Source organism: Streptomyces sp. NPDC107528 (assembly GCF_055639295.1).
The window spans coordinates 1-41266 of record NZ_JBVKAV010000002.1 but is presented as its reverse complement, the minus strand read 5'-3'; the positions used below and the strand labels follow the sequence as shown (position 1 = coordinate 41266).

32 protein-coding genes and 2 tRNA genes are annotated in these 41266 nt (G+C 70.4%); 9 read left to right on the top strand and 25 right to left on the bottom strand.

Translation table 11 applies throughout. From position 1 onward, the window contains the following. Positions 1-3142, top strand: a 3142-nt coding sequence (locus tag ACZ7L5_RS05240; RefSeq protein ID WP_471514569.1) for a HAMP domain-containing protein, incomplete at its 5' end; no start/stop codon positions are given. A 12-nt stretch (positions 3143-3154) separates the two neighbouring features. After that, a complete protein-coding gene (locus ACZ7L5_RS05235; RefSeq protein ID WP_384187395.1) occupies positions 3155-3721 on the top strand; it encodes a response regulator in 567 nt (188 codons plus the stop codon). An 83-nt stretch (positions 3722-3804) separates the two neighbouring features. Here the strand turns inward: ACZ7L5_RS05235 and ACZ7L5_RS05230 are convergent, their stop codons facing one another. Beyond that, positions 3805-5679, bottom strand: a complete 1875-nt coding sequence (locus ACZ7L5_RS05230) for an AMP-dependent synthetase/ligase (RefSeq protein ID WP_471514567.1) — start codon at positions 5677-5679, stop codon at positions 3805-3807. Between the two features lie 241 nt (positions 5680-5920). Further along, positions 5921-7789: a translation elongation factor 4 gene (gene lepA / locus ACZ7L5_RS05225; protein ID WP_328881706.1), complete on the bottom strand. Its 1869-nt coding sequence runs from the start codon at positions 7787-7789 to the stop codon at positions 5921-5923. A gap of 220 nt (positions 7790-8009) precedes the next feature. Here lepA and rpsT point away from each other — a divergent pair, with 220 nt between their 5' ends. Beyond that, positions 8010-8276, top strand: a complete 267-nt coding sequence (gene rpsT / locus ACZ7L5_RS05220) for a 30S ribosomal protein S20 (RefSeq protein WP_391395202.1) — start codon at positions 8010-8012, stop codon at positions 8274-8276. A 183-nt stretch (positions 8277-8459) separates the two neighbouring features. On the opposite strand, the gene ACZ7L5_RS05215 is transcribed toward rpsT, so the two are convergent. The 9 genes from ACZ7L5_RS05215 to leuS all read right to left on the bottom strand — a co-directional run bounded on the left by ACZ7L5_RS05215 (position 8460) and on the right by leuS (position 20912). Next, positions 8460-8855, bottom strand: coding sequence for a nuclear transport factor 2 family protein (locus ACZ7L5_RS05215; RefSeq protein WP_471514564.1), 396 nt, complete (start codon positions 8853-8855; stop codon positions 8460-8462). Between the two features lie 65 nt (positions 8856-8920). Further along, complete coding sequence (gene holA, locus ACZ7L5_RS05210) at positions 8921-9910, bottom strand: DNA polymerase III subunit delta (RefSeq protein ID WP_328881703.1); 990 nt, start codon at positions 9908-9910, stop codon at positions 8921-8923. A gap of 629 nt (positions 9911-10539) precedes the next feature. Beyond that, on the bottom strand, positions 10540-10785 hold the full coding sequence (locus ACZ7L5_RS05205; protein WP_471514562.1) for a hypothetical protein: 246 nt from the start codon (positions 10783-10785) through the stop codon (positions 10540-10542). 83 nt (positions 10786-10868) lie between these two features. Continuing rightward, positions 10869-11708: an arylamine N-acetyltransferase family protein gene (locus ACZ7L5_RS05200; protein WP_471514560.1), complete on the bottom strand. Its 840-nt coding sequence runs from the start codon at positions 11706-11708 to the stop codon at positions 10869-10871. Between the two features lie 4 nt (positions 11709-11712). Continuing rightward, on the bottom strand, positions 11713-14547 hold the full coding sequence (locus ACZ7L5_RS05195) for a ComEC/Rec2 family competence protein (protein ID WP_471514558.1): 2835 nt from the start codon (positions 14545-14547) through the stop codon (positions 11713-11715). After that, the gene (locus ACZ7L5_RS05190; RefSeq protein WP_471515801.1) at positions 14544-15467 is read right to left on the bottom strand and encodes a ComEA family DNA-binding protein; all 924 of its coding nucleotides are present in this window, start codon (positions 15465-15467) and stop codon (positions 14544-14546) included. The genes ACZ7L5_RS05195 and ACZ7L5_RS05190 overlap by 4 nt, the downstream gene beginning before the upstream one ends. 604 nt (positions 15468-16071) lie before the next feature. Continuing rightward, on the bottom strand, positions 16072-16917 hold the full coding sequence (locus tag ACZ7L5_RS05185; protein ID WP_362382282.1) for a DegV family protein: 846 nt from the start codon (positions 16915-16917) through the stop codon (positions 16072-16074). Between the two features lie 92 nt (positions 16918-17009). Continuing rightward, entirely contained in the window at positions 17010-17813 is an 804-nt protein-coding gene (locus ACZ7L5_RS05180; protein WP_471514556.1) for a hypothetical protein, read from the bottom strand. 210 nt (positions 17814-18023) lie between these two features. After that, on the bottom strand, positions 18024-20912 hold the full coding sequence (gene leuS, locus ACZ7L5_RS05175; RefSeq protein ID WP_471514555.1) for a leucine--tRNA ligase: 2889 nt from the start codon (positions 20910-20912) through the stop codon (positions 18024-18026). Between the two features lie 586 nt (positions 20913-21498). Here leuS and ACZ7L5_RS05170 point away from each other — a divergent pair. Both ACZ7L5_RS05170 and ACZ7L5_RS05165 read left to right on the top strand, forming a co-directional pair. Then, the gene (locus ACZ7L5_RS05170) at positions 21499-22776 is read left to right on the top strand and encodes a cytochrome b/b6 domain-containing protein (protein ID WP_471514554.1); all 1278 of its coding nucleotides are present in this window, start codon (positions 21499-21501) and stop codon (positions 22774-22776) included. Further along, entirely contained in the window at positions 22773-24383 is a 1611-nt protein-coding gene (locus ACZ7L5_RS05165) for an NADH-ubiquinone oxidoreductase-F iron-sulfur binding region domain-containing protein (protein ID WP_328881695.1), read from the top strand. The genes ACZ7L5_RS05170 and ACZ7L5_RS05165 overlap by 4 nt, the downstream gene beginning before the upstream one ends. Positions 24384-24498: 115 nt before the next feature. Here the strand turns inward: ACZ7L5_RS05165 and ACZ7L5_RS05160 are convergent. After that, positions 24499-24571, bottom strand: a tRNA-Ala gene (locus tag ACZ7L5_RS05160). A gap of 126 nt (positions 24572-24697) precedes the next feature. On the opposite strand from ACZ7L5_RS05160, the gene ACZ7L5_RS05155 reads away from it, so the two are divergent. Next, the gene (locus tag ACZ7L5_RS05155) at positions 24698-25939 is read left to right on the top strand and encodes a glycosyltransferase 87 family protein (RefSeq protein ID WP_471514553.1); all 1242 of its coding nucleotides are present in this window, start codon (positions 24698-24700) and stop codon (positions 25937-25939) included. On the opposite strand, the gene ACZ7L5_RS05150 is transcribed toward ACZ7L5_RS05155, so the two are convergent. The 8 genes from ACZ7L5_RS05150 to ACZ7L5_RS05115 form a co-directional block, all read right to left on the bottom strand. Further along, positions 25918-26151 (bottom strand): hypothetical protein, encoded by a 234-nt coding sequence (locus ACZ7L5_RS05150; RefSeq protein WP_003976229.1) that lies wholly within the window; start codon positions 26149-26151, stop codon positions 25918-25920. The two genes, ACZ7L5_RS05155 and ACZ7L5_RS05150, sit on opposite strands and share 22 nt — an antisense overlap. Positions 26152-26590: 439 nt before the next feature. After that, a tRNA-Ala gene (locus tag ACZ7L5_RS05145) sits at positions 26591-26663 on the bottom strand. Between the two features lie 100 nt (positions 26664-26763). Further along, the gene (locus tag ACZ7L5_RS05140) at positions 26764-27435 is read right to left on the bottom strand and encodes a histidine phosphatase family protein (RefSeq protein WP_467480912.1); all 672 of its coding nucleotides are present in this window, start codon (positions 27433-27435) and stop codon (positions 26764-26766) included. Continuing rightward, on the bottom strand, positions 27432-27878 hold the full coding sequence (gene rsfS / locus ACZ7L5_RS05135) for a ribosome silencing factor (RefSeq protein ID WP_328881692.1): 447 nt from the start codon (positions 27876-27878) through the stop codon (positions 27432-27434). The genes ACZ7L5_RS05140 and rsfS overlap by 4 nt, the downstream gene beginning before the upstream one ends. Positions 27879-27985: 107 nt before the next feature. Further along, entirely contained in the window at positions 27986-29695 is a 1710-nt protein-coding gene (locus ACZ7L5_RS05130; RefSeq protein ID WP_471514552.1) for an LCP family protein, read from the bottom strand. 25 nt (positions 29696-29720) lie between these two features. Further along, positions 29721-30359, bottom strand: a complete 639-nt coding sequence (nadD, locus tag ACZ7L5_RS05125) for a nicotinate-nucleotide adenylyltransferase (protein ID WP_328427688.1) — start codon at positions 30357-30359, stop codon at positions 29721-29723. A 79-nt stretch (positions 30360-30438) separates the two neighbouring features. After that, positions 30439-30603 (bottom strand): hypothetical protein, encoded by a 165-nt coding sequence (locus ACZ7L5_RS05120; RefSeq protein ID WP_107119861.1) that lies wholly within the window; start codon positions 30601-30603, stop codon positions 30439-30441. Between the two features lie 131 nt (positions 30604-30734). Next, positions 30735-30896: a hypothetical protein gene (locus ACZ7L5_RS05115; protein ID WP_471514550.1), complete on the bottom strand. Its 162-nt coding sequence runs from the start codon at positions 30894-30896 to the stop codon at positions 30735-30737. Positions 30897-31032: 136 nt separating this feature from the next. Here ACZ7L5_RS05115 and ACZ7L5_RS05110 point away from each other — a divergent pair, with 136 nt between their 5' ends. Beyond that, entirely contained in the window at positions 31033-32148 is a 1116-nt protein-coding gene (locus tag ACZ7L5_RS05110) for a M48 family metallopeptidase (RefSeq protein WP_471514549.1), read from the top strand. Positions 32149-32238: 90 nt separating this feature from the next. Here the strand turns inward: ACZ7L5_RS05110 and ACZ7L5_RS05105 are convergent, their stop codons facing one another. From ACZ7L5_RS05105 to proB, 5 genes are all read right to left on the bottom strand, one after another. Beyond that, positions 32239-33321 (bottom strand): SCO2583 family membrane protein, encoded by a 1083-nt coding sequence (locus ACZ7L5_RS05105; protein WP_471514547.1) that lies wholly within the window; start codon positions 33319-33321, stop codon positions 32239-32241. 134 nt (positions 33322-33455) lie between these two features. After that, complete coding sequence (locus ACZ7L5_RS05100; protein ID WP_471514545.1) at positions 33456-34031, bottom strand: SCO2584 family spore wall biosynthesis protein; 576 nt, start codon at positions 34029-34031, stop codon at positions 33456-33458. Positions 34032-34179: 148 nt separating this feature from the next. Continuing rightward, positions 34180-35466, bottom strand: a complete 1287-nt coding sequence (locus ACZ7L5_RS05095) for a glutamate-5-semialdehyde dehydrogenase (protein ID WP_471514543.1) — start codon at positions 35464-35466, stop codon at positions 34180-34182. Positions 35467-35612: 146 nt separating this feature from the next. Then, entirely contained in the window at positions 35613-36068 is a 456-nt protein-coding gene (locus ACZ7L5_RS05090; RefSeq protein WP_328884460.1) for a hypothetical protein, read from the bottom strand. Positions 36069-36369: 301 nt separating this feature from the next. After that, positions 36370-37497 (bottom strand): glutamate 5-kinase, encoded by a 1128-nt coding sequence (gene proB / locus ACZ7L5_RS05085; protein ID WP_328881686.1) that lies wholly within the window; start codon positions 37495-37497, stop codon positions 36370-36372. Between the two features lie 191 nt (positions 37498-37688). Between proB and ACZ7L5_RS05080 the strand changes: the two genes are divergently transcribed. Together ACZ7L5_RS05080 and ACZ7L5_RS05075 are read left to right on the top strand one after the other, a co-directional pair. Next, positions 37689-39098 (top strand): polysaccharide pyruvyl transferase family protein, encoded by a 1410-nt coding sequence (locus ACZ7L5_RS05080; RefSeq protein ID WP_471514541.1) that lies wholly within the window; start codon positions 37689-37691, stop codon positions 39096-39098. Between the two features lie 172 nt (positions 39099-39270). Beyond that, on the top strand, positions 39271-41266 hold a 1996-nt coding region (locus tag ACZ7L5_RS05075), incomplete at its 3' end, for a hypothetical protein (RefSeq protein WP_471514539.1).

Genomic DNA, 41266 nt, shown 5'->3' with positions numbered 1-41266 from the left:
GTCGACCATCAACACGATGGTCGACCAGCTCTCCGCCTTCGCCGACGAGGTCACCCGCGTCGCCCGCGAGGTCGGCACCGAAGGAAACCTCGGCGGCCGGGCCCAGGTACGCGGCGTCAGCGGCGTATGGAAGGACCTCACCGACAACGTCAACTTCATGGCGGACAACCTGACTTCCCAGGTCCGCAACATCGCCTTGGTCTCCACCGCCGTGGCCCAGGGCGACCTCGGCAAGAAGATCACGGTCGAGGCGAAGGGCGAGATCCTGGAGCTGAAGTCGACCATCAACACGATGGTCGACCAGCTCTCCGCCTTCGCCGACGAGGTCACCCGCGTCGCCCGCGAGGTCGGCACCGAAGGAAACCTCGGCGGTCAGGCCCAGGTACGCGGCGTCAGCGGCGTATGGAAGGACCTCACCGACAACGTCAACTTCATGGCGCTGAACCTGACCTCGCAGGTCCGCAACATCGCCCAGGTCACCACCGCCGTGGCCAACGGCGACCTGTCGAAGAAGATCACCGTCGACGCCCGCGGCGAGATCCTCGAACTCAAGGACACCGTCAACACGATGGTGCAGCAGCTGCGGGCCTTCGCCGACGAGGTCACCCGCGTGGCCCGCGAGGTCGGCACCGACGGCCGGCTCGGCGGCCGTGCGCAGGTGCTGGGCGTCTCCGGCGTGTGGCGGGACCTGACCGACAACGTCAACTACATGGCCGACAACCTCACCTCACAGGTGCGCAACATCGCCCAGGTCACCACCGCCGTCGCCAACGGCGATCTCTCGAAGAAGATCGACGTGGACGCGCGCGGCGAGATCCTGGAGCTGAAGACCGCCATCAACACGATGGTCGACACCCTCTCCTCCTTCTCCTCCGAGGTCACCCGCGTGGCACGCGAGGTGGGCTCCGAGGGCCAGCTCGGCGGCCAGGCCCGGGTGGAGGGCGTGTACGGCACCTGGAAGCGCCTGACGACGAACGTGAACGAGCTGGCGTCGAACCTGACCACCCAGGTCCGCGCGATCGCCGAGGTCGCCTCCGCGGTGGCCCAGGGCGACATGTCCCGTTCCATCACGGTGGAGACGCGTGGCGAGGTCGCCGAGCTGAAGGACAACATCAACCTGATGGTGGCCAACCTGCGCGAGACGACCCGCGCCAAGGACTGGCTGGAGTCCAACCTGGCCCGCCTGGCCGCTCTGATGCAGGGCCACCGCGATCTGATGGAGGTCGCCGACCTGCTGCTGCGCGAGCTGACGCCGCTGGTGAACGCCCAGTACGGCGCCTTCTTCCTGGCCGACCCGGACGAGGAGAGCGCCGCGCTGCGCACCACGGTTCCCACGAAGGGACTGGCCTTCATCGCCGGATACGGCTCGGCGCAGGGCACGACCATCGAGACCGGCGGCCTGCCGGTGCACGGCCTGGTCCGGCAGGCGGCGCGCGAGAAGAAGCGGATCCTCGTCGAGGAGGCCCCGCCGGACTACATCAAGATCAACAGCGGGCTCGGCGAGGCGGCGCCCACCAGCGTCGTCATCATCCCGATCCTCTTCGAGGACAAGCTGCTCGGCGTGATCGAGCTGGCGTCGTTCTCCCGCTTCTCCGATGTGCACCTGGCGTTCTTCGACCAGTTCGTGAACACCATCGCCGTCGCGATCAACACGATCATCGCCAACTCCCGTACGGAGTCCCTGCTCGGCGAGTCCCAGCGCCTGGCCATGCAGCTCCAGGAACGCTCGGACGAACTCCAGATGCAGCAGGCGGAGCTGCAGCGCTCGAACGCCGAGCTGGAGGAAAAGGCGGCGCTGTTGGCGACTTCGTCGCAGTACAAGTCGGAGTTCCTGGCGAACATGTCCCACGAGCTGCGGACGCCTCTGAACTCGCTGCTGATCCTGGCGAGGCTGCTCTCCGACAACCCGGACGGCCACCTCTCCGACCAGGAGGTCCAGTTCGCGACGACGATCCACCGCTCCGGCTCGGACCTGCTCCAGCTGATCAACGACATCCTGGACCTGTCGAAGATCGAGGCCGGCCGGATGGACGTACGCCCGAAGAAGCTGCCGCTCATCAAGCTGCTCGACTACGTCCACGCCACCTTCCGCCCGCTCACCCTGGACCGGGGACTCGCCTTCGAGGTGGCGGTCGGCGAGGACGTACCGCGCGAGATGTACTCGGACGAGCAGCGCCTCCAGCAGATCCTGCGCAACCTCCTCTCCAACGCCATCAAGTTCACCGCGTCGGGCAAGGTCGAGCTGCGGGTGAACCGGATGAAGGACCCCGATCAGCACTACGTCCGCGAGGGCGATGAGGTGATCGCGTTCTCGGTGTCCGACACCGGCATCGGCATCGCGGCGGAGAAACTCCCGGTGATCTTCGAGGCGTTCCAGCAGGCCGACGGCACGACCAACCGCAAGTACGGCGGCACCGGCCTCGGCCTGTCCATCAGCCGTGAGATCGCGGGCCTGCTGGGCGGCCGTATCGTCGCCGAGAGCGAGCCCGGCAAGGGATCCACGTTCACGCTGTACGTCCCGGTCGTCAGCCCCGGTCACTCCGCCACCGGCCCGGTGCCCGAGGACCGTCCGCTGCCGGCGCCGGAGCAGCTGTCCGCCGAGACGTTCTTCTCGACCGCGCACGACGCGGACGACTCCTGGCCGACGCCGACCAAACTGGAGGCGTGGCAGACCGGCCGGGCGGGGCAGGTCCTGCCGGGCCGACGGGTGTTGATAGTGGACGACGACATCCGCAACGTGTTCGCGCTCACCCATGTCCTGGGCCGGGTCGGCATGCCGGTCCTGTACGCGGAGAACGGCCGCGAGGGCATCGAGACACTGGAGCGCACGCCAGACGTCGAACTCGTCCTGATGGACATCATGATGCCGGAGATGGACGGATACGAGACGATCTCCGCCATCCGTCGCACGCCCCGTTGGGCGGACCTGCCCATCGTCGCGCTCACCGCGAAGGCCATGCCCGGCGACCGGGAGAAGTCCATCGCGCGGGGCGCCAACGACTACGTACCGAAGCCGGTGGACGTGGATCAGCTGCTGACCGTCGTCTGCGACCTCCTGGACCCCGAGGCCGCGGACAACTCCGTAGTACCGGAACCGCGCACTTCCGAAGGGGAAGAGGTTCCGCCGACCATCATCGAGTGAGGCCACTTCATCATGAGCGCTGAGGCAACGACCGACGAGCGTGCCGGCATCCTCCTGGTCGACGACATGGAGGACAACCTGATCGCGCTGGAGGCCGTACTGGGGTCCCTCAACGAGCCGCTCGTCCGCGCGCGTTCGGGCGAGGAGGCGATGAAGGCGCTGCTGCGGCAACGCTTCGCCCTGGTACTGCTCGATGTCCGCATGCCGGGCATGGACGGCTTCGAGACCGCCAGCAACATCAAACGACTCGACCAGACCAAGGACGTCCCGATCATCTTCCTGACCGGCGCTGAGGACGATCCGGGCTACGCCTTCCGCGGCTACGCCACGGGTGCCGCCGACTACCTGACCAAGCCGTTCGACCCCTGGGTGCTACGCGCGAAGGTGACGGTGTTCCTGGACCTGTACCGCAAGAACAGGCAGTTGGAGCGTCTGCTGAGCCGCGAACACGTCCACAGCCGGGAGCTGAGCACCCAGTTGGAGGCTTTGGAGGACCAGCTCGCCGACGACGCACCCCCGAACCTGACGGCACTACGAGCACAGGTCCACGAGATACGTCGGCTCATCGGGAAAGGGTGAGCTGCCCCACCTCAAAAGGGCGCGGGGAACTGCGCGACCAGCCATGGCGAACCGTCAGCCGCCACGCAGCCCCCCACCATCCCCTACGCCTCGCGCGTACCCGCGTACATCTCCTCGATCAGAGCCTTGTACTCCCGCTCGACAACCGGCCGCTTCAACTTCAGACTCGGCGTGATCTCCCCGTGCTCCACATCGAGATCCCGCGGCAGCAGCCGGAACTTCTTGATCGTCTGCCACTTCTGCAGCCCGGCGTTGAGCTGCTGCACATACCCGTCGACCATCTCGATGGCGGCCGGCGAGGCGACGATCTCCGCGTACGACTTCCCGCCGAGCCCGTTCTCCTCGGCCCACGCCACGATCGCGACCTCGTCCAGCGCGATCAGCGCCGTGCAGAAGTTCCGGTCGGCGCCGTGCACCAGGATGTTGGAGACGTACGGGCACACCGCCTTGAACTGCCCCTCGACCTCGGCGGGCGAGATGTACTTGCCGCCCGAGGTCTTGATCAGGTCCTTCTTGCGGTCGGTGATGCGCAGGTACCCGTCCGGGGACAGCTCCCCGATGTCACCGGTGTGGAACCAGCCGTCGCTCTCCAGCACCTCGGCGGTCTTCTCCGGCAGCCCGTGGTAGCCCTCCATGATGCCGGGGCCGCGCAGCAGGATCTCCCCGTCGTCGGCGATGCGCACCTCCGTGCCGGGCAGCGGCTTGCCGACCGTGCCGGTGCGGTAGGCCTCCCCCGGGTTCACGAAGGACGCGGCCGAGGACTCCGTGAGGCCGTAGCCCTCCAGGACGTGGATGCCGGCGCCGGCGAAGAAGAAGCCGATCTCCGGGGCGAGGGCGGCACTGCCGGACACGCACGCCCGCAGGTTGCCGCCGAAGGCCTCGCGGATCTTGGCGTACACGAGGGTGTCGGCGACCTTGTGCTTCGCGGCGAGCCCGAAGGGCGCGGAGTGGGTGCCGGTGCGCCGGAAGTTGTCCTGAGTGACCTTGGCGTACTCGCGGGCGACCTCGGCGGCCCACTGGAAGATCTTGTACTTGGCGCCGCCGCCCGCGCGGGCCTTGGCGGCGACCCCGTTGTAGACCTTCTCGAAGATGCGGGGCACGGCCGCCATGTACGTCGGCTGCACGACCGGCAGGTTCTCGATGATCTTGTCGACGCGGCCGTCGACGGCAGTGACGTGACCGACCTCGATCTGGCCGGAAGTGAGGACCTTGCCGAAGACGTGCGCGAGCGGCAGCCACAGGTACTGCACGTCCTCCGCGCCGACCAGCCCGGTCGCGGCGATCGCCTTCGCCATGTACGACCAGTTGTCGTGCGGCAGCCGCACGCCCTTGGGGCGGCCGGTGGTGCCGGAGGTGTAGATCAGGGTGGCCAGCTGGTCCTTGGTGATCGCGCCGACCCGCTGCTTGATCAGCTCGGGGTCCTTCTCCAGCCGGGCCGCGCCGCGGGCCTCCAGATCGGCGAGGCTGAGCACCCAGTCATCGGTCTCGACGCCGGCCGCGTCGATGACGACGACATGCGTGAGGTTCGGCAGCTCGGCGCGCTTCTCCTGCGCCTTGGCCACCTGGGCCGCGTCCTCCGCGATGAGCACGCGGCTCTCGGAGTCGGCGAGGATGAAGGCCGACTCCTCGGCGTTGGTCTGCGGATAGACCGTGGTGGTGGCCGCGCCGCCGCACATGATGCCCAGGTCGGCGAGGATCCACTCGATCCGGGTCGACGAGGCGAGGGCCACGCGCTGCTCGGGCTGGACGCCCAGCTCGATGAGCCCGGCCGCGATCGCGTAGACCCGCTCGGCGGCCTGCGCCCAGCTCAGCGACTTCCACTCGTCCGCGCCCTGCCCCGAAACCGGCGGCACGGGATAGCGGTACGCCTCGGCGTCCGGCGTCGCCGTCACGCGCTCCAGGAAGAGGGTCGCCACGCTCGGCGGACGATTCTCGATCAGTGTCTGTGTGTCGCTCACGACATCCTCCGGGGACCCGCGACTGTGCGGCTGACGTGCGGCTGGTTCCACTCGCGTTGTTTAACTCGCGAGTAACTATCGAGCAGGGATCAGGGTAAAGGCCGACGGCCCCCTGCGTAAGGGCCTGCGGCCTGTCGATTCCTCCAGACGGTCACGCGGCACGCACAAAGGGGCCCGTCGCGCTTTCGTACGACGGACCCCTGATGCGGCGATTTGCCGGGTCACCCGGTGCTACCTGCGGTTACTTCTTGGCCTTGCCCGAACCCGCGCTGTCATCACTGCTCAGTACGGCGATGAAGGCCTCCTGCGGAACCTCCACGGAACCCACCATCTTCATCCGCTTCTTGCCTTCCTTCTGCTTCTCCAGCAGCTTGCGCTTACGGGAGATGTCGCCGCCGTAGCACTTGGCGAGGACGTCCTTGCGGATGGCGCGGATGGTCTCGCGGGCGATCACCCGGGAACCGATGGCGGCCTGGATGGGCACCTCGAAGGCCTGCCGCGGGATCAGCTCCCGCAGCTTGGCGACGAGCCGCACACCGTACGCGTACGCCGCGTCCTTGTGCGTGATCGCCGAGAAGGCGTCGACCTTGTCACCGTGCAGCAGGATGTCGACCTTGACCAGGCTGGAGGTCTGCTCACCGGTGGGCTCGTAGTCCAGCGACGCATAACCGCGCGTCTTCGACTTCAGCTGGTCGAAGAAGTCGAAGACGATCTCCGCGAGCGGGAGGGTGTAGCGGATCTCGACGCGGTCCTCGGAGAGGTAGTCCATGCCGAGCAGGGTGCCGCGCCGGGTCTGGCACAGCTCCATGATCGAGCCGATGAACTCGGTGGGCGCGAGGATCGTGGCGCGCACGACCGGCTCGTACACCTCGTTGATCTTGCCCTCGGGGAACTCGCTCGGGTTGGTGACGGTGTGCTCGGTGCCGTCCTCCATGACCACCCGGTAGACCACGTTGGGCGCGGTGGCGATCAGGTCGAGGCCGAACTCGCGCTCCAGCCGCTCGCGGATCACGTCGAGGTGCAGGAGCCCCAGGAAGCCGACGCGGAAGCCGAAGCCGAGGGCCGCGGAGGTCTCCGGCTCGTAGACGAGCGCGGCGTCGTTGAGCTGGAGCTTGTCGAGGGCCTCGCGCAGCTCCGGGTAGTCGGAGCCGTCCAGCGGATACAGACCGGAGAAGACCATGGGCTTGGGGTCCTTGTAGCCCCCGAGCGCCTCCGTGGCCCCCTTGTGCTGGCTGGTGACGGTGTCACCGACCTTGGACTGGCGGACGTCCTTCACACCGGTGATGAGATAGCCCACCTCACCGACGCCGAGCCCGTCGGCCGCCAGCATCTCCGGCGAGTTCGTCCCGATCTCCAGCAGCTCGTGCGTGGCGCCGGTGGACATCATCCGGATCCGCTCGCGCTTGTTGAGCTGGCCGTCGATGACACGGACGTACGTCACGACACCGCGGTACGAGTCGTAGACGGAGTCGAAGATCATCGCGCGGGCCGGAGCGTCCTTGACGCCGACCGGGGCGGGAACCTCGGCGACGACCTTGTCGAGCAGGGCATCGACGCCCAGGCCCGTCTTGGCGGACACCCTGAGCACGTCGCTCGGATCGCAGCCGACCAGGTTGGCGAGCTCCTCCGCGAACTTCTCGGGCTGCGCGGCCGGCAGGTCGATCTTGTTCAGCACGGGGATGATCGTGAGGTCGTTCTCCATCGCCAGGTAGAGGTTGGCGAGAGTCTGGGCCTCGATGCCCTGGGCGGCGTCGACGAGGAGGACGGTGCCCTCACAGGCGGCCAGCGACCGCGAGACCTCGTACGTGAAGTCGACGTGCCCCGGGGTGTCGATCATGTTGAGGATGTGCGTCTTGCCGGAATCGTGGCTGGGAGCCCACGGCAGCCGCACCGCCTGGGACTTGATCGTGATACCGCGCTCACGCTCGATGTCCATCCGGTCGAGGTACTGAGCACGCATCTGCCGCTGCTCGACCACACCGGTCAGCTGGAGCATCCGGTCGGCGAGCGTGGACTTGCCGTGGTCGATGTGCGCGATGATGCAGAAGTTGCGGATCAGTGCCGGGTCGGTACGGCTCGGCTCGGGCACATTGTTAGGGGTCGCGGGCACGCAGGGTCCTGTCTCTTGAGGCGCCTTATGCCTCGGGTCGGATCTATACGTAGGTTCCATGGTCCCATGGGCGGCGACCGGCGACCGTTTTGGGCCGTCGGCCGGGCCACTGGTAGCCTGGGTGGCTGTGTCTCATGCCCTCTCAGCGCGAGACACACTCCAGAAAATCACCGGGACGGGTCCCATGCGGCCCCGTACCAGAACCTGAAAAGGCTCATCAGTGGCGAACATCAAGTCCCAGATCAAGCGGATCAAGACCAACGAGAAGGCCCGGCTGCGCAACAAGGCCGTCAAGTCCTCCCTGAAGACCGCGATCCGCAAGGCCCGCGAGGCCGCTGCCGCGGGTGACACCGAGAAGGCCACCGAGTACCAGCGCGAGGCCGCGCGGGCGCTCGACAAGGCCGTCTCCAAGGGCGTCATCCACAAGAACCAGGCCGCCAACAAGAAGTCGGCGCTTGCTTCGAAGGTCGGCGCTCTCAAGGGCTGACACTTGATTTGACCGCCGGAGGGAATCGAGCGGGCCCTCTCTCATCCGCTCCCGTCCGGCCCCCCGAGCCTGTACGCGGCCTGCGTTCGCCACGCGGGTACGGGCTCAGCAGCTTGAACCGAAGGCCCCGGCCACCGTCCTTCCCCAGGACGGCGGCCGGGGCCTTCGGTGTGAGTGCCGGTGTCAGCTCCAGAAGTCGTTGGCCTTGTCGATGTCCTCGACGCACTCGTCGAGATCGGTGGCCTTGTCTCCGACGATACGGAAGATTATGGCGCCGTTCTCGTCGATGTGCTTGCCGTTGCGGTCGGCGCTGAAGCGGTGCACGGCGACGACATGGCCGCGGCCGTCGACAAGCAGTGAACGCAGCTCCGCCCGCATGGTGCCGTTGGTCTCCGCGGCGAGCCGACCGTACATCTCGATGATCGCGTCCATGCCCTTGTAATCACCCGAGAGCGGATGGCTGCCGGGCACATGCTGCGTGCAGTCCGATGCCATCAACTCGCGCAGGGTGTCCATGTCACCGCGTTCAAAAGCCGCGTACCCCTTGCGGACGAGCTGTGCGTGCGGGTGTTCAGCCATCGCGATCGCCACCTTTCCCAGTCCGGCGACATAAGGCTGCTACGCCCGATTCTCCTCTTCCGGCCCTAGCCACGCCCTCTGGACCGAGCGGCCCGCGCGATCGTCACGACCGCCTTCTCCAAGGCGTACTCCGGGTCGTCACCGCCGCCCTTCACACCGGCGTCCGCCTCGGCGACCGCGCGCAACGCCAGCGCGACTCCGTCGGGCGTCCACCCCCGCATCTGCTGGCGCACACGGTCGATCTTCCAGGGCGGCATGCCGAGCTCCCGCGCCAGGTCGGCGGGTCGGCCGCCCCGGGCCGAGGACAGCTTTCCGATGGCCCTGACGCCCTGGGCGAGCGCACTGGTGATCAGGACGGGCGCCACGCCTGTCGCCAGCGACCAGCGCAGCGCCTCCAGCGCCTCCGCGGCCCGCCCCTCGACCGCACGGTCGGCGACCGTGAAGCTCGACGCCTCAGCGCGGCCCGTGTAGTACCGCCCGACCACCGCCTCGTCGATCGTCCCCTCGACATCGGCGACCAGCTGACTCACCGCGGCCGCCAGCTCCCGCAGATCACTGCCGATGGCATCGACGAGCGCCTGACAGGCCTCCGGCGTCGCGGACCGTCCCGTCGCCCGGAACTCCTGCCTGACGAACGCCAGCCGGTCCGCCGGCTTGGTCATCTTCGGGCACGCCACCTCCCGCGCCCCCGCCTTGCGCGCGGCGTCGAGCAGCTTCTTGCCCTTCGCCTGCCCGGCGTGCAGCAGCACGAGAGTGATCTCCTCGGCCGGCGCGCCGAGATACGCCGTCACGTCCTTGATCGTGTCGGCCGACAGATCCTGCGCATTGCGCACGACCACGACCTTGCGCTCCGCGAACAGCGACGGACTGGTCAGCTCGGCCAACGTGCCCGGCTGCAACTGCTCAGAAGTCAGATCCCGCACGTCCGTATCGGCATCAGCGGCCCGGGCCGCAACCACCACCTCCCGCACAGCACGGTCGAGCAGCAGCTCCTCCTGGCCCACGGCGAGGGTCACGGGGGAGAGGAGGTCGTCATGTGCAGATTTCCTGGCCATCGCGACAAGGATGGCACGGGCCACTGACAGTGGGCGCTGACGGGAGGTTGGGGGGCGGGGCGTGGTCAGGGGTGTGGTCAGGGGTGTGGTCAGGTCGGGGGCGGGGTGCCGGGGGGCCGGGGCGGGGTGGCGGTCACGCCCAGGGGGCGGGGGTGGTCAGGTCGGAGGCGGGAGCTGCGTGACGCCCGGGGGCGGGGCGGCGGTCACGCCCGGGGCGGGATGCCAGGTGATGCCCGGCGGGGCGGGGTGGCGGTCACGCCCGGGGCGGGGTGCCAGGTGATGCCTGGCGGGGCGGGGTGGCGGTCACGTCGGGGGGGCGGGGGCTGGTCAGGTCGGAGGCGGGAGCTGCGTGACGCCCGGGGGCGAGGCGGCGATCACGCCCGGGGCGGGGTGCCGGGTACGCCCGGCGGGGCGGCGGTCCCGCCCGGGGGCGGGGTGTGGTCAGGTCGGAGGCAGGTGCTGGGTGCCGCCCGGGAGGCGCAGCGGCGATCACGCTCGGGGGCGGGGTGCCAGGTGACGCCCGGCGGGGCGGCGGTCACGCCGGGGGGGGCGTGCCGGTGACGCCCGAGGGCACGGCGGCGGTCACGCCCGCGGGCCGGGTGCCGGTCATACCGGTCACTCCGGTTCGGCTACGGCTCCTCCCGCCACCCGTCCCACTCCCCCACGAAGTCATCCAGCTCACCCGGATCGAGCCGCCCCGCCTCGTCCCGCAGCACGACCAGCCACTGCGCGTCCTCGGCATCGTCCTCCCCGGCCAGCGCATCCCGCACCAGCCGCGGCTCCTCGTCGATCCCGAACCGCTCTCCGAGGGCCCCCGCGACCTCCTCCGCCGCGTCACGATCGGGCAGTACCAGCACATGTCTCACATCACTCACGGAGCAATTCTCGGGCACCGGCGAGAGACGGCCCTGCGCCGGGTCCCCGCGCCCACCCCGGCCCCGGGCACCCCCAGCCCGGATCAGCCGTCCCGGTTGGGCTTGCGCACCGTCGGCACCCGGTCCAGCTCGATTCCGAACCGCTCCCGGTACACCCCCAGCACCTCCTCGTCCGTCCCCAACTCCCGCTCCTCACGTGCCCCGTCGGCCGCCGTCGTCTTGAGGGTGCGGCCGCTGAGGGTGATCCGCCCGCCTTCCTTCGTCACCCGCGAACACACCAGCGACTGCGTGAAGTGCGAGCTCGGCGAGGTGCTGTGCCACCACGCCCCGGCCACGAAGTCGCCGAGTGCCCGCGGCCGCCGCTCCAAGCGGTACTCCGCCCTGCCGCCCATGGCGACCTCCAGGTCCGCCGCCTCCTCCGCGTCGTACCCGCCGCGCACCCCCGCCGCGTCCGGCCCGGCCTCGACGATCCGGAACACACCCGCCGGATCCACCTGCTCACCCCGCGCCTCGAACGCCAGCGGGTAATGGCTGTGCGCCCCGAAGCCGACATCCGCCAGCCATGTGCCCCCGTCCACGGTCCGCACCTGCAGCGCCATGTGGTCGTAGGGAATCCCGACCTTTTCCTCCTTCACATGGACCCGCCCCGCGAGCAGCGTCACATCGAAACCGAGCGCGCCGAGCAACGCCCCGAAGGCCCCGTTCAGTTCGTAACAGAACCCACCCCGCCGCGCCCCCACCACCTTGTCCAGCAGTCGCTTCTCCTCCAGGACGATCTCCTCACCGAGGTGGATCGAGAGGTTCTCGAAGGGCACGGTCTGCAGATGGCGCAGATGCAGCTCGCGGAGCACGTCCACGGTGGGCCAGGCGGGGTGCTCGACCCCCAGTCGGCGGAGATAGGCATCAAGCTCAACGGAATCCATGCCTTCAGTCTCCCGCCACCCGCAGCTCCGCGCCCGTACCAGTGACCGCCAGCGCCCCGTGCTCGTCCGTCCGCAGCACCACGGCCCCCTGCGTCCGCAGCGCCGCGAGCGTGCTGGGAGCCGGATGTCCGTACGGGTTGTCCTCACCACAGCTGATCAACGCCAGCCGGGGCGCGGCCCGGCGTATGAGCTCCGGGTCCTGGTACGCCGAGCCGTGGTGGGCCACCTTGAGCACGTCCACGCCGCCCAGCAGCGCCCCGGCCGGCGATCTCAACAGCGCCCGCTGGGCCGGGGGTTCGAGATCCCCGAGCAACAGGAGCCGCAGCCCGGCCGACCGGACGAGCAGAGTGACGCTGGCGTCGTTCGGACCCTCCGGGGCCATGGCCGGCAGTGACGGGTGGGCGGGCGGCGGCCACACCACCTGCCAGCTCAGGTCTCCCGTGCGTCGCTCCTCCCCGGCGGCGGCCCGCGTCACGGGAATGCGTCGGGCGGACGCCTCCCTGCGCACGAACTCCACCTGGTCCACTGGCTCTTCGTGCCCCGTCGTCTCGATCGCACCCACCGCGCGCCCCCGCAGGACGCCCGGCAGGCCCGCCACATGGTCGGCGTGGAAGTGGGTGAGCACGACGAGCGGAATCCTGGTGATCCCCAGCGTGCGCAGGCACCGGTCGACCAGCGTCGGATCGGGGCCGGCGTCCACGACCACACCCGCCCCCTCGCCCGCCGCGAGCACTGTGGCGTCGCCCTGCCCCACATCGCACATCGCGAACCGCCACCCGGGCGGCGGCCACCCCGTGACCACCCTGGTCAGAGGCGGCGGCTGCACCACCACCAGCAGGAGCAGCGCCCCGCAGACACCGCACCACCAGGGGTGCCGCAGGAGCCGCCGGCCGGCGAGCAGGGCGACCACCGTGGCGAGGGCCAGCAGCGCTGCCCCGGTCCAGCTGCCGGGCCAGTCCACGCCCGCGCCGGGCAGCGCGGCACCGGTCCGGGCGACGTCCGCGATCCAGCCGGTCGGCCAACCCGCGCACCAGGCCAGTACCTTGGCCACCGGCATCGCCAAGGGCGCCGTCGCCAGTGCCGCGAAGCCCAGCACCGTCGCCGGTGCGATCGCGAACTCCGCGAGCAGATTGCACGGCACCGCCACCAGGCTCACCCGAGCCGACAGCACCGCCACGACCGGCGCGCACAGCGCCTGCGCGGCAGCCGCGGCCGCCAGCGCCTCGGCCGGCCTCGGCGGCATCCCGCGCCGCCGCAACGCCGCGCTCCAGCGGGGCGCGAGGGTGAGCAGGGCACCCGTGGCCAGGACGGAGAGCAGGAAGCCGTAACTGCGGGCCAGCCACGGGTCGTACAGCACCAGCAGCAATACGGCCGTCGCCAGCGCCGGGATCAGAGTCCTACGGCGTCCGGTCGCCAGGGCGAGCAGCGCGACGGCCCCGCAAGCCGCGGCCCGCAGCACGCTGGGGTCCGGCCGGCACACGACGACGAACGCGAGGGTGAGCGCCCCACCGAGCAGCGCGGTAGTCCGCAGGGAGATGCCCAGGCGGGGCGCGAGGCCACGGCGCTCGGCGAGCTGTGCGAGGCCCGGCGGGCCGATGAGCAGAGCGAGGATGATCGTGAGGTTGCTGCCGGAGACGGCGAGCGTGTGCGCGAGGTCGGTCTCCTTGAACGCCTCATCCAGCTCCGGGGTGATCCGGGATGTGTCCCCCACGACCAGCCCCGGCAGCAGCGCCCGCGCATCCGCCGGCAAGCTGTCGGTCGCCTTCCGCAGCCCGGCCCGCAACCGCCCCGCCAGCCGCTGCGCCCCCGACGGCTCCCCCACGACCTCCGGCATCGCCGGGCCCCGCACCCGCAGCACGGCCGCGACCCGGTCCCCGTCCGTGAGGGTGGGCGCGAGCCGTGCGGTCACCCGCAGCCGGGTGGAGGGGAGCAGGTTCAGCCAGTGAGAACGCCGGGCGCCGGAGGACTGCGACGCCCCTTCGTCGCCCCCGGACGCCCCCCACCCGGCGTCGACGATCATCAGCACCGGCGCCCGCGTCACCACCGCCGAGCCGTCCGCGTCCTCGACGCGTCGTACGTCCGCCTTGATCAGCACGGAGGTCGGCGCCATGTGATCCCCTCTGACCCGGGGTCGGGTGAGCCGGGGATCGGAGGTGACCTCGACCTCGGCGGTCACGGTTGCGTACTCCCGCACCAGCTCGGGCACCGGCCCACGCCGTAGGTCGGCCCCGTGCAACCCGGCGGAGACGGCCGCCGCGGCGACACAGAGCAGCACGGCGGCGACCGAGGTTCGAGGCCAAGTGATGCGCCTCGGCGCGGTGCTCGGCCCGTGCGGCCGGCTGCTACGCCTTGGCTCGGTGCTCGGCCCGTGCGGCCGGGTGGGCCGGCTCGGTGGGGAATCCGCCACAGAACCGGTCCGGCGCCGGGGCGCTGTCAGACGCCCTGGCCTGGCCGCACGGCCATCGCCGCCCCCACCAGCGGCGAGCCCGCTTTCAGCAACCCTGCCACCCGTAAGCCCGCCTTCAACACCCCCGCCACCGGTGATCCGGCCTTCCACGCCCCCGCCACCGGTAATCCGGCCTTCCACGCCCCCGCCTCGCCGCACCACCAGCAGCACGCCTGCCGCAAGCAGACAGGCAACCGCCGCCGCGACCGCCCACCCCTCAGGGGCACCCAGCATCAGTGCCGCCGTCGCCCAGGCGGCGAGCGCGGGTGGGACGAGTCGAAGGTCCGTCGGTCCTTCCTGACGGGGGTGGGAGGCACCGAGCCGGCTGCCCGACGCGGCGTGGACGGCAGCGCGGGAGGGCGCGAGGTCGGGTGTACGAACGTCGTGGGTCATGGCCGTACGAGATTCCGCAGATCGGCGAAGCGGCGGTCACCGATGCCGTTGACCTCGCGCAGCTCGTCCACCGAGCGGAAGCCGCCGTGCTGGGTGCGGTAGTCGATGATGTGCTGGGCCAGGACCGGGCCGACGCCCGGGAGGGTGTCGAGCTGGTCCACGGTGGCCGTGTTGAGGGCGACCGGCGCGCTGGGTACCGCCCCCGCGACCGCCGCACCGCCCGTGCCGGTACCCGCACCCGTGCCCGGAGCTGCCCCTGGCATTGCGGCCGGACCCCCGACGATCACCTGCTCGCCGTCCACCAGGAACCGAGCCCGGTTGAGGCTGTCGGTCTTCGTGCCGGGACGAACCCCGCCGGCAGCACGCAGGGCGTCGGCGACCCGCGAGCCCGCGGGCAGGCGGTGGATGCCCGGCTCGCGCACCTTTCCGCTGACGTCCACGACGATCTCGGCCGCCGCCGTGGCCCCGGCACCGGACGCACCGACTGCCGCCGACGTACTCGACCCGCTCGCCCCTCCCTGCTGCTGTCCTCCCTGTGACTGTCCTCCTTGCGACTCTCCCCCGTACGAGGCCGCCGCCCGCAGCACCTCCGGCGCGCGCACGGACTGCGCCCGCCCGGCCCAGAAGTGCTGTACGGCGAACCCGGCGGCGAGGACGAGCACCACGGTGAGCGCGACCACGCTCCGCCGCTCCAGCCCACACCTCGCCTGCAACCACACCGGCATCCGCTCCCGCAAAGCCAGCCCGGCCCGCGCCGGCCACTCCCCGACACCGGAACTGGCACCGGCACCGGCACCACCCTCGCCACCAGCCCCGTCAACCATGACGGCAGCCGCGCCACCAGCCTCCTCACCCGCGCCGGCATCGCGGGCGCCCGCGCCCAGCGCCCCATTGCCGCCCGGGACATCGGAGCCCACCAGTTCCTCGGCACGCGGAACATCGAAGCCGCGCAGCCCAGCCGCACGCGCAACATCGGAACCGCGCAGCCCATCTGCACGCGCAACATCGGAACCGCGCAGCCCATCTGCACGCGCAACATCGGAACCGCGCAGCCCAGCCGCACGCGCAACATCGGAACCGCGCAGCCCAGCCGCACGCGCAACATCGGAACCGCGCAGCCCAGCCGCACGCGGGACAACGGCGCCCAGCGGCCCACCAGCCCCCTCATCCACGCCCCCACCCCCCGGCGGCCCCGCCCCCGACTCCCCCCACTCCCCGGCCCGTTCGGCGAAAATCACCTCCGTCCTGCGCCGCAGCTCCTCCGCCGCTCGCGCGGACGCAGGGCGCGGCCGCGCCCGCCCCGGGGCATGCATGGGTCGCCGTCGGCGGGTGCGGACGTCGGAGTGAGGGCCTCGGCCCGGGCCGCTGGTTGCCGTCGTGGTGCGTGTGCGTGATCGAAGTGCCATGCGACGAGGATCGGACACCTCGGCACACCCGCGATGATCTTGCTCAATTCCCGTGGATTACCGGCGCGTTGTGGAAAACTCCGCCACCCACACGAGTGAGTCATTCGCCAAGGGGCCGTCACCGCGGCGAAACCACAACCCCCAACAACCCAGGCCCGGTGTGCGCCCCGATAACCGCCCCGACCTCGCTCACATGCAGATCGGCCAGCCCAGGCACCCGCGCCCGCAAACGATCCGCCAGTGCCGACGCCCGGTCGGGGGCGGCGAGATGGTGGACCGCGATGTCGACCTGCGCGCTGCCCGCCCGGTCGGCCGCGATCTCCTCGAGGCGGGCGATCGCCTTGGAAGCCGTCCGGACCTTCTCCAGCGGGCCGATCCGGCCGCCCTCCAGCTGCAACAGCGGCTTCACCGCGAGCGCTGAGCCCAACAGCGCTTGCGCGGCGCCGATGCGGCCGCCGCGGCGCAGATAGTCGAGGGTGTCGACGTAGAAGTAGGCGGCGGTGGCCCCGGCGCGCTTCTCCGCGGCGGTGACGGCCTCGTCCACCGTGCCGCCCGTCTCCGCTGCCTCGGCCGCTGCGAGCGCGCAGAAACCGAGCGCCATGGCGACCATCCCGGTGTCCACCACCCGCACCGGTACCGGGGCCTCGCGGGCGGCGAGGACCGCCGCGTCGTAGGTGCCGGAGAGCTCGGCGGACAGGTGCAGGGAGACGATGCCGGTGGCGCCGGCCTCGGCGACCTTGCGGTAGTGCTCCGCGAAGACCTCGGGGCTGGGGCGCGAGGTGGTGACAGGACGTCGCTTCTGCAACGCCTGAGCGAGGGATCGGGTCGAGATCTCGGTGCCCTCGTCCAACGCCTGACCGCCGACGACCACGGTCAGGGGCACCGCGGTGATGCCGTGGCGCTCCATCGTCCGCTGCGGCAGGTAGGCCGTTGAATCGGTGACGATCGCGACATGGCGGGACATGAGCTGGAGGTTACCTGGCGTAGCGCGCGGGCGGCAGCCCGACCCCGCTCACCTGGGAATGCCTTGACCGATCAGCACGGGCGCAATCGGGCTCAAGTCGTGCTCTCGGGACGGGGTTTCTTCTGCCAGGGGTACGTCGGGCGCGGGGCTGCCGGGCTGATGGCGGGCCGGGTCGGCTCCTCGGCCCGCTGTGACTGAGGCGTGTCCGGCCAGGTCTGCTCGGCCGTCCCGGCGGCCTCGGTGGCCGGGGCCTCCGGCCACGGGGGCGGCGTGGCCGCCGGACGTTCGGACGGCGGCGTCGGCGAGGAGGAAGGAGACGAGGAGGCGGAGGCGGAGGCGGCGGACTCCGTGGTCTGCCAGTGCCGCAGGGCTCCGGCCTCCAGGTCGATCTGCTCGCTGAGGGTGTCCAAGTCGTCGGCGGCGAAGCGGCGGGCCCGGTCGCGGGCCGCCCAGCGCAGCGCGTCCGCCGACTGGACGACGCGCTCGGTGCGCTCGCGCAGGTCGGGCAGCCGCTGTGCGAGGGTCGCGCGGTCCGGTTCGGACTCCAGGCGCCGCATCTCGGCGTCCAGTTCGTGCCCGTGCGCGCTGAGGCGTTGGAAGAGGCCGAGGGACTCCTTGAGAGACTCGTCCTCGGTCGCGCCCGCGTGCAGCGCGTCCTGGGTGGCCCGCATGGAGGTGCGCAGCTTCAGCCGCAGTTGGGCGAGCTCGCCGGCGGCGCCCGGCTGGGCGAAGGACTTGGCCCGCAGGGTGCCGTCCTCGACCGTGCGCCGGGCGTGGGTGATCGTCTCGTCCACGCGGCGCTTGGCAGCCCCGACCACCTTCACCGTGGCGTACGCGCCGAGCACGACAAAGAGCACGAAAAGCAGGGCGGCGACGACTGCGATCACTGCTTCCACGAGCTCCTCCTCGACCGGTCGCGGCACACACCGCGTCACTCTTCAACGGTAAACGCAGCAGGCAGGCCCGGAGTTCCAGAAGAACCCCGAACCTGCCCGTAGGGGATCACCCCGAGCCCGCACCAGACCCGGCCGAACCACCGAGTCGCCGCGCCAATACCGGGGCGCATACGCCTACGCCTACGCCTACGCCTACGCCCTAGCGGACGCCTACGCCGGAACGATGTTCACCAGCTTCGGCGCCCGCACGATCACCTTGCGGATCCCGGCGCCGTCCAGCGCCGCCACGACCTTCTCGTCGGACAGCGCGACCTTCTCCAGCTCCTCGTCGGAGATCGCCGGCGAGACCTCCAGGCGGGCCTTGACCTTGCCCTTGATCTGCACGACACAGGTCACGGTCTCGTCGACGACGTACGCCGGGTCGGCGACCGGGAAGTCGCGGTGCACCACCGAGTCGGTGTGGCCCAGCTTGCGCCACAGCTCCTCGGCGATGTGCGGGGCCAGCGGCGCGGCCATCAGCACCAGGGACTCGGCGACCGAGCGCGGTACCGCGCCGCCCGCCTTCGTCAGGTGGTTGTTCAGCTCCGTGACCTTGGCAATGGCGGTGTTGAACCGCATGCCTTCCAGGTCACCGCGCACCCCGTCGATCGCCTTGTGCAGCGCACGCAGCGTGTCCTCGTCGGGCTCGGCGTCCACCACCGTCACGTCGCCGGTCGTCTCGTCGACGACGTTGCGCCACAGCCGCTGCAGCAGCCGGAACTGGCCCACCACCGCGCGCGTGTCCCACGGCCGGGAGACGTCCAGCGGGCCCATCGCCATCTCGTACAGACGCAGCGTGTCGGCGCCGTACTCGGCGCAGATCTCGTCCGGAGTGACCGCGTTCTTCAGGGACTTGCCCATCTTGCCCAGCAGCCGGGAGACCTTCTCGCCCTGGTAGTAGTAGGCGCCGTCGCGCTCCTCCACCTCGGCGGCCGGGACCGCGATGCCGCGGCTGTCGCGGTACACGTAGGCCTGGATCATGCCCTGGTTGAACAGCTTGTGGAACGGCTCCGCGGAGGAGACGTGCCCCAGGTCGAACAGGACCTTGGACCAGAAGCGGGCGTACAGCAGGTGCAGCACGGCGTGCTCGGCGCCGCCGACGTACAGGTCGACGCCGCCGTGCGGCTGGCCCTCGCGCGGACCCATCCAGTACTGCTCGATCTCGGGGTCGACCAGCTTCTCGCTGTTGTGCGGGTCCAGGTAGCGCAGCTCGTACCAGCAGGAACCGGCCCAGTTGGGCATGGTGTTGGTCTCGCGCCGGTACGGGCGAGGACCGCGGCCGTCGCCCAGGTCCAGCGTGACGTTGACCCAGTCCTCGTTGCGCGACAGCGGCGTCTCGGGCTGGGTGTCGGCGTCGTCCGGGTCGAAGGTGCGCGGCGAGTAGTCCTCGACCTCGGGCAGCTCCAGCGGCAGCATCGACTCGGGCAGCGCGTGGGCGATGCCGTCCTCGTCGTAGACGATCGGGAAGGGCTCGCCCCAGTAGCGCTGGCGGCTGAACAGCCAGTCACGCAGCCGGAAGTTGACAGTGCCCTCGCCGACACCGGTCCGCTCCAGCCACTCGGTGATGCGTACCTTGGCCTCGGCGACGCCCAGTCCGTCCAGGGAGATGTCGTCGTTGGAGGAGTTGATGATCTTCGCGTCGTACGACCCGAAGGCGTCCTCCCACGTCGAGGTGTCCGTGCCACGCCCGTCCGTCGGCTCGACGATGCAGACGATCGGCAGCTCGAAGGCGCGCGCGAACTCGAAGTCGCGCTGGTCACCCGCGGGAACGGCCATGATCGCGCCGGTGCCGTAGCCCATCAGGACGTAGTCGGCGATGAAGACCGGGACCTGCTCGCCGTTGACCGGGTTGGTCGCGTACGAGCCGATGAAGACGCCCGTCTTGTCCTTGGCCTCGGCCTGGCGCTCGACGTCGGACTTGGAGGCGGCCTGCGCGCGGTAGGCGGCGACGGCCTCGGCCGGGGTCGCGTGACCGCCGGTCCACACGTCGTGCGTGCCCTCGGGCCAGGCGTCCGGCGTGAACTTCTCGACCAGCGGGTGCTCGGGTGCCAGCACCATGTAGCTCGCGCCGAACAGGGTGTCGGGGCGCGTGGTGAAGACCGTGATGCGCTCGCCGTCCACGGGGAAGTCGACGCGGGCGCCCTCGGAGCGCCCGATCCAGTTGCGCTGCTGCAGTTTGATGGCCTCGGGCCAGTCCAACTCGTCCAGGTCGTCCAGCAGCCGGTCGGCGTAGGCGGTGATCCGCATGTTCCACTGGCGCAGCTTGGCCTTGAAGACGGGGAAGTTGCCGCGCTCGGAGCGGCCGTCGGCGGTGACCTCCTCGTTCGCCAGCACGGTGCCCAGGCCGGGGCACCAGTTGACCGGCGCGTCGGAGGCGTACGCCAGCCGGTACTCGCCCAGGACGTCGGCGCGCTCGTCGACGCTCAGCTCGCTCCACGCACGCGTGCCGCCGTCAGCGCTCGGTACGGCACGCTCGCCGGACTCGAACAGGGCGATCAGCTCGGAGATCGGACGGGCCTTCTTCGCCTCGTCGTCGTACCAGGAGTTGAAGATCTGCAGGAAGATCCACTGGGTCCACTTGTAGTAGTCCGGGTCGATCGTGGCGAACGACCGCCGCTTGTCGTGGCCCAGGCCCAGCCGGCGCAGCTGGATCTGCATGTTCTTGATGTTGGCCTCGGTGGACACACGCGGGTGCGTGCCGGTCTGCACGGCGTACTGCTCGGCGGGCAGGCCGAAGGCGTCGAAGCCCAGGGTGTGCAGGACGTTGTGGCCGGTCATGCGCTGGAAGCGCGCGAAGACGTCGGTGGCGATGTAGCCCAGCGGATGACCGACGTGCAGGCCCGCTCCGGAGGGGTACGGGAACATGTCCATGATGAACTTCTTGGGCTTGGCGACCAGATCGGGGTCGCCCGCCAGGTCACCCTTGGGGTTCGGCGCCGCGTACGTGCCCTCGGCGTCCCAGAAGTCCTGCCAGCGTGCCTCGATCTCGGCCGCCATGGCGGCCGTGTAGCGGTGCGGCGCGGCCACCTCGGCGGTGGCAGCGGGGTTCGTCTCGCTCATGATCCTCAAAGCTCCATCGATCGTCTCTGCAAGCGGCTGCGGTTCTCCGGAAACGAAAAATCCCCTCGCACAGGAGGGGACGCCGCGCCGATTCCGACCATCCGATTCACCCGGTGGTCGGGACTGATCAGCGCGGCCCGCTAAGCAGAAGGCGTACGGCACGCATGGCGTCAGGGTACCGCAGCGCCCGAGCGGGTCGCGACGCACTTCCGGTGGGGGGCGCGAGGGGCTTCTTATAGGGGGCGCGCGTGAACATCAGCGCCCCGAGTTCCGTACCTGAGAGTTGTGAAGACCTCGAAAAGTTGAACAACACTCAACTGTTACCTGGCGTAACAGTCGCTAAGGGACAACACAAGCCCCTTGCAGCCCGTAGATAACAACGCAATAACTCAAACGCCGTACCCCTCGGTATGGAGCCACTTAGAGTGCGGCAACGGGACCGCCTTCCCGAACCGTTCGGAGTTGCCCCCATGAACCCTCGTCCCCACAGCAGCCCGCCCCCCAGGCCGGACCTCCCGGGCCGGGGGGCGTCGGTCGCTGACACTCGGTCGCCCATACCCCTCATCGCGCTTTCGGGAGGAATGCCGTGACGACGGATCCGAACGACAGCGTGGCGGACGACGCCTTCTTGGAGTTCCTCAACTTCGGCGCCGGCGTGCTGTCCCTGGTCTGCCTCACCTGCTCGGTGATCTGGGGGCTCGTCGCCCAGGACCGGATGATCCTCAACACCCGGCAGCGGCTCATCGCACAGGCCATCCACCGAGTGACCGCTGTGGCGTCGATCGCGTTCCTCCTGGTGCACATCGGTGTCAAGCTGGCGTTGGAGCACGCCAGCCCGATCGCCGTGTTCATCCCCTTCGGCCTGCTGTTCGCCGGCGGCAGCGAGATCCCGGGCAGCGCCTTCCTCATCGGCCTGGGCACCTTGGCCGCCATGCTCATGATCTTCGTCGGCGTCACCGGCGCGCTGCGCAACCGCTTCGCGTCGCCCGCGCCCGTCGCGGCGCGCTGGCGGGCGATGCACATGCTGGCCTACCCGGCCTGGTGCGCGGCACTGATCCACGGCCTGTTCGCGGGCCGCCCGGCGAAGACGTTTTTCATGGTGTGCTACGAGCTGTGCGTCGTCGCGGTCGCCGCCGCACTCGCCCTGCGTGCGGCACCGCGCCCGTACAAGCGCAAGGTCGCCGACCGGATCGCCCAGCTCATCGGCAACGGCGAGCCCGCGGGCCGCGAGGAACTGGACGCGAGCAGGGCCCGGTCGTCGGAGTCCGCGCTGCCCGGCTACGACGGAAGGGGGAGGCGGTCGAGGCGGGCCGACCCGACGGGATCCCAGCCCCGGGCGACGCCCTCTTCCGACCCCCTGTACCAGGCACCCCCGGCGCAGGCACCCGGTACGGGCTTCGCGGCCGCCTATCGCGCCGTCTCCCCCCGCTCCCGAGGGGGGCAGGAGCAGCCCTATGCGCCCGACCAGACCGCGAGCATGGGCCTGCCCCTGGACATGCAGCAGACAGAGGCGATCCCGCGCGTGGACGGCGGCGGCAGCACATCGGGCAGTTGGCCGATCCCGTCCCCACCGCCGGTCGGCGAGGCACCCCCGTCCGCGTACGACCCGCTCAACGACACCGGATACAACATCCCCGTCTACGGCAATTCAGGCACCCCGGGCTATGACGCCGGGGCTTCGGGCTACGGCTCGAGTGACGTGTACGACACCGCTGAGACAAACGCCGTCTTCGGTACGTACAACCAGAACGACACGTACAACAACAGCGGTCCCGCCACTGAAACTTTCCCCGGTGCCTCCTACGACTTCGACGCACCGGGTTCGGGCGAACCTTGGAACACGCCTTCCGGAGGCTTTAAGTGAACGAGGCCCTGCCCGACGTACCAGAAGTCCGCGTAGTCGGACTTCCCCAGCTCACGTCGGGCTTCGACCTTGTCGAGAGACTCGATCTGCCCATGCATCTCAAGGTGCACGGGCCGCTCGAACCGATGGGCGGCGAGCAACTCGCGAAGCTCGCCGAGAACATCAACCTGAAGGGCCGCGGCGGCGCGGGCTTCCCCTTCCACAGGAAGCTGCGCACGGTCGCCGAGGCCGCGATCAAGCGCGGGGTGCGGCCGGTCGTCGTCGTCAACGGCAGTGAGGACGAACCGGCCTGCCGCAAGGACACGGTGATGATCAACCGTGCCCCGCATCTCATCCTGGACGGCGCACTGCTGTGCGCCGAGGCCATGGGTGCCCGCACGCTCGTGGTGGCGGTCACCCGGGAGTCCACCCAGCGCTCCATGGAGGCCGCCCTCGCCGAACGCGGCCTCAGCAACAGCCGTCGCTCCGCGTTGCGCGCGTTCGTCCAGCGCAACCCGGTGCGCATGGTCACCGGCGCCGCGGCGTCCGTGGTCCGCTCCATCGACGGCGGCCCGGCGATCCCGTCCGGCCGCAAGGTCAGCGCCTCGCAGAACGGCGTCGGCGGCGCCCCCACCCTGCTGTCCAACGCCGAGACCTTCGCGCAGCTCGCGATCGCCGCCCGCATCGGTCCGGAGCGCTACGGCAACACCGGCCTGTACGACGAGCCGGGCACCGTCATGCTCACCGTCTCCGGCGCGGTGGCCCGCCCGATGGTCATCGAGGTCCCCACGGGCGTGCCGCTGCGCTACGTCCTGCAGCTCGCGGGCGCTCCGCCCGTCCCGCAGGGCGTGCTGACCGGCGGCTACCACGGCAAGTGGATCGACGCGGCGACGGTCAACGAGGCGATCGTCTCGCGCAACTCCCTGGACGCCGTGGGCGGCGCGCTCGGCGCCGGCGCGATCCTGCCGATCACTCAGGAGACCTGCCCGCTGGGCGAGTCGCTGCGCGTGGCGCAGTGGCTGGCCGAGGAGAGCGCGGGCCAGTGCGGCCCCTGCTACCTCGGTCTGCCGGCCGCCGCGCGCGGCTTGGAGGACATCCTCAACGGCGGCGGCCCGGCCGCCCTGGAGGCGCTCAAGCAGGTCGCCAAGAACGTGAAGCGGCGCGGCGCGTGCTCGCACCCCGACGGCTCCGCGATGTTCCTGGAGTCGACCATCAAGGCGTTCACGGACGACCTCGCGGCGCATGTCCTCGGCAACGGCTGCGGACGGCCCGTGGAGGGCGTTCTGCCGCTCTTCGAGGGCGGCATGGGCCCGACGGGCATCCCGGGCGGCGCCGAGTCGGAGGAGAACGGCCCCAGCCGCCAGAAGATCTACGTCGACTGGACGCTGTGCCGCGGCCACGGCCTGTGCGCGGACATCCTCCCGGAGGTCTTCCAACTGGGCGCCGACGGCTTCCCCACCGTCGCCCAGGCGAAGGTGCCTCGCTACGCCGAGGCCAAGGCGCTGCGCGCGGTGCGCCGTTGCCCGGCCCTCGCCCTGCGTCTGGAGGAGGACACGCGCGCGCAGGAGTCGTCCCGCAATCTGCCGGTCCTCTCCCAAGGCCGCGGCAGGCGGGCGCTGGGCCGCTGAAGCAGGGCACGCACGCGTAGAGGGGCCGTCCGCACCGGACGGCCCCTCGTTCGCGCAGTCCCGGAGCACACAAAAAAGATCCCGCCGAATCGAATCGACCCGGCGGGATCTGCTGTGGAGCTAAGGAGAATTGAACTCCTGACCTCCTGCATGCCATGCAGGCGCTCTACCAACTGAGCTATAGCCCCTTGCGACCATCCGGCGGAGCCGCGATCTTGACTGCGGCGCCCGGTTTCCCCGGCGGCGACGCCAACATTACCGGTCGACCTCGTGCAGCACCAAATCGTTTCCGACTCAGACCAGTACGACCACTAATGTCGTACTTCGTGACCGCGATCGCACCCTCCGTCGTCCGCGGCCGAGCGCCGGTCGCCGTGGGTGCCTGCCTGGCCTCCTTCGCCGCGTTCTGGATGGCCCAGCGAGCCGCGCACGTCTCGATGGTCGACCTGATGGTGTACCGGGCCGAGGGCGCGACCGTACGCGCGGGAGGCGACCTGTACGCGCTGGAGGCGACGGCCGCGCGACTGCCCGCCACCTACCCGCCGTTCGCGGCCCTGCTGTTCACTCCGCTCACACTCCTCGACGCGGCGACGACGCGCACCCTGGCGACGGTCGGGAACCTCGCACTGCTCGTGGTCTTCGTACGGCAATCCCTGCGCCTGGTCGGGCACACGCGCGTGGAGAGCGTCTGGACGGTCGCGGCGGTGGCTGTCTGGTGCGAGCCGGTGTGGACGACGCTGCGGTACGGGCAGATCAACCTGCTGCTCGCCGTCCTGGTGCTGTGGGATCTGTCACGCCGTCCGGAGAACCGCTGGGCCGGCATCGGGATCGGGCTCGCGGCGGCCGTGAAGCTGACGCCCGCTCTGTTCGCGGTGGTTCTGCTCCTGGCCGGTGTCGTGACCCGACGCCGGCACGGCTGCGGCGGCCCCTGGCTGCGGCACGCGCGTGTGGCGGCCGTCTCGTTCGCCGGGGCGACCCTGTTGGCCGCGGCTGTACTGCCGTACGACTCCTGGCGTTTCTGGACCCGCGTCGTGTTCGCGGCCGGGCGCGTGGGGCGTACCGAGGACACCGCGAATCAGGCCCTGCGCGGCGTTCTCGCGCGGCTGCTGCAGACTCCGGAGCCCGGCGCCGCCTGGGTGCTCACGGCGGCCGTGGTGGGCGCTACAGGACTCGGCGTGGCGGTAGCGGCGGAGTTGCGCGGAGGGCGGGCCTGGGCGGTGACCGTCTGCGCGGTGACGGCGCTGCTCGTCAGCCCGGTGTCCTGGTCGCACCACTGGGTGTGGTGCGTGCCGGTGGCCCTGCTCCTCGGCACGCACGCGTACCGGCGCGCCGCCCTCGGCACGGTGCTCGTCTTCTCGTCGTACACGCTGTGGTGGGTGCCACATGGTCCGGGGCGGCATGAACTGCACCAAAGCAGCATCGAGTTAATGATGTCAGCCCTTTACGGGACAGCCGGGTGCCTCTTCCTCATGATCGCCGGGGTCGGCGTCGGGACACTCAGGAGCCCCGGCCGCGGTCATGCCGTGACGGCCGGTCAAGCCGTGACGAAGGAATAGAAGCGCTTGAGCGTGCAGTGCTCTTCGAGGAGACGGCCGTAGATCGGTTCGCCCTCGAGTTCACGGTAGGTCTCGATCGGGTCGCCTTTTATGATCAGCGCCCGCGCGCATTCCTCGCACCAGTACTGGTAGTCGGGGTTCACCGGTTCCATGTCACGGACGATCGGCGTTCCGCTGCCGCACCAGTCGCACTTTCGCCTGTGTGCACCCATCGATCAGCTCCAGCTGTGGCCGCAGGCCGTGCACACGTAGGAAATTCCGCCGTTGTCCCCCAAAAGCTGGGCGACGTGGGCGGAGCCGCAGGAAGGGCAGCTGAGGCGGGTGATCGTATCCCGTGCCAACGCTGCTTCGAAGAGGCCACCGGCCTCTCCGAAGATGCTCGCAGGCATCGCAACTCCCTCCCGTCGGGCCGCGCCCCCTTCCGGCCGTTTGATTCTGCCACGGCCGGACCAATACGGTCAGCGACGCCTCAGTACCAGTCCGGACACGGCAGCCTCCGCGGCCGAACGAAGCGCGCGAACACGCACCCCAAAGCGCCTCTTGAGAGGTATACGCCTGCGAGGCCCAAGTGACTCAAGACGGACCCGAACAGTTCGGATACCAGAAGATCCCGCCGATCGAAGCGATCGGCGGGATCTTGTTGTCTCGCTGTGGAGCTAAGGAGAATTGAACTCCTGACCTCCTGCATGCCATGCAGGCGCTCTACCAACTGAGCTATAGCCCCTTGTGCCACGCGGGCGAACCGCAGTGGTCTTTCGCCCCGCTCGGCGGGGCGAACAAGAAGAACTTTAGCCTGCGACCTGCCGGAAAGTGAAATCCGGCTCTCAGTCGTCGTCGCCGAGCACGGGCTCCGGCAGGGTGCCGGCGTTGTGCTCCAGCAGACGCCAGCCGCGGGCGCCCTCCCCCAGGACGGACCAGCAGCAGTTGGTCAGGCCGCCGAGGCTCTCCCAGTGCTTGGGCTCCAGGCCGAGGAGGCGCCCGATGGTCGTACGGATCGTGCCGCCGTGGCTGACCACGACCAGCGTGCCGTCCTCCGGGAGCTTCTCGGCGTGCCGGAGCACCACGGGCGCGGCGCGGTCGGCGACCTCGGTCTCCAGCTCGCCGCCGCCGCGGCGCACCGGCTCACCGCGCTTCCACGCCGCGTACTCCTCGCCGTACCGGGTGATGATCTCCTCGTGCGTCAGGCCCTGCCAGACGCCCGCGTAGGTCTCCCGCAGGGCCTCGTCGTGCATGACCTCCAGGCCGGTGAGCGTGGCCAGCTCGGCGGCCGTGTGTGCGGCGCGCTGAAGGTCGGAGGCGATGATCGCGTCGGGCTTGAGGCCCGCGAGCAGCCGGGCGGCGCGGCGGGCCTGGGAGATGCCGGCCTCGGTGAGAGGGACGTCCGTGGAGCCCTGGAAGCGGCGCTCCACGTTCCAGGATGTCTGGCCGTGCCGCCAGAGGATGACGCGGCGGCCCCGGCCGGGCCTGCCCGCGGCCACCTCACCGGTGGCACTCATCGCCACTCACCGCCCAGCTCGGCCGCCTCCTCGGCGGCCTGGTGCTTCGCGTGCTCGGCGGCCTTGCCGCGAGTGGCCTTGGCGTCCTCGGGCAGCTCCAGCTCGGGGCAGTCCTTCCACAGCCGCTCCAGGGCGTAGAAGACGCGCTCCTCGCTGTGCTGGACGTGGACGACGATGTCGACGTAGTCGAGCAGCACCCAGCGGGCTTCGCGGTCGCCCTCGCGGCGCACCGGCTTGACGCCGAGCTCCTTCTGGAGCCGCTCCTCGATCTCGTCGACGATCGACTTGACCTGGCGGTCGTTGGGCGCGGAGGCCAGCAGGAAGGCGTCCGTGATCGACAGCACGTCGCTGACGTCGTAGGCGATGATGTCGTGCGCGAGCTTGTCGGCGGCTGCCTGGGCGGCGGTGTTGACGAGCTCGAGGGAACGGTCGGTAGCGGTCACTACAAGGCTTTCGGTCGGCGGACACTTGACGTCAAGGGTCTCACGGACCGCCGACAGCACCCCACGTGATTATCGGCTCACGTGGGGTGCCCCGGGTGTCGTGCCCGCTAGGAGGACGACGGCTCGTAGTCCTGGCCGAGGACCACGGAGACGTCCGCGTTCCCGGACACCTCGCCCTTACTGACCGCTCCGGAGGACAGCCCCAGGGTCTTGGCGACCTCGGTGGCGTCGTCCTTGTCGGCGGCGTCGGCATAGACGACCTCGGACGTGGCCGCGGTGGACCCGGTGCCGCCCTCCAGGAAGGTGAAGCCGCCGTTGAGCAGCACCACGCGGGCCGCGTTGGTGTTGTCCTTGACCCCGCTGGCGTTGCGGACGGACACGCGGACCGCGGCGTCCTTGCTGGGGCTCTTGGCGGTGCCGCCGAGGACGTCCTTGACGACGCTCGCGCTCGCCTGTGCGCTCAGCGTCCCGTCGGTCTGGACGGGCAGCATGGCCGTCTTGTAGTCGCCGCCCTTGGCGAGGTCGGCGAGCTTGGCGAGGAAGGCGCCGAGGTCCTTGTCGGTCAGCGGCGGCTCGATGATCATCCCGAGCGTCTGCACGGTGGTGGTCGCGCCCTGCGTGTCCGAGGTCAGCTTGCGCAGCACGGCCTGCATGACCTGCCCGAACCGCTCCAGCTGGGCGTTCTGCGCCTCGCCGGAGCCCTGGTAGGTGGCGTAGGCGACGGCCGTCTTGCCGCTGAGGGTCTGCGCCTTGCCCTTGCGGACGAGGGGCGCCGCGCCCTTGGACTTGGCGTCCGGGTCGGGCACGTCGGCGTTGGTGTCGACCTCGATGTTGCCGACCAGGTCGACGAGGTTCTGCAGATACGGGGTGTCCAGCCGCCAGGTGCCCTGGATCTCGGTGCCGAGGACGGTGTCGATGGCGTCGCGCGTCCCGGAGGAGCCGTCGTCGTCGACCGACTTGGCCAGGGTCGTCGTACTGCCGTCGTCGCCGCTCAGGGCGAGGGAGTTGGGCATCAGGACGGTGGTGCCCTGGTGGGTGGTGGCATTGTCGACGAGCAGCGCCGTGGAGGTGCCGCCGCTCTTGGTGTTGTGCAGATGGACGACGATCACGTCACGCTTCTGGGCGCCCACGGGCGTCGCCGTGTCGGTCTTGTCGTCCGACGCCGAGAGGCCGGGCAGCTTCCCGGCGTACCAGAGGTAGCCGACACCGCCGGCCGCGGCGATCGCGAGGACGACCACCAGGGCGATGACACGCGCGCGTGCCCGCCGCCGGGCCTCCTCGCGGCGCTCGGTGCGGTTCTCGGTGAACTTCAGCCAGTCGATGACGTCCTCGGAGTCCTGGTCGGGCTCCTCGACGAAGGCGAACTGTTCGGTGTGGTAATCCGCGTCACCGCGGCCCTGGGCCACCGGTTCCTCGACCGGCCCGGCCTGCTGCGGGATGTAGGCGGTCTGCTCGGCGACCCGCTGCTGCTGACCGCTGGTGGCGGTACGGCCGTACGGGTCATACGGCGCCGAGTGCCCACCGCCGTGGTGCTGCTGGTGCGTGCCGGTGCCGTACGGGTCGTAGGCGGGCGTGGTCGGCTGCTGACCGGTGTCGCCGGACCCGTAGGGGTCGTACGGCGGTACCGGCTGCTGCCGGCCGGTCGCGTACGGGTCGTAGCCGTAGCCCTGCTGCGCGTAAGGGTCGTATTGCTGCTGGGGCTGCTGTTGCTGTGGCGGGACCTGTCGGTACACCGGCTGCCCGTACTCGTCGTAGCCGACCAGTTCGTACTGGTCGGCCTCGTATCCCGCGCTCCCCGCGTCGTATCGGTCGTTCACCGGTAGCCCCTCTCGGCTCACTGCCTCACTCGCCGCGGTACAGCTCGCGCTTGTCGATGTAGCGCACGACTCCGTCCGGCACCAGATACCAGATGGGGTCTCCCTTTGCGACTCTCGCGCGGCAATCGGTGGACGAGATGGCCAGCGCGGGAACCTCGACCAACGAGACACCGCCTTCCGGGAGCCCCGGGTCGTTGAGGTGATGGCCGGGCCGGGTGACCCCGATGAAGTGCGAGAGGGAGAACAGCTCCTCCGAGTCCCGCCACGTCAGGATCCGGTCGAGGGCGTCGGCGCCGGTGATGAAGAACAGGTCCGTGTCGGGGTTGAGCGCGCGCAGGTCCCGCAGGGTGTCCACGGTGTACGTCGGGCCGCCGCGGTCGATGTCGATGCGGCTGACGGAGAACTGCGGGTTCTCGGCCGTGGCGATGACCGTCATCAGATAACGGTCCTCGGCCGGGGAGACGTGCCGGTCGCTCTTCTGCCACGGCTGGCCGGTGGGCACGAACACGACCTCGTCGAGGTGGAACTGCGCGGCGACCTCACTGGCCGCGACGAGGTGGCCGTGGTGGATCGGGTCAAACGTTCCACCCATGACGCCGAGGCGGCGTTTGGCGCGGTTCGACGGGCCGTTTCCGGGGCCGGTAGGCATGTCCTGCTCTCCCATGCGTGCAGACCCTACCGGCCCCGCCTGAGGGCTCCGGCCGGGCAGCTGCCGACCGGACCGGGAGGGGCCTGGCCGGGACTCAGCGGTCGCGGTTGAAGCGGGTGGTGATCCACAGCAGGAGCAGCAGGATGACGAAGGCGCCACCCCCGGTGAGCCACGGGCTGATGCTGTTGTGGTTGCCACCGTGCTCCTCGCCCTCGGCGGCGAGGGTGACCAACTGGGCAGCGGCGCTGTGGAAGCTCATCTTCGGCGTGACCTATCCGGTGTGGGCGGGATAAAGATGTCGGCCCATCGTAAGCGGGCGCCATGACGGCCATCACGCCGACTCCACCGTTGGGGCGCCTTCGACGGTCCGCGGGGAACCTTCCCGGCGGCTCAGTCGTCATTCCGCCTGTAGCCCCGCAACAGGAACCACGCGGTCAGCACACAGCCCACGACCATCACGATCAGTACGACCCGGAGCAGATTTCCCGCCCCCTGCTGCTCGGCCGCGAGCGCGGCCTCGGTGAGCCAGGTGGCCGGGGGGTTGTGCTCCATGACGCGGAACTCCTTCGCTGTAGTGCCCGTCCACGGTAACTCCGCCTAGGCTGGGCTCTGCTTCGGGGGCGCAAAGGGCGGAACAAGGCTCCGCAAAGAGCCGCACAGAGCCATCCATACGCACCTGGGGGAAGACATGTCCGAAGGCCACGAGCACACCGGGCACGAGAACGTACCGAGCAGGCAGCGCAGGCGTTTCCCGGGGATCTCCTCGCGTGCGTACGAACACCCGGCGGACCGTTCGGCCCTGGTGGCCCTGCGCAAGCTCAGCGGCTTCGACACGGTCTTCAAGGCCCTGAGCGGCCTGCTCCCCGAGCGCAGTCTGCGGCTGCTCTTCCTGTCCGACTCGGTGCGGGTCTCGGACCAGCAGTTCGCGAACCTCAACGTCATGCTGCGGGACGCCTGTTACATCCTGGACCTGGAGAAGGTCCCGCCGATGTACGTCAATCAGGACCCGGTGCCGAACGCGATGTGCATCGGCCTGGACGAGCCGATCATCGTGGTCACGACGGGCCTCGTCGAGCTGCTCGACGAGGAGGAGATGCGGGCGGTCGTCGGCCACGAGGTGGGCCATGCCCTCTCCGGCCACTCGGTCTACCGCACGATCCTCCTCTTCCTCACCACCCTGGCCGTCCGAGTCGCCTGGATTCCGCTGGGCAACATCGCGATCATGGCGATCGTGACGGCGCTGCGCGAGTGGTTCCGCAAGTCGGAGCTCTCCGCCGACCGTGCCGGCCTGCTCGTCGGCCAGGACCTCCAGTCCTCGATGCGCGGCCTGATGAAGCTCGCGGGCGGCCACCATCTGCACGAGATGAACGTGGACGCGTTCCTGAAGCAGGCCGAGGAGTACGAGGCGGGCGGCGACCTGCGCGACTCGGTCCTGAAGATCCTGAACGTCCTGCCCCGCTCCCACCCCTTCACCACGGTCCGCGCGGCCGAGCTGAAGAAGTGGGCCGAGTCCCGCGACTACCAGCGGATCATGGACGGCCACTACCCGCGCCGCGACGAGGACAAGGACGCCTCGGTCACCGACTCCTTCCGCGAGTCCGCCTCCCACTACGCCACCCACGTGAAGTCCTCCAAGGACCCCCTGATGAAGCTGGTCACGGACATAGCGGGCGGCGCCGGCGACCTGGGCGGCCGCGTACGCCGAGGCTTCGGCGGCTTCACCAGCGCACCCCCGAAGGACGAGCCGAGGCGCGACAACCCGGGCGAGGGAGGCACGGGCGAGGACGGCACAGCCAACAGCTGACGGGTTCGCCTCTCGGCACCGGTCCGGGCACATTCAGCCTGTCCGGCGTTCGGGACGGGTGGGGGCGGCGGGGGCGGGACCCCCCGGCGCTCAAACCTTCGGCTGGGACCCCGTAGCCAGCGACCCGCACAGCGCCGTCGCCCCACCCGTGGCATAGGGGTCGGTCCCCGCAGGGCCGCCCGCCTTCGCCGTCTGCCCGGCCAGCAGTGGATGCAGCCGGTTCGTGGAGTCCTCGGCGCACGACAGCGGCCCCGCCTGCACGTAGGACACGACCAGCTGGGCCTGATGCAGCCGCAGGTCCTCCCGGTCGAACCGGAAGTGCAACTCCCGCCGCACGGTGAACAGCGAGGCCTCGGCCGCCTTCTCCCCGGCCCCCGCCTGCACCGCCCGCAGCGCGTACACGAACGTGTGATCGGCCGTGACCTCAAGCGTGGACGAGTCCGTCTCCGCCGCCTGCAGCGTCCCCTGCACTCGGATCTTGCGGTCCGCCAGCTCGGCCTGGGAGGGGTCGAAGCGCACCAGCCACCCGGTCGGCGCATGCCGCCCGTCCGCGGCAGGCTGCCTGAAGCTCTGGTCGAACTGGTCCAGCTGATCGGGATCGAGCAGCACCCGGACCGGACGGACCTGCTCACCGGTGAGCACCTCGGGATACAGCGAGGACCGCACGATGTAGTCCTTGGCGATGCTCAGCGCATTCGTCACCTGGCTGTCCGAGAAGTGCGCGGTACGGCGGGCGGCCGGCAGCGGTATGCCCTCCGCACCGAGCCGGAACTGAGCGGCGGGGCTGTGCGCGTACAGGTTCTCCGCGTCGCTCCCCCCGGGCACCTTGCCCTCCGGGGCGAGCGGGATGACGGTCATGCGCAGCGGCTCGGCGGGCGGTCCGGAGTTCGCCGGGGTCTGGTAGGGGTGCCGTACACCCATGTAGATCGCGGTCCCGAAGGCCACGGCGATCAACAGGACCAGGATCAGTGCCTGCCGGGACAGGCCGCGCCGCAGTGGTGCACGCCGGCGCACGGCGGGGGCGTGGTCGGCGATCCGCTCCTGTGCGGAGAACTCCTGGAGGCGGGCAGCACGGACGAACGACTCGTCGAAGACGACGGATCGGTACTCGTCCTCGCCACCTCCGGGGCCGCCCTCGGGTGTCCCCTCAGGTGGGTCTCCTGGCCCTCCCATATCTTCAGGGTAGGTCGCCAGGAGCTCAGGTAAACGCCCTGCCGCACGACAAGTTCTGACAGGTTCTCACCAGGATCGTCAGACAGCTCTCCGTGGTGTTCAGGCCATCGATCGGGTCATTCGACCGGGCCCGGTCAGGGCGTGCGCGGGGTCGCCGAAATGGCCGGTCGGGAATGGTCGGCGGAGGCGGAGGGAGCCGCTGCGCTGCCCTGTTCCAACCCGGTCGACGCGGGCGCCGGGACCTGCTCCCGGCCGCTGGACGAGGCGCCGCGGTAGACCGCCGTGAAGGCCAGCGCGACCATGCCGATGCCCATCACGAGGGCGAGCATCCAGGCAACGGGGCGGTGCCAGCGGACCTGCTTGCCGTACGTCCCGGGAGCGCCGTAGCGGCCTTCCAGGATGTCCGTGTCGTCCAGATCGTCCAGCTCGGGATCATGGCCGAAAGAAGCGCGGTCGTCGGTGCCGTACCCGTCGTCGTACCGCTCGCCCCGGCCGTGTGCCCGGCGGGCCTCCGCCTCGGAGGCCTCCGCTCTCGCCTGGGCGGCGGCCAGGAGGCGCTCGACGGCGGTCGGCTCGTGCACCACGGCCGCCCGTACGAAGGCCTCGTCGAAGACCACGGAGGCGAACTCTTCGTCCGACACCCCGCGGTCGTGGTCGTCGTCGGGCTCCCAGCCGTCAGGGAACGGCGTGCCCCCCACGTCCTCCGGCACGGCTCCAGAGTAGACCTGGGGGGTCAATTTGGGCAGACGGTATGGAAATTCATCTGCCTGGTGAGGCACCTGTCGTGCGGCACGGAGGCGGCCCGGGGGCGCGTGTTCGACGCATATGCCCTGGCTGCGCGCCCCTACGCCGTACGGGTCAGCGCCGTACGTGCCCGTCGCCGGTGACGATGTACTTCGTGCTGGTCAGCTCGGGCAGCCCCATCGGCCCGCGGGCGTGCAGCTTCTGCGTGGAGATGCCGATCTCCGCGCCGAAGCCGAACTGGCCGCCGTCCGTGAAGCGGGTGGACGCGTTCACCGCGACCGTCGTGGAATCGACCAGCTGGGTGAAGCGGCGGGCGGCCTGCTGCGAGGTGGTGACGATGGCCTCGGTGTGGCCGGAGGTCCACAGACGGATGTGCTCGACGGCCTTGTCCAGCGAGTCCACGACGGCGGCGGCGATGTCGTACGACAGGTACTCGGTCTCCCAGTCCTCCGCGGTCGCCTCGACGAGGGTCGCCTTGGAGTCCTTGCCGTACGCCATCACCCTCTCGTCGGCGTGCACGGTCACCCCGGCCTCCGCGAGGGCGTCCAGGGCACGCGGCAGGAAATCGGGGGCGATGTCCTGGTGGACGAGGAGGGTCTCGGCGGAGTTGCAGACGCTGACGCGCTGGGCCTTGGAGTTGATCAGGATCTCGACCGCCATGTCGAGGTCGGCGTGGGCGTCGACGTAGACGTGGCAGTTGCCCGTGCCGGTCTCGATCACCGGGACGATGGACTCGGTGACCACCGTCTGGATCAGCGAGGCGCCGCCGCGCGGGATCAGCACGTCGACGAGCCCGCGGGCCCGCATCAGCTCCCGTACGCTCTCGCGGCTCTCGCCGGGCACCAGCTGCACGGCGTCGGCGGGCAGCCCGGCCCCGCCCACGGCGTCGCGGATCACCCGCACGAGTGCGCTGTTCGACTCGTACGCCGAGGCCGAGCCGCGCAGCAGTACGGCGTTGCCGGACTTCAGGCAGAGGGCGGCGGCGTCGACGGTGACGTTCGGGCGGGCCTCGTAGATGATCCCGACGACGCCCAGCGGGACGCGGACCTGGCGCAGGTCGATGCCGTTGGGGAGGGTCGAGCCGCGGACGACCTCACCGACCGGGTCGGGCAGCGCGACGACTTCCCGCACGTCGGAGGCGATGGCCCGCACGCGCTCCGGCGTCAGCGTCAGCCGGTCGATGATCGCCTCGCTGGTGCCGGCCTCACGGGCCTTGGCGATGTCCTTGGCGTTGGCCTCGACGATTTCGCTCGTCCGGACCTCCAGGGCGTCCGCGATGGCGAGCAGCGCGTCGTCCTTCTCGGCCCGCGGCAGCGGGGCGAGGTCGGCGGCGGCGGCCTTGGCGCGGTAGGCGGCCCTGTTGACCGGGGACATGGAGTCGTACGGCGAAAGCGTGGTCATGAAAGAAGGGTAGTGCGCCCGCGAGGGCGGTCCATCGTATGTTCCGAACCGCGAGACGGAACCGAAACGCGGCCAGCGCCCTCTTTTGCGCGCACCGCACCGCCGCCCTGTACCGCACCGCCCGGCCCCACCCCCGCTCCTGAGCGCTAGAACGGGTGGACACCCACCGGAGTCGCCGGCGGTGGTCCGAAGCCTTCCGAGAGCCGCAGGTGGTAGGTCTCGCGGTCGATGACCTCGAGCCCGACGATCTCCCACGGCGGCAGCCCCGCGCTCTGCCGGTGCTCGCCCCACAGGCGCAGCGCGACCGCGGCGGCGTCGTGCAGGTCGCGGGCCTCTTCCCAGTACCGGATCTCGGCGTGGTCGCCCGCGTACCGGCTGGTCAGCAGAAACGGGTGGTCGTGGGCGAGCTGTTCGAGGGCGCGCCGCACTTCCTTCACCGGGGCCTCCTGACCGGAGACACTGAGGGTGACGTGCCACAGGCGGGGCAGGTCCTTGGGCTCCTCGTAGCGGTCGCCGGCCGCGACGCTCGTCAAGGCGCGCTCCTCACCGGCCGCACGGGACGAGGCCCCGTCGGCACTGCGGGACGCCGTCCCAGGGCGCACTCGTCTCACGACGGCCTCCTTTACGCAGTGACCGACTCGGTGGTCGTGCGGAATGTGTCCCGTAGACAAAGTTGAGCAGGCCGCAAGGGCTCGCGGGGCGATTTTGCGGAACGTCCACCTCAGGGCGACTTACGCAACGGAGCGTTCCCCCTGTTTTCGGCCGGGGGTCCGGGGGACTTACGCAACGGGGCGTTCTCCCCTGTTCTCGGCGTTCCCCCTGTTCTCGGCACCCCGGAGCACCGGAGGGCGTGCAGAACTCCGGGATCACCCGCGGCCGGCTGAAACCGGGCCGACCGCCGCCCTACGGCTCCAGGATCACCAGATCGTCCCGGTGCACGACCTCCCGCTCGTACTCCGCCCCCAGTTCCCGCGCCAGCTCCCGCGTCGACCGCCCGAGCAGTTGCGGCATCTCCTTGGCGTCGAAGTTGACGAGCCCGCGTGCGACCGCGCGCCCCGCGCTGTTGCGCAGCTCGACCGGGTCGCCCGCGCTGAACTCGCCTTCGACGGCGGCGATCCCGGCCGGCAGCAGGGACATCCGGCGTTCGACGACCGCCCGTACCGCGCCGTCGTCCAGGGTCAGCGAGCCCTGCGGGGTGGAGGCGTGCTGCAGCCACAGCAGCCGGTCGGCGGAGCGCTTGCCGGTGGCGTGGAAGTAGGTGCCGGTGTCGCCGCCGTGCAGCGCCTCGGCGGCGTGGATCGCGCTGGTGAGGACGACGGGGATGCCCGCGGCGGCCGCGATCCGGGCGGCCTCGACCTTGGTGACCATGCCGCCGGTGCCGACCCCGGCCCGGCCCGCGCTGCCGATCTCCACCTGCGCCAGGTCCTCCGGACCGTGCACCTGAGCTATCCGCGAGGTCCCGGGCTTGCTGGGGTCGCCGTCGTACACGCCGTCCACGTCGGACAGCAGCACCAGCAGGTCGGCCCGCACCAGATGCGCCACTAGCGCCGCGAGCCGGTCGTTGTCACCGAAGCGGATCTCGTCCGTGGCAACGGTGTCGTTCTCGTTGACGATCGGGAACGCGCCCATCGCGAGGAGCTTGTCGAGGGTGCGGGAAGCGTTGCGGTGGTGCGCGCGGCGGCTCATGTCGTCGCTGGTCAGCAGGACCTGGCCGACGCGGACGCCGTGGCGGGCGAAGGAGGCGGTGTAGCGGGCGACGAGGAGGCCCTGGCCGACGCTGGCGGCGGCCTGCTGGCGGGCCAGGTCCTTGGGGCGGCGACGCAGGCCCAGCGGGGCGAGACCGGCGGCGATGGCGCCGGAGGAGACGAGGACGACCTCCCTCTCCCCGCCGCTGCGGCTCTTCGCGAGGACGTCGACGAGCGCGTCGACGCGGTCGGCGTCCAGACCGCCGGACGCGGTGGTCAGCGACGACGACCCCACCTTGACGACGATCCTGCGGGCCTCGCGCACACCCTGCCTTGCCCCTGCCACCTGTGTTCTTTCCCCTCGCGTACGTCCGGTTCCCTGCCCGGCAATCTACGCGAAGAGGATCGTGCGGCGCGCGGCGATTCCAGCCCCCGGACAACCTCGGGGTAACTGCCTGCTCACGCCTCGCGTACGGCGAAAAGGTTGCGTTGGTTGCCTATAGAAGTCAAAGACGACGCAAACTTAAGTTGAACGCTGTGCCACACGATGCTCATCACGTTCACCGCGCGAAGCGGCTTCTTCTCCGCTCGGGCAAGAGCCCCTACGACGTCGTCCCCATCGAGGAGGCCCTCCATCGAGACGTCATCGCCACCAATTCCGGCAACCTGATCTTCAGCGACGCCACCCACAAGATCCTTGAGACTCCGCGCACCGAGGTCGTCTCGAACGGCATCCGCACCGATGTCTCGGCGGCGGGCCGGATCAACGAGGAGTACGACGCCTTCGTGGTCCCGCTCGCGAACGCGTTCCGTCCTTCGTTCGAGGGGCAGCTGAAGCGGCTGACGCGGCTGATCACCAAGCTCCGGATTCCCGTGGTCGTGGTGGGGGTCGGCGCGCAGGCCGGGCTCGGCTACAACGCGGCACGGCTGAAGGCCATCGAACCCGCGGTGCGCGAGTTCGTCTCCGCCGTGCTCGACCGCAGCGCCTCTATCGGGGTGCGCGGCGAGTTCACCGAGAAGTACCTCAAGGACCTGGGGTTCCGGGACGTCGAGGTCATCGGCTGCCCCTCGCTGTTCCTGTACGGCAAGGAGCTCACCGTCACCAAGCGGGAGCCGGTCCTCGGCGCCGGCTCCCGGATCGCGGTCAACGGCTCGCACAGCGCGGTGAAGTCGCAGGGCCTGGACCGGGTCATCGCCCGCGCCCACGCCCGCTACCCCTACCTGCGCTTCATCGGCCAGAACCTCAGCGACGCACGGCAGTTGCACTGGCGGGACCTGTCCGACCCGAACGGCATGGTGACCGCGATGCCGACGCACCCCGAGCACCCGATGTTCCGGGAGGACAAGGTCCGCGTCTACGTCGACCCGGTCACCTGGATCGACGACCTGCGCACGTTCGACTTCTCCTTCGGCTCCCGCATCCACGGCAACATCGCCGCGCTGCTGGCGGGCACGCCGGCGACCGTGCTGTGCGGTGACTCGCGCACGCTCGAACTGTGCCGCTACTTCGACATCCCGCACCGCCGGATCGACAAGCTGACCGAGGGCCTGGACCCCGCGGCGCTGTACGAGGAGGCCGACTTCGGCGCCCTGATGAGCGGCCACCAGGAGCGGTTCGAGCGGTTCACGGCGTTCCTGGACAGGAACGGCCTGGAGAACACCTTCACGCACGGCGACGGCGGCGCCGCCTTCGACGAACGCATGAAGTCGCTGTCCTTCCCGGCGGGCATCCGCCCCTGGAACGACGCCGACCTGACCTCGCTCACCACCCGGTTCGGCTGGCTGCAGAGCCGTATCACCGAACTCGCCACGGACAACGACCGGTTGCGGCGCGACCTGGCCCGTACCGCCAAGGGCGGCGCCGCGGTGCCGGCGGCGTCCGTCTACCGCCGGGCCCGCCGCGTGGTGGGCGGCCCGATCCGCAGGGCGCTGCAGTCGGGACGGTAGAGGGCCGAGGTCTCCGGCCGCCACGTCGAGGGCCGGGGTACCCGCCGGCCCCGGTCACTCCAGGCCCCCAGGACACATGCGTGTCGTCCGCAGGCCGCCGCGCGTTAACCCGGGCGCACGACGTCAGTTAACCCGACGCCCGCGTCCCGCGCCGATCTTGGAGTGACCGCAGTTGCCCGCACCCCTGTCCCGCATCCCGGCGAGAGCGCTCGTCACGGCTCTCCTGGCCGCCGCCTTCTGCGCCCAGGCCGTGGCGGCGCTGCGCCCGCACGTCCCGCTGCTGCTCGGCGCGACGGCCCTGTCCCTGGCCGTCGAGGGCGTGCTGCTGCGCTGGCAGCGCGGCGTCCTGTCGGTGTTCGCCAAGTCGCATGCGGACCTCACCGTGCGGCACGTACTGCGGGACCTGCTGCTGGTCGTGTGCCTGCTGCGGCTGGGCGAGCAGCATCGGGAGCCGGTGTACACCCCGCTGATCGCGGGTCTGCTCGCCTTCTACGTCCTGCACTGCGCGATCCAGGCGGTGTCGGTGCTGGTCCGCCGCACCCGCACGCTGCCGGTGGTCACCCGCAACATCGACGCCGCCGCCCTGCGCCTGTCCCCCGCCCCGCCCATCCTGCTGCGCCGCCCGGGACCCCGCCTGCTGATCTTCGGCCTCCCTGCCACGGCCGGCCTGCTGGCCACGGCGGCCACCGACGACCCCCGCTGCGCGGCCCTGGGCATCGCACTCTCCCTGGGCCTCGCCCTGCTGGGCCTGTGCGACCTTCTCGTACGGCTGCTGCCGAGCCGTCGCCCGGCGGGTGAGCGGGAGACTCTGGAGTGGCTCGACGCCTGGCTGGCGGAGTACCGGCCGACCGTCGGGCTCTACTTCTCCGGCGGCGCGGCCTCGGCATACCAGGCGAACATGTGGCTGGAGCCGCTCGCGAAGCTGGACGGCAGGCCGCTGATCGTGCTGCGCGAGCGGTTCATGGTGCAGAAGATCGCGCCGACCGACGTGCCGGTCCTGTGTCTGCCGAAGGTCTCCACGCTGATGCGCCTGGAGGAGTCCTCGCTCCAGGTCCTCATCCACCCCTCGAACTCCGGCAAGACCTCCCAGGTCCTGCGCATCCCCACGCTCAAGCACACCTTCGTCAACCACGGGGAGAGCGACAAGCTGTCGTCCTGCAACCCGTACGCGAAGGCCTACGACGAGGTGTGGGTGGCCGGACCGGCGGCGCGCGAGCGGTACGCGTACGCCGAGGTCGGCGTCGAGGACAAGGACGTCGTGGAGATCGGCCGCCCGCAGCTTGACGACGTCAGGGCGTACGCGGGCCCGCCGAGCGGGGCGTGCACGACGGTGCTGTACGCACCGACCTGGGAGGGCTGGGACGGCAACCCCGGCAACACCTCGGTGATCGAGGCCGGCGAGAACCTCGTACGCGCGCTGCTCGCGGATGCGGGCGTACGGCTGCTGTACAAGCCGCATCCGCTGACGGGGTCGGTGGATCCGCGCGCGGGGGCCGCCGATCTGCGCATCCGCGAGCTGATCACGGCGGCGAACCGGGAGCGGGCCGGCGAGCGCCCGCGTGACACCGGTGAACTCGTTCTGCGTACCGAGGAGTTGGACCGGCTCACCACGACCGACGTGCGGGCGTCCGCCGATCAGCTTGAGCGAATGCTGCTGCAGTCGGCGCCGGAGCCCGGGCGGGCGGAGGCGGTGGCGCGGGCGACGACGGCCTGGGAGGAGGCGTACTGGGCCTCGCTGCCGGAGTGGGAGCACCAGGTGGTCACGGCCGCCCGGCCGACGCTGTACGCCTGCTTCAACGAGGCGGACCTGCTCATCAGCGATGTGTCCAGCGTGATCAGCGACTTCCTGGCGAGCGGGAAGCCGTACGCCGTGGCGAACACCAGCGGCCTCGCGGAGGACGTGTTCCGCAAGGCCTTCCCGACCGTGCGCGCGGGGACGGTGCTGACGCCGGACGCGGCCGGGGTGCCGGAGCTGCTGGACGCGGTGCGGCACCCCGAGAAGGACCGACTGGTCGAGGCGCGGGCGGAGTTGAAGCGGCACCTGCTGGGGCCGGACGAGCCGCCGGCACAGGCGCGCTTCAACGAGGCCGTGCAGTCGCTGTGTTCGGTGGCCGGGGAGCACCGCGCCCGGATGGCGGAGCGGCTGGCGGCGGAGACCCCCGAGATCC

What these genes read in the sequence shown, in the direction of transcription:
- ACZ7L5_RS05235 (WP_384187395.1), top strand. Translation starts at nt 3,155, where the DNA reads ATGAGCGCTGAGGCAACGACCGACGAGCGTGCCGGCATCCTCCTGGTC.
- ACZ7L5_RS05215 (WP_471514564.1), bottom strand. Translation starts at nt 8,855, where the DNA reads ATGGCTGAACACCCGCACGCACAGCTCGTCCGCAAGGGGTACGCGGCT.
- holA (WP_328881703.1), bottom strand. Translation starts at nt 9,910, where the DNA reads ATGGCCAGGAAATCTGCACATGACGACCTCCTCTCCCCCGTGACCCTC.
- ACZ7L5_RS05200 (WP_471514560.1), bottom strand. Translation starts at nt 11,708, where the DNA reads ATGGATTCCGTTGAGCTTGATGCCTATCTCCGCCGACTGGGGGTCGAG.
- ACZ7L5_RS05195 (WP_471514558.1), bottom strand. Translation starts at nt 14,547, where the DNA reads ATGACCCACGACGTTCGTACACCCGACCTCGCGCCCTCCCGCGCTGCC.
- ACZ7L5_RS05185 (WP_362382282.1), bottom strand. Translation starts at nt 16,917, where the DNA reads ATGTCCCGCCATGTCGCGATCGTCACCGATTCAACGGCCTACCTGCCG.
- leuS (WP_471514555.1), bottom strand. Translation starts at nt 20,912, where the DNA reads ATGAGCGAGACGAACCCCGCTGCCACCGCCGAGGTGGCCGCGCCGCAC.
- ACZ7L5_RS05155 (WP_471514553.1), top strand. Translation starts at nt 24,698, where the DNA reads ATGTCGTACTTCGTGACCGCGATCGCACCCTCCGTCGTCCGCGGCCGA.
- ACZ7L5_RS05150 (WP_003976229.1), bottom strand. Translation starts at nt 26,151, where the DNA reads ATGGGTGCACACAGGCGAAAGTGCGACTGGTGCGGCAGCGGAACGCCG.
- ACZ7L5_RS05140 (WP_467480912.1), bottom strand. Translation starts at nt 27,435, where the DNA reads ATGAGTGCCACCGGTGAGGTGGCCGCGGGCAGGCCCGGCCGGGGCCGC.
- nadD (WP_328427688.1), bottom strand. Translation starts at nt 30,359, where the DNA reads ATGGGAGAGCAGGACATGCCTACCGGCCCCGGAAACGGCCCGTCGAAC.
- ACZ7L5_RS05120 (WP_107119861.1), bottom strand. Translation starts at nt 30,603, where the DNA reads ATGAGCTTCCACAGCGCCGCTGCCCAGTTGGTCACCCTCGCCGCCGAG.
- ACZ7L5_RS05115 (WP_471514550.1), bottom strand. Translation starts at nt 30,896, where the DNA reads ATGGAGCACAACCCCCCGGCCACCTGGCTCACCGAGGCCGCGCTCGCG.
- ACZ7L5_RS05110 (WP_471514549.1), top strand. Translation starts at nt 31,033, where the DNA reads ATGTCCGAAGGCCACGAGCACACCGGGCACGAGAACGTACCGAGCAGG.
- ACZ7L5_RS05105 (WP_471514547.1), bottom strand. Translation starts at nt 33,321, where the DNA reads ATGGGAGGGCCAGGAGACCCACCTGAGGGGACACCCGAGGGCGGCCCC.
- ACZ7L5_RS05095 (WP_471514543.1), bottom strand. Translation starts at nt 35,466, where the DNA reads ATGACCACGCTTTCGCCGTACGACTCCATGTCCCCGGTCAACAGGGCC.